The organism is Pseudoalteromonas sp. CNAT2-18.1 (assembly GCF_022347865.1).
Lineage (GTDB): Bacteria > Pseudomonadota > Gammaproteobacteria > Enterobacterales > Alteromonadaceae > Pseudoalteromonas > Pseudoalteromonas ruthenica.
Genome location: NZ_JAKRFR010000003.1, coordinates 461,372 through 519,042, shown reverse-complemented (window position 1 = coordinate 519,042; position 57,671 = coordinate 461,372). Strand labels below are relative to the sequence as shown.

52 protein-coding genes and 1 tRNA gene (2 of these 53 running past the window's edge) are annotated in these 57,671 nt (G+C 45.4%); 41 read left to right on the top strand and 12 right to left on the bottom strand.

Translation table 11 applies throughout. The features are described from left to right. On the bottom strand, positions 1-511 hold the 5' portion of the coding sequence (gene epmB, locus MHM94_RS09195; protein ID WP_235419218.1) for an EF-P beta-lysylation protein EpmB. Its footprint begins 506 nt before the window's first position; 511 of the gene's 1,017 nt are visible here — the first part of the coding sequence; it begins with the start codon at positions 509-511; the stop codon falls past the left edge of the window. 41 nt (positions 512-552) lie between these two features. Here epmB and efp point away from each other — a divergent pair, with 41 nt between their 5' ends. Both efp and epmA read left to right on the top strand, forming a co-directional pair. Next, positions 553-1,119 (top strand): elongation factor P, encoded by a 567-nt coding sequence (gene efp / locus MHM94_RS09190; RefSeq protein WP_022945989.1) that lies wholly within the window; start codon positions 553-555, stop codon positions 1,117-1,119. A 66-nt stretch (positions 1,120-1,185) separates the two neighbouring features. Beyond that, positions 1,186-2,148 carry an elongation factor P--(R)-beta-lysine ligase gene (gene epmA / locus MHM94_RS09185; RefSeq protein WP_235419430.1) on the top strand — a complete coding sequence of 321 codons (963 nt, stop codon included), beginning with the start codon at positions 1,186-1,188 and terminating at the stop codon, positions 2,146-2,148. A gap of 257 nt (positions 2,149-2,405) precedes the next feature. Here the strand turns inward: epmA and MHM94_RS09180 are convergent, their stop codons facing one another. Further along, a complete protein-coding gene (locus MHM94_RS09180) occupies positions 2,406-2,852 on the bottom strand; it encodes a transposase (RefSeq protein WP_138548591.1) in 447 nt (148 codons plus the stop codon). A gap of 456 nt (positions 2,853-3,308) precedes the next feature. Further along, positions 3,309-3,384: transfer RNA gene (locus MHM94_RS09175), tRNA-His, on the bottom strand. A gap of 316 nt (positions 3,385-3,700) precedes the next feature. Here MHM94_RS09175 and MHM94_RS09170 point away from each other — a divergent pair. From MHM94_RS09170 to galE, 28 genes are all read left to right on the top strand, one after another. Continuing rightward, a complete protein-coding gene (locus MHM94_RS09170; protein WP_022945993.1) occupies positions 3,701-4,522 on the top strand; it encodes a mechanosensitive ion channel domain-containing protein in 822 nt (273 codons plus the stop codon). A gap of 20 nt (positions 4,523-4,542) precedes the next feature. Further along, positions 4,543-5,319 (top strand): DUF481 domain-containing protein, encoded by a 777-nt coding sequence (locus MHM94_RS09165; RefSeq protein WP_235419219.1) that lies wholly within the window; start codon positions 4,543-4,545, stop codon positions 5,317-5,319. A 117-nt stretch (positions 5,320-5,436) separates the two neighbouring features. Beyond that, on the top strand, positions 5,437-8,115 hold the full coding sequence (locus MHM94_RS09160) for an SLBB domain-containing protein (protein WP_235419220.1): 2,679 nt from the start codon (positions 5,437-5,439) through the stop codon (positions 8,113-8,115). Between the two features lie 403 nt (positions 8,116-8,518). Beyond that, positions 8,519-10,216 carry a hypothetical protein gene (locus MHM94_RS09155; RefSeq protein WP_235419221.1) on the top strand — a complete coding sequence of 566 codons (1,698 nt, stop codon included), beginning with the start codon at positions 8,519-8,521 and terminating at the stop codon, positions 10,214-10,216. Positions 10,217-10,293: 77 nt separating this feature from the next. Continuing rightward, on the top strand, positions 10,294-11,004 hold the full coding sequence (locus tag MHM94_RS09150) for a thioredoxin domain-containing protein (RefSeq protein ID WP_235419222.1): 711 nt from the start codon (positions 10,294-10,296) through the stop codon (positions 11,002-11,004). Between the two features lie 94 nt (positions 11,005-11,098). Further along, positions 11,099-11,503, top strand: coding sequence for a type II secretion system major pseudopilin GspG (gspG, locus tag MHM94_RS09145; protein ID WP_235419223.1), 405 nt, complete (start codon positions 11,099-11,101; stop codon positions 11,501-11,503). Further along, entirely contained in the window at positions 11,484-13,151 is a 1,668-nt protein-coding gene (locus MHM94_RS09140; protein WP_235419224.1) for a type II/IV secretion system protein, read from the top strand. Before gspG ends, MHM94_RS09140 begins: the two co-directional genes overlap by 20 nt. Further along, entirely contained in the window at positions 13,148-14,338 is a 1,191-nt protein-coding gene (locus MHM94_RS09135; RefSeq protein ID WP_235419225.1) for a type II secretion system F family protein, read from the top strand. Before MHM94_RS09140 ends, MHM94_RS09135 begins: the two co-directional genes overlap by 4 nt. Beyond that, complete coding sequence (locus tag MHM94_RS09130) at positions 14,322-14,735, top strand: prepilin-type N-terminal cleavage/methylation domain-containing protein (protein ID WP_138548584.1); 414 nt, start codon at positions 14,322-14,324, stop codon at positions 14,733-14,735. The genes MHM94_RS09135 and MHM94_RS09130 overlap by 17 nt, the downstream gene beginning before the upstream one ends. Beyond that, positions 14,716-15,135: a prepilin-type N-terminal cleavage/methylation domain-containing protein gene (locus MHM94_RS09125; protein ID WP_138588571.1), complete on the top strand. Its 420-nt coding sequence runs from the start codon at positions 14,716-14,718 to the stop codon at positions 15,133-15,135. Before MHM94_RS09130 ends, MHM94_RS09125 begins: the two co-directional genes overlap by 20 nt. Further along, positions 15,116-15,817 carry a prepilin-type N-terminal cleavage/methylation domain-containing protein gene (locus MHM94_RS09120; RefSeq protein WP_138548582.1) on the top strand — a complete coding sequence of 234 codons (702 nt, stop codon included), beginning with the start codon at positions 15,116-15,118 and terminating at the stop codon, positions 15,815-15,817. Before MHM94_RS09125 ends, MHM94_RS09120 begins: the two co-directional genes overlap by 20 nt. Beyond that, the gene (locus MHM94_RS09115; protein WP_235419226.1) at positions 15,801-16,643 is read left to right on the top strand and encodes a type II secretion system protein GspK; all 843 of its coding nucleotides are present in this window, start codon (positions 15,801-15,803) and stop codon (positions 16,641-16,643) included. Before MHM94_RS09120 ends, MHM94_RS09115 begins: the two co-directional genes overlap by 17 nt. Positions 16,644-16,646: 3 nt before the next feature. Next, the gene (locus tag MHM94_RS09110) at positions 16,647-17,606 is read left to right on the top strand and encodes a hypothetical protein (RefSeq protein ID WP_138548580.1); all 960 of its coding nucleotides are present in this window, start codon (positions 16,647-16,649) and stop codon (positions 17,604-17,606) included. Beyond that, positions 17,603-18,145, top strand: a complete 543-nt coding sequence (locus MHM94_RS09105; RefSeq protein WP_235419227.1) for a hypothetical protein — start codon at positions 17,603-17,605, stop codon at positions 18,143-18,145. Before MHM94_RS09110 ends, MHM94_RS09105 begins: the two co-directional genes overlap by 4 nt. Beyond that, complete coding sequence (locus MHM94_RS09100) at positions 18,142-18,630, top strand: hypothetical protein (RefSeq protein WP_138548578.1); 489 nt, start codon at positions 18,142-18,144, stop codon at positions 18,628-18,630. The genes MHM94_RS09105 and MHM94_RS09100 overlap by 4 nt, the downstream gene beginning before the upstream one ends. After that, positions 18,620-20,656, top strand: coding sequence for a secretin N-terminal domain-containing protein (locus MHM94_RS09095; RefSeq protein ID WP_235419228.1), 2,037 nt, complete (start codon positions 18,620-18,622; stop codon positions 20,654-20,656). Before MHM94_RS09100 ends, MHM94_RS09095 begins: the two co-directional genes overlap by 11 nt. A 439-nt stretch (positions 20,657-21,095) precedes the next feature. Further along, complete coding sequence (locus MHM94_RS09090) at positions 21,096-22,028, top strand: Wzz/FepE/Etk N-terminal domain-containing protein (protein WP_138548576.1); 933 nt, start codon at positions 21,096-21,098, stop codon at positions 22,026-22,028. A gap of 4 nt (positions 22,029-22,032) precedes the next feature. Beyond that, entirely contained in the window at positions 22,033-23,085 is a 1,053-nt protein-coding gene (gene wecA / locus MHM94_RS09085; protein ID WP_138548575.1) for a UDP-N-acetylglucosamine--undecaprenyl-phosphate N-acetylglucosaminephosphotransferase, read from the top strand. 133 nt (positions 23,086-23,218) lie between these two features. After that, complete coding sequence (locus tag MHM94_RS09080; RefSeq protein WP_235419229.1) at positions 23,219-24,655, top strand: lipopolysaccharide biosynthesis protein; 1,437 nt, start codon at positions 23,219-23,221, stop codon at positions 24,653-24,655. Between the two features lie 13 nt (positions 24,656-24,668). Further along, complete coding sequence (locus tag MHM94_RS09075; RefSeq protein ID WP_235419230.1) at positions 24,669-25,733, top strand: polysaccharide pyruvyl transferase family protein; 1,065 nt, start codon at positions 24,669-24,671, stop codon at positions 25,731-25,733. Then, complete coding sequence (locus MHM94_RS18515; RefSeq protein ID WP_235419231.1) at positions 25,726-26,778, top strand: glycosyltransferase family 4 protein; 1,053 nt, start codon at positions 25,726-25,728, stop codon at positions 26,776-26,778. Before MHM94_RS09075 ends, MHM94_RS18515 begins: the two co-directional genes overlap by 8 nt. Then, a complete protein-coding gene (locus MHM94_RS09065; RefSeq protein ID WP_171041841.1) occupies positions 26,778-27,890 on the top strand; it encodes a glycosyltransferase in 1,113 nt (370 codons plus the stop codon). Before MHM94_RS18515 ends, MHM94_RS09065 begins: the two co-directional genes overlap by 1 nt. Continuing rightward, the gene (locus MHM94_RS09060; protein WP_138548570.1) at positions 27,887-28,591 is read left to right on the top strand and encodes a WecB/TagA/CpsF family glycosyltransferase; all 705 of its coding nucleotides are present in this window, start codon (positions 27,887-27,889) and stop codon (positions 28,589-28,591) included. Before MHM94_RS09065 ends, MHM94_RS09060 begins: the two co-directional genes overlap by 4 nt. After that, positions 28,584-29,864, top strand: coding sequence for a hypothetical protein (locus MHM94_RS09055; RefSeq protein ID WP_138548569.1), 1,281 nt, complete (start codon positions 28,584-28,586; stop codon positions 29,862-29,864). The genes MHM94_RS09060 and MHM94_RS09055 overlap by 8 nt, the downstream gene beginning before the upstream one ends. Before the next feature lie 3 nt (positions 29,865-29,867). Continuing rightward, a complete protein-coding gene (locus MHM94_RS09050; protein WP_235419232.1) occupies positions 29,868-31,034 on the top strand; it encodes a nucleotide sugar dehydrogenase in 1,167 nt (388 codons plus the stop codon). A 12-nt stretch (positions 31,035-31,046) separates the two neighbouring features. After that, on the top strand, positions 31,047-32,051 hold the full coding sequence (locus MHM94_RS09045; protein ID WP_235419233.1) for an NAD-dependent epimerase: 1,005 nt from the start codon (positions 31,047-31,049) through the stop codon (positions 32,049-32,051). A 12-nt stretch (positions 32,052-32,063) separates the two neighbouring features. Further along, the gene (gene galU / locus MHM94_RS09040) at positions 32,064-32,939 is read left to right on the top strand and encodes a UTP--glucose-1-phosphate uridylyltransferase GalU (protein ID WP_235419234.1); all 876 of its coding nucleotides are present in this window, start codon (positions 32,064-32,066) and stop codon (positions 32,937-32,939) included. A 15-nt stretch (positions 32,940-32,954) separates the two neighbouring features. Next, positions 32,955-33,971 (top strand): UDP-glucose 4-epimerase GalE, encoded by a 1,017-nt coding sequence (gene galE, locus MHM94_RS09035; RefSeq protein ID WP_235419235.1) that lies wholly within the window; start codon positions 32,955-32,957, stop codon positions 33,969-33,971. 492 nt (positions 33,972-34,463) lie between these two features. Here the strand turns inward: galE and MHM94_RS09030 are convergent, their stop codons facing one another. The 3 genes from MHM94_RS09030 to rsuA all read right to left on the bottom strand — a co-directional run bounded on the left by MHM94_RS09030 (position 34,464) and on the right by rsuA (position 38,379). Continuing rightward, positions 34,464-35,822: an MBL fold metallo-hydrolase gene (locus tag MHM94_RS09030; protein WP_235419432.1), complete on the bottom strand. Its 1,359-nt coding sequence runs from the start codon at positions 35,820-35,822 to the stop codon at positions 34,464-34,466. A 96-nt stretch (positions 35,823-35,918) separates the two neighbouring features. Next, the gene (locus tag MHM94_RS09025; RefSeq protein WP_235419236.1) at positions 35,919-37,550 is read right to left on the bottom strand and encodes a methyl-accepting chemotaxis protein; all 1,632 of its coding nucleotides are present in this window, start codon (positions 37,548-37,550) and stop codon (positions 35,919-35,921) included. Positions 37,551-37,677: 127 nt separating this feature from the next. Then, complete coding sequence (gene rsuA, locus MHM94_RS09020) at positions 37,678-38,379, bottom strand: 16S rRNA pseudouridine(516) synthase RsuA (protein ID WP_138508553.1); 702 nt, start codon at positions 38,377-38,379, stop codon at positions 37,678-37,680. Between the two features lie 69 nt (positions 38,380-38,448). Between rsuA and zapE the strand changes: the two genes are divergently transcribed. Beyond that, positions 38,449-39,567: a cell division protein ZapE gene (gene zapE, locus MHM94_RS09015; RefSeq protein ID WP_235419237.1), complete on the top strand. Its 1,119-nt coding sequence runs from the start codon at positions 38,449-38,451 to the stop codon at positions 39,565-39,567. Between the two features lie 1,325 nt (positions 39,568-40,892). Here the strand turns inward: zapE and slmA are convergent. Both slmA and coaBC read right to left on the bottom strand, forming a co-directional pair. Beyond that, entirely contained in the window at positions 40,893-41,480 is a 588-nt protein-coding gene (slmA, locus tag MHM94_RS09010; protein ID WP_022946032.1) for a nucleoid occlusion factor SlmA, read from the bottom strand. A 94-nt stretch (positions 41,481-41,574) separates the two neighbouring features. Beyond that, complete coding sequence (gene coaBC, locus MHM94_RS09005) at positions 41,575-42,762, bottom strand: bifunctional phosphopantothenoylcysteine decarboxylase/phosphopantothenate--cysteine ligase CoaBC (protein ID WP_235419238.1); 1,188 nt, start codon at positions 42,760-42,762, stop codon at positions 41,575-41,577. A gap of 105 nt (positions 42,763-42,867) precedes the next feature. Here coaBC and radC point away from each other — a divergent pair, with 105 nt between their 5' ends. The 3 genes from radC (at position 42,868) to rpmG (ending at position 44,170) form a co-directional block, all read left to right on the top strand. After that, positions 42,868-43,542, top strand: coding sequence for a DNA repair protein RadC (gene radC / locus MHM94_RS09000; protein ID WP_235419239.1), 675 nt, complete (start codon positions 42,868-42,870; stop codon positions 43,540-43,542). Between the two features lie 223 nt (positions 43,543-43,765). Continuing rightward, on the top strand, positions 43,766-44,002 hold the full coding sequence (gene rpmB / locus MHM94_RS08995) for a 50S ribosomal protein L28 (protein ID WP_022946035.1): 237 nt from the start codon (positions 43,766-43,768) through the stop codon (positions 44,000-44,002). Positions 44,003-44,014: 12 nt separating this feature from the next. Beyond that, complete coding sequence (gene rpmG, locus MHM94_RS08990) at positions 44,015-44,170, top strand: 50S ribosomal protein L33 (RefSeq protein ID WP_022946036.1); 156 nt, start codon at positions 44,015-44,017, stop codon at positions 44,168-44,170. A 41-nt stretch (positions 44,171-44,211) separates the two neighbouring features. Here the strand turns inward: rpmG and MHM94_RS08985 are convergent, their stop codons facing one another. Continuing rightward, entirely contained in the window at positions 44,212-46,065 is a 1,854-nt protein-coding gene (locus tag MHM94_RS08985; RefSeq protein ID WP_235419240.1) for a sodium:proton antiporter, read from the bottom strand. A 571-nt stretch (positions 46,066-46,636) separates the two neighbouring features. Here MHM94_RS08985 and putP point away from each other — a divergent pair. Genes putP through MHM94_RS08970 form a run of 3 tightly spaced genes read left to right on the top strand, consistent with a single transcriptional unit; the run spans position 46,637 to position 50,507 of the window. Further along, positions 46,637-48,133, top strand: a complete 1,497-nt coding sequence (gene putP, locus MHM94_RS08980) for a sodium/proline symporter PutP (protein WP_045980355.1) — start codon at positions 46,637-46,639, stop codon at positions 48,131-48,133. 23 nt (positions 48,134-48,156) lie between these two features. Next, positions 48,157-49,263 (top strand): glutamate 5-kinase, encoded by a 1,107-nt coding sequence (gene proB / locus MHM94_RS08975; RefSeq protein ID WP_022946039.1) that lies wholly within the window; start codon positions 48,157-48,159, stop codon positions 49,261-49,263. Next, on the top strand, positions 49,260-50,507 hold the full coding sequence (locus MHM94_RS08970) for a glutamate-5-semialdehyde dehydrogenase (protein ID WP_235419241.1): 1,248 nt from the start codon (positions 49,260-49,262) through the stop codon (positions 50,505-50,507). Before proB ends, MHM94_RS08970 begins: the two co-directional genes overlap by 4 nt. 57 nt (positions 50,508-50,564) lie before the next feature. Here the strand turns inward: MHM94_RS08970 and MHM94_RS08965 are convergent, their stop codons facing one another. The 3 genes from MHM94_RS08965 to MHM94_RS08955 form a co-directional block, all read right to left on the bottom strand. Beyond that, complete coding sequence (locus tag MHM94_RS08965) at positions 50,565-51,773, bottom strand: methyl-accepting chemotaxis protein (RefSeq protein ID WP_040643285.1); 1,209 nt, start codon at positions 51,771-51,773, stop codon at positions 50,565-50,567. A gap of 114 nt (positions 51,774-51,887) precedes the next feature. Next, complete coding sequence (locus MHM94_RS08960; RefSeq protein WP_235419242.1) at positions 51,888-52,586, bottom strand: glycerophosphodiester phosphodiesterase family protein; 699 nt, start codon at positions 52,584-52,586, stop codon at positions 51,888-51,890. Positions 52,587-52,653: 67 nt separating this feature from the next. Further along, positions 52,654-53,517, bottom strand: a complete 864-nt coding sequence (locus tag MHM94_RS08955; protein WP_022946043.1) for a DMT family transporter — start codon at positions 53,515-53,517, stop codon at positions 52,654-52,656. Positions 53,518-53,670: 153 nt separating this feature from the next. Between MHM94_RS08955 and MHM94_RS08950 the strand changes: the two genes are divergently transcribed. The 4 genes from MHM94_RS08950 to MHM94_RS08935 form a co-directional block, all read left to right on the top strand. Continuing rightward, positions 53,671-54,369, top strand: a complete 699-nt coding sequence (locus tag MHM94_RS08950) for a tetratricopeptide repeat protein (RefSeq protein WP_045980353.1) — start codon at positions 53,671-53,673, stop codon at positions 54,367-54,369. Between the two features lie 117 nt (positions 54,370-54,486). Continuing rightward, on the top strand, positions 54,487-55,566 hold the full coding sequence (locus tag MHM94_RS08945; RefSeq protein ID WP_235419243.1) for a sensor histidine kinase: 1,080 nt from the start codon (positions 54,487-54,489) through the stop codon (positions 55,564-55,566). Between the two features lie 10 nt (positions 55,567-55,576). Next, on the top strand, positions 55,577-56,173 hold the full coding sequence (locus MHM94_RS08940; RefSeq protein ID WP_022946046.1) for a response regulator transcription factor: 597 nt from the start codon (positions 55,577-55,579) through the stop codon (positions 56,171-56,173). A 224-nt stretch (positions 56,174-56,397) separates the two neighbouring features. Further along, positions 56,398-57,671, top strand: the 5' portion of a protein-coding gene (locus MHM94_RS08935; protein WP_235419244.1) for an acyltransferase family protein. It continues 637 nt past the right edge of the window; only the first 1,274 of its 1,911 coding nucleotides appear in the window; it begins with the start codon at positions 56,398-56,400; the stop codon falls past the right edge of the window.

Sequence of the window (57,671 nt, the reverse complement as noted above, 5' to 3'; positions counted from 1 at the left end):
CTTCGTCTTTTGCCATGAGCGGGTCGCCACCGCTGAGGATCACTTCATTGATCTCTGAATGATTACCAATGTAGGTTAGTTTATCGGCCAAAGCGGCTTTATTGAGTTGGTTATCTTGGTACGGGAAATGACGACGAAAACAATATCGGCAGTTGATTGCGCACGCGGTTTTAAACATCAACAAGACACGGGAGCGGTATTTGTGCAATAAACCCGGCTCGTTGTTATCTTGTTCTTGCAACGGATCGACACTGTACTGCGAGTGTTGCTGAAACTCTTGTCGTCGTGGCAGCACTTGTAATAACAAGGGGTCGCGGGTGTCACCCTTGGCCATTTTGGCGATAAAGGGGCGCGGTACTCGTAGATTAAATAAGCTTTTGGCCTCACTATCCGGTTGATACGCATCGGGGGGTAAATCCAACATACTCAGCAGCTCTTCGGGGCGAGTGACTACATCGGCTAATTCTTTTTGCCAGTTTTTATGCAAATTTACTTCGATTCTTTGTATCATTGACGGATTAATTACTCGAAAAACGGTTATTAGAGGACAAGATGGCGAATTATAGCACCAACGAATTCAAGGGTGGCCTAAAATTTATGTTGGATGGCGAGCCTTGCAGCATCCTAGAAAACGAAGTGGTTAAGCCGGGTAAAGGCCAGGCATTTAACCGCGTTCGTATCCGCAAACTGATCTCAGGTAAGGTATTAGAGAAAACCTTTAAGTCAGGCGAAAGTGTGGAAGCGGCTGATGTAATGGATACCGACCTAGCTTATCTATACACAGATGGCGAATTCTGGCACTTCATGAACAACGAAACCTTTGAGCAAATCGCTGCTGATGAAAAAGCTGTAGGCGACAACGTAAAATGGCTTGTAGAAAACGATGTGTGCACCATTACTTTATGGGACGGCAACCCGATTGCAGTAACGCCACCCAACTTCGTTGAACTTGAAGTAACTGAAACCGATCCAGGCCTAAAAGGCGACACGGCTGGTACAGGCGGCAAACCTGCTACATTGAGCACCGGTGCCGTGGTACGTGTTCCTTTATTCATTCAAATTGGTGAAGTGATCAAAGTTGATACCCGCTCAGCTGAGTACGTGGGTCGCGTAAAATAAGCACCTTACACGTGTATATCCCAGCCCGGGCAGCCGCGCTGGGATTTTTTATGGGAGATTTTTGTGATGTGGCAGCCCAGTGCCGATATTCATACTTTGCAGCAGCGCGCTAAGCTCATTCAGCAGATTAGGCAGTTCTTTTATCAACGTGATGTGATGGAGGTGGATACCCCGTCGCTAAGCAAGGCGTCGGTGACTGATGAACACTTACATAGCTTTGCCACGCGGTTTGTGGGCCAAGGCTATGCCGAGGGCTTGCCACTGTATTTACAAACCTCTCCCGAATATGCGATGAAGCGCCTTCTTGCAGCAGGCAGTGGGGCTATTTTCCAAATCTGTAAAGCCTTTCGTAACGAGGAAAATGGCCGTCATCACAATCCCGAGTTCACTATGCTTGAGTGGTATCGTCCAGGCTTTGATGAGTTTGACCTTATGGCTGAGATTGACGAATTGATGCAACAGCTACTGGATTGTGAAAAAGCCCAATATATAAGCTATCAGCAGGTGTTTATACAGGTGCTGGGTGTAGATCCGTTAACGGCAAGTTTGCGTGAATTAAAGCAGCTTGCAAGCACTCATGGCTTTGCCGATATCGCCGCGAATGAAGAAGATGCTGACACCTTATTACAGCTGCTATTTTGCATGGTGATAGAGCCGACGATTGGCCAGCAACAGCCGTGTTTTGTGTATCACTTTCCGGCCTCGCAAGCGGCACTAGCGCGTCTTCATGAGCAAGACCCACGCGTTGCCGGGCGTTTTGAGCTGTATTACCAAGGGCAAGAGCTCGCTAATGGCTTTAATGAGCTGACCGACGCCAATGAACAGCGCCAGCGTTTTGCCAATGACAACAACAAACGTATTGCCAAAGGTCTTGAGCCCGTAGCCTTGGATGAAAACTTATTAGCAGCACTGGATGCTGGCCTACCACAATGTGCCGGAGTCGCCCTCGGAGTGGATCGTCTCGTGATGATTGCCTGTGGCAAAAAGCATATTCGCGAAGTGCTTAGTTTCGACATCGAACGTGCCTAACCTCAAATTGTTGTAGGCAAGGCTTCAGCCTTGCAAAGCACGCGATTGGGCTAAAGCCCAACCTACAGGTGCAGGTTGGTTTGTTGTAGGTAAGGCTTCAGCCTTGCACAGCACGCGATTGGGCTAAAGCCCAACCTACAGGTTCAGGGTCGATGTGTTGTAGGCAAGGCTTCAGCCTCGCACAGCACGGGATTGGGCTAAAGCCCAACCCACAAAGTTCCACTGGTTTGTTGTAGGCAAGGCTTCAGCCTTGCAACCTATAAATAAACTGAATTCCAGTACGGGTATAATCGCACACTAGAGACAATCCCTTTTCGCAATGGGTTGGCAACGATGTACCTGGCTATGTGAATGCGCTGCTCATCCTCACGCAAAGCGTGATCATAAAACCCGCTTTGCCAAACTTTACCGCGACGCTGTAATTGACGATTAACCATGGCTGCGGTGCAACCTTTTAGGTGCCGTACACAAGCGCTAAGATCGCTATGGTGCAGCAACACAAGCCCATGGAAGTGGTCTGGCATTAAGACCCAGGTTAACCATTGGCAGCCGCAAGCCTGCTCATTCGTTGTAATCGTGGTGCAAAATAGCTGTGCTAGTTTCGCAGAGGCAAAAAATGGTGTGCGTTTGTAACAACAAAAAGTAATAAAATACTCGCGGTGAATTTGCGAATAACGTCCTTTTAATAAATCACTATAAGGCATATTCAGCTCCTTTGAATATGGTGAACATTTAATTATAGCTCGAGAGTTACAAGGTTGCCTGTGTTGAGATGAAGGTGTTATTGGGCTAAAGCCCAACCTACAAGTTCAGGATAGGTTTGTTGTAGGCAAGGCTTTAGCCTTGCAAAGCAAGGGATTGGGCTAAAGTCCAACCTACAGGTGCAGGTAGGTTTGTTGTAGGCAAGGCTTCAGCCTTGCAAAGCTCGGGATTGGGCTAAAGCCCAACCTACAGGTTCCGCCAGATGTGTTGTAGGCAAGGCTCCAGCCTTGCAAAGCACGGGATTGGGCTAAAGCCCAACCTACAAGTTCAGGATAGGTTTGTTGTAGGCAGGGCTTTAGCCTTGCAAGCTATTGGGCACAATATTGGCGTAATAGGGAATAAAAACGAGCTGATAGCTGTTTGATTTAAATAAGGAATACAAATAAGAAAGAAAAGAATGGGGCGACTGATGGGACTTGAACCCACGACAACCGGAATCACAATCCAGGGCTCTACCAACTGAGCTACAGCCGCCACAAAGGGGATACACCACCTCGTGATGTGTGGCGCGCATAATACATAGTTTCCGCCACCTTGTGAAGTGTAAATTTAAGATAATTATTCGTTCGCTGCAAATTTGTTCAGTGAACACAATGAAAGCCGCTTAACCACGGAGTATTACAGCACGAAAAGCATATGCTAGGCTTATTGTTGCTTGAGTTGCACTAATGTTCAGTTGGCGTTTAGGTTCGGCTTGAGAAAATAATAGATTAGGTACTTTACGGCGCATAGGTACAAAGCATAAAGTTGTAAGGTGTCATGGGCTATCAGCATATAATTAGGAGCGCTAATGGAAGCAATAACAAACTGGCTGTCGGAAAATTCCGGACTGCTCACTCACTACGCCATTCAATTTGTTTTGGCACTGATTGTCTTTTTGGTCGGTATGCGCCTTGCTAAGTGGTGTAGCAAGCTGACTGAAAAAGGTTTTGCCAAGCGTAAGGTAGACAAAGCGGTTGGCTCATTCTGTGGCAACATCATTTATGCCTTGGTGTTCATCGCTACTATTTTAATGGCGCTATCACAAGTAGGTGTTGAGACCACTTCCTTTATTGCTATTCTAGGTGCGGCGGGCTTGGCCGTAGGTCTGGCATTGCAAGGGTCGCTTTCTAATTTTGCCTCGGGTGTGCTGATCATTATTTTGCGTCCATTTAAATCAGGTGACTACATCGAAGCAGGCGGTAAAGCAGGAAGCGTTCGTAAAATTGAAATCTTCTCTACCGAGCTCAATACACCAGACAATAAAATTATCGTGATGCCTAATTCATCGATTATGTCTGGCGCCATAGTAAACTACTCACGTGAGAAAACGCGTCGTATCGACTTGGTTATTGGCGTGAGCTACGATGCCGACCTTAAAAAGACCAAAGAAGTTTTAAAGTCAGTGCTTGATGCTGAATCAAGGCTGTTAAAAGAGCCAGCATACACGGTGGCCGTGAACGAACTGGCTGATTCAAGTGTGAACTTTGTGGTTCGCCCTTGGGTAAACACCGTTGACTATTGGCCAACGTATTTTGATTTGATGGAAAACATCAAAATTGCATTAGATGACAACGACATCGGTATTCCATATCCACAAATGGATGTGCATTTACATAAAACCAGCGAATAAACTAGGGGAACCGCGCTGACATGAAATTGAAGTATTTATCTGTTCTCATTGCTGCAGGCGTAGCAACGAGCGCTGTGGCTAGCGAAAAAAAGACTTGGGAAGCCAACGCTGAGCTAGGTGCCATTATCACCAGTGGTAATACCGAAACAACTACATTCAAGGGCGCTTTAAACGTAAAGCACAACCTTGAAAACTGGAATAACGAGTACAAGCTCGACGGCATCTATAAAGAAGACGAAGTCGAGAAAGACAACGGTACTAAAGTAACTGAGCGCACTAACGAAAAGTACTTTGCATCGGCGCAAGGTAACTACAAGCTCAACGAGGAAAACGCGCACTTATTCGTGTACGGCTCCTACTTAAGTGACTACTTTGGCGCTTACCGCCAAGAAGCGGTGGTCTCTGGCGGTTACGGTTTGCGTTTGCTCGATACCGACACCATGGTGCTCAATGCGGAAATTGGTCCGGGTTATAAGTATTTCCAATACCCAGACGATAGCACCGAAGTAGGCGATGACGGTGAGTTACTGGCTGACGAGTGGGAAGGTGAAGTGATCGCCCTAGCAAAGGCTGATTACACTTGGCAAATCTCCGAGGGTGCCAAATTTACTCAGCTAGTTGCGATGGAATACGGTAGTACCAACACTAAAACTCGCTCTGAAACAGCGCTATTAACTAAAATTAATGGCTCTTTGCAAATGAAAGTGGGCTTTAACGTCACTCATAACTCCGATGTTGCGGATGACAAAGAAAACACTGACACCGAAACCGCGTTAACCTTGGTGTATAACTTTTAACAAATCAAGTAACGCGAGATAACAACGGAAGACCACCATCTTCCGTTTTTTTTCGCTCAAAATTCCGGTAATATGCCGCGGTTGTCTTCTATTTTTCTATTCTCGGGAAGGGATGTTGTGAAGTTCTTAAAACTTTTACTAGTAACGCTACTGTTGGTAACAGTTCAGTCAGTGTCGGCAAATTCGCAAATGCCAACACCAACACCAGAGCAAATCGAACAATTTAAAAAGCTACCTCGTGCCCAACAAGAAGCTATAGCACAACAATATGGTATTAGTATTGATGAGCTCACTAGCCAAGGCACACAACAAAAACAGAGCAAAAACGAACAAAACCCCTTCGAGAGCTTGCCCATGAAGCCCAAAGAAGAGGAAGACGAAGAAGATAAATATAAGCCAGAGATTGAAGAGCTCAAGCCCTTTGGTTACGAGCTGTTTGCCCCGCCAGAAGACCAATTTGATACCCGCCAGCCATTGCTTATGGCAAACCAAAATGTGCCGGTGCCAGACGATTACTCGCTTAACATCGGGGATTCACTGGTTGTCACTTTTTACGGGAAAGAAAACTTTTCTCAAGAAGTGGTAATTGACCGCGATGGTCGTCTTGCTTTACCAGGGTTATCGCCTGTTCAAGTTGTTGGTCTTACTTTCAACGAGGCAAAGAAGCTACTCAAAAATAAAATAGAGCGAGAAGTGATCGGTGGTGAGGCATTTGTCTCTATTGGCGAACTTGAAGATATTCGTGTCATGGTGCTAGGGGAAGTGAAAAAGCCGGGGGCGTTTTCTTTACCTGCTATGTCTACCATTTTTAATGGCCTTATCGCTGCAGAAGGGATCACTGAAATAGGCTCGTTGCGTCACATCTCCCTCAAGCGTAAGGGTAAAACAGTCACAGAACTAGACTTATATGACTTACTGCTCAGTGGTGACAGCTCTGATGACTATACCCTTAAATCCGGTGACGTTATTTTCGTTCCTGCATCGAATAAGCGTGTGACCTTACGCGGTGAAGTTCATCGCCCGGCAATTTATGAGCTCTCTGAAGGAGAGTCTTTTCAAGATCTTATGCGTATGAGTGGCGGTTTGAAGGCGGATGCAGCGAAAAACAAACTCACCATTAAACGTTATGGCAACAATGGTGAGCGTCGTGTTATTTCTGTTGTTAACGCTCAGCAACGGGCGCAAACCGAATTGCAAAATGGTGACGAAGTGCGTGTGCCACAAGCGTCACAGTCGCTGTCCAACTCCATCACCTTAATTGGTGCGGTGACACACCCCGGCCATTACCAATGGCAAAAAGGCGCGTATGTCGGCGACTTTATTCAGTCACTTAATAATGACTTATTGCCAATTGCCGACCGTGAATATGCCCTTATTGTTCGTGAAAGCCAGCTTTCAGGGCGTATCAGTATCTTGCAGTTTTCGCCGCTGGCCTTGCTTGCTGGCGAGCAGCAAGATGTGGCTCTGCAACCAAGAGACAAAGTATTATTCTTCAGCCGCTATGAATCCCGAGAAGATGAAATCGACGCGCTGGAGCAGTTGGCCTACACCAAAGAACAAATCATTGAAAATGAGCGCTTAGCGCTGTGGGATAAGTATCAGTCGCGGCAGTTCTTTGAGTTTATCGATGAAAAAAGTGACTACTTGTCATTTGAAAAAGAAGAAAAGGAAACATTATCGGTACGCGACCTTCTTAAAGGCAAAGCGCATGAGCTTGAAGATGGTGAATATTCAGTCTTTAGTCGTAAGCGTATGTTGGGGCCATTACTGTCACAGCTAAACCGTCAAGGCTCACCTCGTAATGGTGCACCTTTGATCAATGTCAATGGTGAGGTTCGTTACCCCGGTGTGTATCCTATGCCGGAACAAGCCAGTGTAGAGAAGGCGATAGCCGCTGCTGGCGGGCTAAAAGAGTCGGCATTTGTCGGTAAAGTTGAGGTAACACGTGCCGATAATGATAATTCAGGCAATATTAAACACTTGTCATTAAGCCTTGCCGATGATAAGAATAGTATAGCGTTACAGAGCAAGGATACCGTTACGGTATTCTCGAAACCGAACTGGCAAGAGAACGTAACCGTTCGTTTGTTGGGAGAGGTTAAGTTTCCAGGGGCTTATGCTATTCGCCCCGGCGAAACGCTTGCAGAAGTACTTGAGCGAGCGGGCGGCTTAACACAGTACGCCTTTGCTCAAGGTGCAATATTTACCCGCGAGTACCTCCGTGAGCAAGAACAGGATATGCTACAGAAGTTAGCCGAAGACCTACGTAGGGATTTGGCTTCAAGTAGCTTCCAAAATTCGATAAGTAGCGCCAAACTCACCTATGACGATATGGATAATCTGCTTAAAGATCTATCCATGACTGATGCCCTTGGGCGAATGGTCATTGATATGGACCAGGTGGTTGCAGGTGGTGAAAATATCGAGTTGCGCAATGCAGATACGCTGTTTATTCCAAAGCGTATGGAAACTGTAACAGTGATCGGGGAAGTGCATGTATCAACATCTACCATGTTTAACGCAGGCTTTTCTATCGATGACTATATTCGTAATAGCGGTGGTCTAAAACAAAAGGCAGACGAAGACGGTATTTACATTATTCGCGCCAACGGTTCGGTGCAAAAACCCGATACTGGCTCATGGTTTGCGTCTAATCGCGATACTGGCATTAAGCCTGGCGACACAATCGTGGTACCACTGGATTACGAACATATGGACAATTTAACATTGTGGAGCAAAGCAACCCAAATTGTGTATCAAATGGGTGTTGCTGTTGCTGCATTGAGTTCGCTATAAGTTCATGATTGTCTATAATATGTTCAGTTTTGCATAGGCAACAACTAAAGTTATGGGTGTGTTAATAAATCCGTAACTTTATTTTGTGATTGGGACTTGAATTACGCTTGAGTTCTTATCATAATGTTCGAGCCTGGATTTGATACTGCAGTAACTGGAGTGTCGGTCGGGCTCTTTAAATTATCTAACTTTTGCTACGCTCTGCGCACAGAGCATGTGAATAAAATCTGAAATCATAAAGTGTCCACCGGATACATGGAGAAATATAATGAAGCGTTTTAATAAAGTCGCTTTACTTCCAGCTGCAGTTGCAGCTGTACTAGCTGGCAACGCGTATGCTGGTACAGAAGCGTGTTTTGAAGTTTATAAAGCTGGTAACGATGCAGCCCTAGCAGTTGCAGATATGAACACTATCTACGGCAACGCAGCTTGTGTTGATACTCGTGGTGGTGCAGCAGCTGATGACTTGGCACCTATCAATGAAGGTAAAATCGCTTACGAACTTACTGGTGACCTAACAGTAGATCTAGACAACATCACTGCTGATGTTGACGCTACTACTGGTGATGACCTTCAAGTTGTTTACATCCCTACTACTGATATCCCAGGTGGTACTAAAATCACTATGGAAATCACTGGTGCATTGTTCGCAGGCAACGGTAACCAAATCCACCTAGTAAAAGACGCAGACCTAGCTGATCCACTAGACAATGGCTTCGAAGCTGTTGGCTCTTCAGATGGTACAGTTGATGGTACTAACACTATCACTTTCATCACTAAAGCTGGTGTAACTATCGGTGCTGGTACTCGTCTAGCTCTATCTCGCGTATCTTCTGGTGCTGCGATTACTGACGTTGTTCCTGTTGGTCTTAAAATCGAAAACGATACTTGTACTAACGCTAACTCAAGCAAGCTAGTACAAATCCGTTCTACTGAAGCGGTAACTGACGGTGGTACTGGTTACAGCATCATCGGTGGTGTTTCAGAAGCAACTACTGTTATCGATATCTCTCCACAGTTCTATACTTTCTTCGGCAGCACTACTGCAGAAGCAGAAGTTAACGCTGAAAGCTCAGACTCAGCTGGTGACGCTATCATCGCGCGTACTGAGTTTGTTTACAACGCAGGCGACGTAACTGACCAACTAGTTGCTAAGCAACACGAAGTTGTTTACAAAACTGCATTCTACAACCGTGGCGGCGCTGGCGGTGACCTAGACCAAGCTATCACGCTTGACGCTGATGACCACCTAGAGACTGCTTTCCTTGCATCTGCTGAGCCAGGCGCAACTGTGAAAATGGCTCTATGGAACGGCCGTACTGCAGCAACTGGTGTTCTTGACACTCAAGAAGAAGTTGAAACTGGTACTCTTCTAGGTGACTTCGGTCTTACTGAAGCTACAGCTACAGTTTACAACACTGAAGCACTAGACATCTTCACTCCAGCTACAGCTGGTGATGCAGAAGCTAACCCAGCAGCTGCTACTTCAAACCTATTCGGTGCTGATTACAACGAAATGTTCTACGTTGTAACTAACACTATCCCAGCTGGTGCAACTGACTACGGTGTAATGAACTTCAACTACAACGTTAAGCCTAACTACACGCTAGACTTCGGTACAGCGACTGAGCTTGACCACTGTAAAGATGAAGTAACTTCACACGAAATCGGTGTAAACGGCGCAGTACTTAAAGTACCTTACGCTGTAAGCGCAGAAGGTAACTTCGTACGTGTAACTAACGAGCACGACGAAGCAGCAGAAGTAACTGTTGACCTATTCAGCGAATCAGACAACGGTAACCTAAACAACCGTAAAGTAACTGCTGTTCAGCTAGGTACTGTACCTGCTAAATCTTCAGTAGTTTACTTCGTACCTGAGCTAGTATCAGAAGCAGAAGCGCAGCAAGGCTACACTTCAGCTGACGGCGGCTTCGGCGCGGGTGACCTAGGTTCTAACGCTGGTGCAAGCACCAACCGTCACACTCTAACGTTCACTGTAACTGCACCACGCGACAGCGTACACGGTGTATCTGTACAGCGCATCGTTGGCGGTGTTGACCGTGTAATGCCAGTACTTGACCAAAACGAGTGGAGCCAGTAATTTAATTACTCGCTTTAACGTTTAAAAAAAACCCTCGCTTAGGCGGGGGTTTTTTATTTTTTAAGAAGGAAGAAGCTATGAAACGACTTGTGTCATTATTACTTGGGGCGGCGGTGCTCAGTGGTTGTCAGTCGAACCAAAATGACGAAATACAAGCCTTGAAACAAGAAATCAACGAGCTTAAAAGCGTGCAACGCGAAGTGGCCGTGCGCGTTGGCTTGGCTGAGCTTGTGCGCCCTGATGTATTGCCGTTGTCCAAAGAAGGCCAGTGGCTGGGCAATAAAGAAGCAGAGATTGTTATTTTAGAGTACACCGATTTACATTGCCCATTTTGTAAGAAGTTCCAACAAGATGTGTTTCCTGAGTTAAAAGCAGAGTTTATTGACAGCGGTGAGGTGGCGTTTTTAGCCCGTGAGTTACCGCTATCTAAATTGCACCCTAAAGCCCCTTATGCAGCGGTGTTACTGCGCTGTGCAGCACAACAAGACCAGTATGAGCCGGTGCGCGAAAAACTATTTGAATTAGGCGCAAACATTGTGCCTGATGATATCGATACCATTATTAGCGAATTTGAGCTAGACAAAGAAGCTTACGATAGTTGTCGTGCTGATAAGAGTGTTCATCAAAAAGTGAGTGACTCTATTTTAGAAGCGAAAACACTGGGCCTAGAATCAACACCTTCATTTATTGTGGGTCGCCGTGACGGCAACACCCTCACTGACTATAAAATTATTGTTGGTGCTGGCAGTGTTGAGCAATTTAGCGCAGCCATTAAGGCCCTGCGTTAATGTCATAGTTTGATAATGCCCCCTATTGTGGTAGATTCAGCAGGGTGCTTCGGCACCCTGTCTTATTTTTGTAAGTAAACCGTTGAGAATTCCTATGAAAACAGTTCATCGTTCACGAGGCTTTACGCTCGTAGAGCTTCTTATTGTAATGGTTATTTTAGGTCTGCTAGCGTCAATTATTGCCCCGCGTATGTTCAGCAAAGTGGATTCCGCTCGTGAAGGTACCGCAAAGGCGCAGATGCAAGTAATGGCCACCGCGTTAGACTCGTACCGTTTAGATATTGGTTATTACCCGAAAACGCTGGATGAGCTAGTTAATAGCTCACATAAAATGTGGGATGGCCCTTACTTTCCCAAAGCGATCCCAGCAGACCCTTGGGGTAATGAGTACAGCTACGAAGTAACAAGTGAAAATGGCCGTGAGTCTTTTACTTTAAAAAGCCTTGGACGAGATGGAAAACCTGGCGGTGAAGGCGAAGATGCAGACGTGGAACTCTAAAGTAGAAGAGTACATCAGGCACAGTGAACTGCTTGATATTGCCCGCCTAGAGCAGGCGCTAGATTATCAACAAGACTCAAGCCAGCACTTGGAGACTATCTTATTAAACTCTGGCTGGATTGACGATGAGCAACTCAGTACGCTTTATTGCAGTGTGCTGCAATGCCCACTGTTTCAAGGTTCGGTCAGTGTGGCTGAGTCGGAGCTGAGTGCTTATCGCAAGTTAAATGTGGAGTTTTTGCTAGAGCAGGGCTTTGCTCCGGTTGCTTTAGAAGGCCAACAGCTCGTTGTGGCCTTATCTAACCCACATAGCCAGGAAGCCCGAGATTACCTGCGCCTAAGTGATTATCAGGTTCGCTTTGAAGTTGTCAGCTATAAAGAATTTGAACTACTCGCTGAGCAATGCCGTGCGCTTTTACATGATCAAAGTGAAATTAGTGTCGCAGGTGACAATGTCGCTGCGTTAAAAGAGTTGGCCTTGGGCGCGCCCACCGTCAACTTGGTAAATAGCTTGATTAATAAAGGCGTAAAACTAGGTGCATCGGACTTACATATCGAACCCATTAACGGGCGTTACCGTGCCCGATATCGTATTGACGGGCTGTTAAAAGAAGCAGACCCTATCCCCGCTAATTTACAGCTAGCCGTTATCTCACGCATTAAAATCCTCTCGGCGATGGATATAGCAGAGAAACGCCGCCCTCAAGATGGCAAAATTGAGATGAAGGCGGGCACCACAGATTTAGACATTCGTTGCTCAACCTTGCCCTTAGGCAGTGGTGAAAGTGTGGTTATGCGTTTTCTAATCAAAAACGCCGTTAAGTTTGACTTAGAGCGTTTGGGTTATGCTGATGATTTAGTGGCGATGATCGACGAGGACCTTAAACGTACCTCGGGTGTGGTATTAATGACTGGCCCAACCGGTTCCGGTAAGACCACGTCTTTGTATTCTTTCTTGAATCAAATTAATAATCCCAAGATAAAAATAATCACCCTTGAAGACCCGATTGAATATCAGCTCCCAGGGATTAACCAAGTTCAGGTGAATGCCGATATCGGCTTTGATTTTTCGGCGGGATTAAGAAGTATTGTTCGTCAAGACCCGGATGTGATCATGGTCGGTGAAATTCGTGATAACGAAACCGCTAAAATCGCATTGCAGTCGGCGCTCACTGGGCACTTAGTATTTAGTACTGTGCACACCAATGATGCGCCCTCGGCGTATACCCGTTTAATGGATTTAGGTATTCAAGAGTATCTTCTTAATGCTGGCTTAGTATCAATTATGGCGCAGCGCTTGGCGAGAACCTTATGCACGCACTGTAAACGACCTATGAGTGAGCAGGAAGCTGATATTCTGTATGAAAAGTACAACCTAACAACGATGACCGACGGACAGCGTGTGCCGCTTTATGAGGCGGTGGGGTGCGAACAGTGTGAGCATACCGGCTATGCAGGGCGAGTAGCGTTTCTTGAGTATTTACCCTGTGACGCCGAAGTTAAACGCTTAGCTAAAGATGAGAACTTACTTGATAACTTGTATGCCATGATGAAAGAGCGCAAGTTACGTTCGTTGAAAGAAGATGGCTTACTTAAAGCAATTAAAGGGATTACCACGGTAGATGAAGTGATGAGGGTTGCCGGGTGAGTGTATTGTTTAAATACAAGGCATACAGCGCAGATGGGCAAGTAGAGCAAGGTGAAATCAGCGCTGTAAACGAGCAAGCGGCTGTGCAGGAGCTTAAAAAGCAACAAAAGCTGGTGCTAAAAATCTCCGAAGCAAAACAAGCCAGCTCGTCCAAGCGCGTCACCTTAAACGAGTTGGAGCAATCTACTAGCCAACTTTCAACTTTGCTGGCCAATGGCCTAAAAGTGGACAAAGCGCTCAGTGTGCTTGCTCGCTCTAACCGTAGTTCAGCTATCGGGGCGGTGTGGGCTTCGGTATTAAATGATATTAAGCAAGGCTTTGTATTAAGCGATGCTATCGCGCAGCGCCCCCATGTGTTCTCAACACTGTATGCGGAAATGGTCAAAATAGGTGAAAGTACCGGTAATCTACCACGGGTATTTTCACGGTTGAGCCAGAACCTACAGTTCCAAAGTGAACTGCGTAAGAAAGTGATTCAGGCTTCAACATATCCGCTGTTTATCCTCATTGTGTGTGTGGTGGCCATTTGGGCTATTTTTAACTTTGTTGTCCCAAGTATGTCATCGATGTTTGAGGGAACCGGTGATATACCAAGCTACACGCAAACACTGCTAGCGGTTTCTGCTTGGGTGCAACAATACCAATGGCATATGCTCATAGGGCTACTATTAGTTGGTGGTGGTATTAGCTTAGGTATGCAAAAGCCGGCCATTCGTTTACGGTTATTTAAAACCTTAACCTCTTTGCCTTTGCTAAAGCATATAGTTAAACACTCTGACCGGATAAAGTTCTCTACTGCATTACAGTTGACGCTGGAAAGTGGTGTGAGTTTATCCGATAGCTTATCGCTGGCGGCGCATACGGTTAGCCATCCGGTATTAAAAGAGCGACTGCTGGCAGTTGTTAGTAAAGTGAGTGCCGGTGGGGTCTTAAGCGACGAGCTAGAGCGCTTGGAGATGTATGATGATGTTGCCATTTCCCTGATCTCTGTCGGTGAAGAAAGTGGTACTTTGGCTGGCTCTTTTGCAGAAATAGCACGGCGTTCGCGTAGTAACTTTGAGCAGTGGCTAACCAAGTTCACGGCATTACTAGAGCCATTATTGATTCTGATTATGGGTGGTATCGTAGGCTCAGTAGTGATTATTATGCTGCTTAGTATAGTGTCGATGAATGATGTATCGTTCTAGCCCCCGTGGTTTTACTTTAATTGAATTATTGATTGTACTTGCGCTTATCGCCGCAGCGAGTTCGGTGGTGCTGCCTGATATGTGGCGCCAACTGGAACAAGTGCGCTACCACAGTGAGCGCAATCAAGTAACTTCGTTGTTAGCCTTTGCCAAAGAATATGTGGTGTACAGTGGCCAGCCGCTCGATGTTGAAGTTAACGAGAACAGTATTGTTGTTTATGTAAGTGAAAGTGATAAGGCGGCTGAACAATCTCCCGATGCGCTCAAACGTGTTGAATTCAATATATTAGAGCTAAAGCCTACCGCCTTTACATTGAGTACCAACAACTATTTTATTACGCAACAGGTTGAAGTACTGACTCGCTCAGGTTTGGAATATGAAGTACTCGAGCTATAACAAAGCGCAAGGCATGACGTTGATAGAGGTATTGATTGCCTCGCTGATCCTTTTTATTGCTATCAGTGCGATGACCTTTGTAATGCGCTCTAGCTTGTTACATGAGGGCCGGCTAAACCGGGCGGTGGAGTTAGGGTTAGTCGCTGAGCTGCTCAAAGATCAAATCACCTATGAGTACACTCAGCAGCAGCAAACCCAAGGTCAATGGCGTTTCAAAGCGCGTAACTACCAGTGGCAGGTTAGCGAGTTAGAGCACAAGCCTGCGCAAAGGTTTATCTCCTCAGAAGGGCAAAGTGATACGCCAGAAAGTGGCCATATCGTGCTGTATCAGGTGAGAGTGTATATCGAAACACAAGAAACCCCATTGTTGGAGTACCGAGATGTCTATTGGCGCTTTTAAAAAAAGCCGGCTCGGCTTTACCTTAGTTGAAGTGCTGGTTGCGATGGTGATTTTTACCATGGTGATTGCTTTATCGGTAACCAGTTATCGCTTTGTACTTGGTCAAATAGACGATAACCAAAATCGCAGCGATGTCAGTCAGCTCAGCAAGATTAAAATGCTCAATCAGCAGGTGCGCGCACTCGAGCCCTTATTCTTTATTAATAACAAAGGCGAAGGGGTGCCCTTTTTTGTCGGTCAAAAGGATGGCTTCGCGTTTATATCTCCCACGCCTAAGTTACTCGATGAGCATATGGTGATTGCGCAAATTTTGGCAAGCGAACAAGGGTTTATATATTGTGAATTACCTTATGGCTCGCAATCATTACAAAACTATGTGCTGCGTGAGCGCCTTTGTCAGCAGCAGGTAATATTATACCAAGGCGATAATGCGGAGCTTGAGTACTTTGGCTGGCGCGACGCGCTGCAACTTGATAATTATTACTCCGAATACCTTAATGTTTCTGTGCGTCCAGAGCCTGCCTGGAGTTCGCGTTACCTCAGTAGCTCGCGAGGAGTGCTGCCCTTATTTATACGTTTAACATTGACGCCAGATGCAGCGCAAGAGCCAATTAGTTGGATGTTGCAACTACCAGAAGTGAATCCATTTCAACGAGGGGTGAGTAATGCGTCTCAAGGATAAACAGTCTCAACGTGGTGCTGCATTGTTATTGGTGCTAATGCTATCGGCAAGCATGGCGGCAGTGATGTTATTTATGTCAGGGAAAGGGCGGAATGATGCGCGCATGGCTAGTTTAGTGCGCAAAAACACCCTGGTCAGTATGGAAATTCAATCGGCGCAAGCCGATGTTGTTTTTCGCCTAATGACGAGCCCTTTGGGGGTTCTTGGTCCAGGTAATCGTTATGGTGAAATTGTCGGCGGTACTGACCTAGTTAAGTCCTTTGATGGCAAACCCTATGCTTATAATGAGCTTGAAGTATCAATACAGGATATGAGCGGCCTTGTTTCTTTAGTGCCTTTTAACGAAAAAGGCTTTAAACAGCTTCTTTATAACCAAGGGCTTGAAAGAGAGGCCATCGATGAGGTTATGGACAGGCTTGATGACTGGCAAGATAGGGATGGTTTAAGGCGTTTAGCCGGGGCCGAAAATGGTGACTATGACTACCCTTACTTACCCAAGAATGGCCTAATTCAAAGCATGCAAGAATTGGCTTATGTACTCGATGATGAGCAACTATTTACGCGCCTACAAGGGAAGTTAAGGCTGTATTCAACGGCCACGATTGTTCGACAATTTACCCCAGACTCTTTATACTCCTCCCTTGGTTTTGACCCCGAACAGCGCAATTCAGAAACGGCTGAAGGTGCGAGTATTTATCCCAGTGGTCGATACATTATTGATATTTCCGCGTCTGGCGATACAGCTTTAAAACAGCGCCTCGTGCTTTATCGCGGGCAAGGAACGTTTAAACCCTATTTCACTACTAATGAAGGAATGGTGCGCTAAGGTATGAAGTCGTCTTTGAAGCAGCTATGGTCTGCCCGTACTTTTATCGATAATCGGTATATCTTAGATGCAGACCGTAATCTTGTTGAAAGTAATACTAACAAGCCACTGCTGTGCATCGGTCAGGCGTGCGCACTCAGTAGAGATTTATTTTGGGCGACATCAAAAAACTACCCGCGTTCTGCTGTTAATGAACTGGTCAATATTCTAAAAGCAGAAAAAGCGACCTTGCCACCCATGGAAGGTGCTTTTTTATGGCGATTCAGTCAGTGGACAAGTAAAGAGTTCACTATTGATTACTTTGTGGTGCCGACACAAACGCTCGAATTGATCCCACAAGACGTTAAGTTTTTGATTCCACACTACCCGAGTGAGCAGGGCGCGACTGCCTTGCTGGATTTGACCCACAGTGATACACAAGAACAAATTGCAGCGGCTTTTAGCGAATATAAACTGCATGACGTGATTGGTTTGACATATGATGCTGCGGGAGAGAAAGGCAAAGCAACTCAACGCTTATCAACAAAGTCTTTGATTATCGGTTGCGCTGCGGCTATCGCATTAACGCTGGCGTCGGTAACGGGGTATCTACAATGGTCGTTACAATCGCTTGAGCAGCAGCAAGCAGCCAATCAGGTGAAAATCGATGAAGTACTTAGCAAGCGAAATGACTTTGAGCGTAAGGTGACCTCTTATTCTGAGCTTGGCGAGTTTCTTAAGAAGAGCCCTAACGTACTGGCTAAACTTAGCCACCTCAATCTTGAAGGTGAGGATGTAATCTTGGAACGCGTTGTAGTTAGCACCAATGGAGTTCAAGTGTCAGGTAGCACGAAAAGCTCAGCGACAAATTTGTTGCAGCAAGTCATCGCCTCGGAACAAGTGAAAGAGGCTAAGTTTTCACGCCCAGTGGTAAAGCAGAACTCTGGCGTAGAGTCGTTCACGATTGAGGTGTATTGGTTATGAGCGATTCAAACAGCGCGATTAAAAAGTGGGGTATTGCAGCTATAGCGGTGCTACTGGCTTTGGAGTTTGCCGTGTTTCCTTGGCTAGATTGGCTTGATGATGTTCACCGCCAGCGCCAATCAGCGAGCGAATTTGTTGCTAAGCAAGAACAAACGCTTGCCAGTGCATCTCAGGTTGCAGAAAAAGAACAGCAACTAGAACAGCTTGAAAAACTGATCGGGAACCTACCACAAGTGGGTGAGAAGGATGACCCGGCGTTATTATGGCTAAAAGTAGTGGATGCAGCGGTAGAGAAAACAGGTGTCAAAGTGAATAATAAGTCACCCTCGCGCAGTGTACCTATCAATGACGACTTTGCTGCCTACACAGGGCGCATTAATGTCAATGGCGATTACTCACATGTATTAAGTTTGCTGGATGAACTGGAAAATATCGAGGCGGGTAATCGGGTTCGCCAAGTGTCATTTTTTCAGCGTAAAGCCACACTTGGTAAAGTGACCGCCAATATCGAATTTATTAGAGTGTACAAAACGCCATGAGAAATTTATTAATTTTTGCCGCTGTTATTATCGGCTTAGTTTGGTGGGCGTCACAATATCTGATAAATTTTGGCGCTCAAGCTAACGACAAAGAGCTATCGATGCTGGAGCTCAATCCAGAGTTACTGCAAAGTGAAGAGCTCGATGTGGAACGATTAGCGAATACGCTCGGGGTTGAATACGAGCCTATTGTTGCAGAACAAACTAGTGAACCAGAGTTTAAGGACTTACGTGTTAGCTTAGTGGCCATCTATAAAAGTGGTGAGCAGCAACAAGCTCGCGTGAGGGTCTCCGATGGTGATACGCAAACTATGTTTAACCTCAGCGCAGGTGAGCAGCTCGAGCATTTTACCGTTGTCGAGATCAAACCGACACAGGTGTTATTTGAACATGACCAAGAGTCATTTGTTGTGAAAATGTATAAGTCAGCCTCTATTCGTGTGCAGAATTCAAAAGAAGGTGGAGAAGTAAATAATGGCGTTTAAGCCCATCAGAAATGCTAGTTTTCTTATGTTGATAGCACTGCTATATGGTTGTGCAAGTCATCAAGGACCAGACCTTCGCTCAAAAAAGTTACGTGTTGAAAAGTCGATAATTAACGGTGAGCGCGATAGCAAAGAAAAGACTCGCAGTGAACAGCAACAAACCCAGGAAGAGGCACTGTTTCGCTCTGAAAGTGTCGATGATTGGGGTGGTATAACCAAGCTCGAGGAAACGGCTCAAGAGGCGCCAGAGCTTAGTGGCGAACCTATTTCATTCAGCACGGATGAAATGATAGCGAAAGAGTTTATTGCTAAGACTTTCGGCGAGCTATTGGGAATTAATTATGTTCTAGCGCCTGAACTGGCGGCTTCCCAAGATACCATTACTCTGAATATCTCAGATAAACTTGAACGCCCAGAATTTTACAATGTGGTGATAAAAACACTGCAGGAGAGCGGCATTTCTAGTTATCGCAAAGACAACATCTTGTACTTCTCTCCCGCCAAAGGCAGCGATAAGAAAAACGCCATTGCACTTGGTATTGGTAACAGTGAAGAAGATATCCCACAAGTAGCCGGTGCCATTACCCATATTGTTCCTTACGTATTTAGTAGCAGCCGTAATGTAAGTAATATTCTTAGCAAGTTGTCGACTGCAAAAGTGACAGTCAATTCACTGCAAAAGCTGATTATTTTAGAGGGTGAACGCACGGAAGTGGTACGCGCTCTGAAAATTATCAACATGCTTGATGTGCCAAGAGCCTATGGTCGTGAAATACGGCTCTTCGAATTTGCCCATATTGCCCCTGAAGAAGGCGTTGAGCAGATTAAAGAACTTCTTGAACAAGATGGTTTACGGGTTGGCAGCAGTGATGGTGATGTGTCTTTTGTATCGTTAGCGCGTATTAACTCCTTTGTCGCTTATGCATCAAATGAGCAAACCATTGAACGTATCGCTTATTGGGCTAAGAAAATCGATGCTCCATTGGCAGGTGACGAACGCCAGTACTTTGTTTATAAGCCAAAGTATGCCAAAGCAGAGGATATGCTCGAGTCAATGCAGCACCTACTACAAAATAACACCACAGGTGCCCCTCGTTCACGAGCAAATGAGCAGCAAAGTGACAGCGCCTCAGGGCGCTCGACCAATGGCACCTCGGCGGAGCAATCGCTACGCTTTAGCTTAGATAAACAGCAAAACGCGCTGATATTCTACACCACTAAAGATGAGTACCGTTTGGTTGAGAATTTACTAGAGAAAATGGACGTATTGCCAGGGCAGGTGATTTTAGATGTAACTATTTTAGAAGTCACTTTGACCGATGAAATGTCCTCTGGTATTGATTGGCTTTATAAAAATACAGGGATGGGCGATGAAGTCGCATCACTGAACTTAACGTCAAGCACCGGCTCGCTAGTGGGGAGTGTGATCTCTGGGAACTGGCAAGCTAATTTGCAATGGAAAGACTCTCAAGACGATGCCAGGGTGATCTCTCGCCCTTACTTCATCGTTCGTGACGGTGAATCGGCAACGATTAGTTCTGGTGACCAAATACCTATTATTACGCAAACAGTTGAGAATATTGGAGACAATAGCTCTGTGTCGAACTCAGTTCAGTATCGTTCGACGGGTGTGAATGTTTCCATAACGCCTATTATCAACTCTCAAGGAGTCGTTACATTATCTGTTTCGATGTCTGTAAGTGATGGTAAACCGAACGAATTAGGCGGTACGTCTTCACCGACGATTACCAACCGTTCGATCAGTACTGAAGTGCTTTCAGCAGATGGGCAAACTATTGCCTTAGGTGGACTTATTCAAGAACGTAAAAGCGATAAGGAAAACGGCGTACCCGTTCTAGGTGATATACCTGTTTTCGGTAACTTATTTCGCAGTAAGGTGGATAGCCTATCACGCACAGAATTAGTGATGCTGATCACAACGAAAGTAGTCAAGAGCTCCTCTGAAGTTGACGAATTTAGCGAAGCTATTTCTGAACTCTACAGCACACCTATTATTATTAAGTAATCACCGCAATAACGCCTGAAGCCGTGCTTCAGGCGTTATTGCGATTGCATCTATTGTTCGGTACAACCTTTCCTCTTTAGCAAACGCCTTCTATGCTTGTTCATGTCTGATAAGTGCAGTTGTCGGCATTCTGATACTCTATATACAGTAATACACTGATTTACATTGTGTTTTAAACAATAGTTTCTTTTGATAACAACAAGATAACAAAAATTAGCAAAAAGCTATGTCATAATTAGCATCCATGGTGCTGTGAATAAAAATGAGACAGCCAAAGTTAATCTTAGTTTTGATACAAAAGTAGTGCGAAATGACGGTAAATTGTTGCATCCGTCAACAACAACGCTGTTTATAGCTGGAGTAATACTACTGTAATGCTGTACAATATCGCGGTTTTGAATATCGACACTTGGTCTTGGGTAAGGAGTATCTTTTTAACATGACCGTTCAGGAAGCAGGGGAGTACCATCAATCTGCAGATAGCGCAGGTTTAGATGGTTTGTTCAAGGCTATCTGGCGAGGTAAATGGATCATTATTGTTACCACTTTTATCGCCGCAGTTCTCGCCGTAGTTTACGCTATCAGTTTGCCCAATATTTATAAGAGTGATGTGCTCTTGGCTCCGGCAGAAGAAAATACCGGTGGCGGAATGAGTGCATTAGCTGGCCAGTTCGGTGGGTTAGCAACTCTCGCTGGCATGAATTTAGACAGTGGCGGTACCGATAAAACGACCATTGCTCTTGAAGTGTTACAGAGCAAAAGTTTTATTGGTGATTTTGTCGAAAAAAATAATTTAAAAGCCATTTTAATGGCGACAAAAGGTTGGGACCGAGGTACCGACACACTTATTTATAATGAGAAAATGTACGATCCTGACTCAAAAACATGGTTAAGAGAGGTCTCTGCACCGCTTACACCTGAGCCAAGCTTACTCGAAGTACATGACCATTTTATTAAAAATAATTTGGTGGTAGAGCAAGATAAAATATCCGGGTTGGTGAGAGTGTTGGTTAAACATTACTCTCCCTCGGTTGCGAAAGATTTAGTTGAAAAACTTGTGAATTCTTTAAATAAGACGATGCGAACCAAGGATATCACTGAAGCCCAAAACAGTATCGATTATCTCAATGGAGCGTTAGAGGACACTAAGATCGCGGATATGCGCACAGTGTTCTATCAATTGATTGAAAAGCAGCAGCAAACAAAAATGTTGGCGAGCGTTCGCGCTGAGTATGTATTTAAAGTGATAGATCCCGCCGTTGTCGAAGAGAAAAAATATGAACCGAAGCGGCCACTCATTGTGGTCTTGCTTGCGATTTTAGGCGGCTTAATTGGTGTTGTCATTTCGCTCGTACGGTACTTCAAGGATTAATAGTATGGTTGGGATTAGTACTTTGCTGCTAAGCAGCACGCTTGTGTCATTTTTATCATTGATGACATTTAAGCGTTTGGCTGCGACTTTAGGTCTGCTTGATAGACCTTGCACGAGAAAACGCCATGATGGTCATGTTCCTCTCGTTGGCGGAATGAGTATCTTTTTGGCTATTTGTGTGTCGGTGACAATGTTTGTCAGCAACAGCCAAAGTATCAATTTATTTTTGATAGCCTCATCGCTGATGGTGTTTATTGGCGTGCTTGATGATAAGTATGACTTGTCAGTGCGCTCGCGACTGATTGGGCAATTCTTAATCTCTTCGATTCTTATTTTCGGTGTTGATCGGTATATATCAAGCCTTGGGGATCTGTTCGGTTTAGGAGAGGTTTACCTAGGGTTGGCTGGTATCCCTATTACTTTCGTAGCGATTATCGCTGCGATTAATGCCTTTAACATGGTAGACGGTATAGACGGCCTGCTGGGGAGCTGCGCTATCGTAGCCTTTGCTGGGCTAAGTTACAGCTTTTATCAGTCGGGTGATGTGACTTACTTTTATATCTGTGTTGGCGTCATAGCGGCGATAGCGCCTTTCTTGCTGGCTAACTTTGGTATTTATCCATTCCAGAAAAAGAAAATATTCATGGGCGATGCTGGCTCCATGTTTATCGGTCTCGCTGTCGTTTGGTTCTTGGTTTTAGGGACTCAGCCACATAATGAAGGGGTTACCGCCTCGTTTAAGCCGGTACTCGCTTTGTATATAGTTGGCTTTCCGCTAATGGACATGGTGGCTGTTATTATTCGTCGTTTAAAAAATAAAAAGTCACCGATGAAGCCAGGGCGAGATCATGCCCATCACATTCTAATGCACTGCGGGTTCTCGAATAAGCAAGTGCTAGCCTTGTTGGTTACCTTTTATTCATTACTTTTGGTCAGCGGCTTTTTATTGTCTAACTTTGTTAGTGATTTAGCGTTATTTGGTGTGTTTTTAACAGTATTCATTGGTTACCTGTTCGCTTTCCAAGTATTTGACAAAGCGGGCGAGCAACAAGCATGAGTCAATAACCGAGAAAAAGTAGCGTCCCCCTTGGTGCTGTTTTAGTTGAAGCTGAGTCAATCTCAGCTTTTACTGTTTTAAGGGCTAGCTGATATGGGACTTTTTGCCTTGAATAAGCGGTGATACGGATTAGATGTTAGAAAAGAAAACGCTATTTAGCGTGGTATATAGTTTTATTGAGCAGCTCGCCCGGCGTGGTATCTCAGTACTGGTTACACTGGTACTGGCTTACTTTCTTACGCCAGATGAATATGGGCTAGTGGCTATGATGGCGCTATTTCTGACGCTCGGACAGACGCTTATGGAGTCTGGGTTTCGCTCGGCTCTCATTCGAAAAGAACACCTTACCCAAGCAGACACAAACACGGCCTTCTTTGCCAACTTGTGCTTTGCGTTGGTGGTGGTCGTGGTGCTGTACCTGTGCGCGCCATGGGTTGCGGATTTTTATGAACGGCCTGAACTGGTGTTGATGATTAGAGTCAGTTCGCTACTTTTAATCTTCAATTCGTTGCATGTTGTCCAGATGGCTATGTTGTCTCGGAATATGCAGTTTAACCGTATTTTGAAAGCCAATTTTCCAGCGCTAGTGATCTCTGGAGCAAGTGCGGTCGCTCTTGCTTATCTAGGGTTTGGCGTATGGGCGTTGATTGCACAAATGTTACTGAGTGCAATTTTGATTGCTGCATTTTTATGGTGGCAAAGTGAGTGGCGTCCAAGCGCTGATTTTTCTTGGCAATCCCTACAGGAAATTTATAACTACGGTTATAAAATTCTACTCTCAAGTTTACTAGACACTTTTTATAAGAACTTCACTATTATGGTCGTTGCGAAAGTGCTTAGTGCCGCCGTGGCAGGGTTATACTTCTTTGCCGATAGGGTTAGAGAGTTGCTGATATCACAGCTTATTACGTCGATTCAGACCGTTACCTTCCCAGCACTTTCCTCGATCCAAGGTGATAATGAGCGGTTGAAAAGAGGCTATCAACGGATCATGTCGATCATGACTTTTATTGTGTTCCCTGTGTTAGTGACTCTATGTGCTTTAGCAAGTCTAGTATTCGAGGTGTTACTCCCCGCTAAATGGCTGCCTGCGGTACCCTATCTACAAATAATGTGTATTACTAGCATGATGATTCCGTTGATTTCAATCAACGTTAACATTATGAAGGTGAAAGGTCGTAGTGACTGGTTTTTATATTTGGAACTGAGCAAGGTTGTACTTGGCTTGGTGGCTTTATATGTGACTTATGAGCATGGTGTAATTGCTATTCTGTTTGGTCAACTTGCTAGCCAGTATGTGGTTTATTTTCCCAGTGTCCTGTTTGCTAATCGTTTGGTGAATTATCCGCTGTTGGAGCAATTGTCTGATTTCCTACCCAACTTAATCACTGCCACGATCACCGGGGTGAGTGTGTGGGCAGCGCAATATTATTTGTCTTTGAATGCGTTGTTAGAGCTCATTGTATTGGGTTGTGCGGCTGTCGCTATTTATGTAGTGCTAGCTATGGTGTTTAGGTTAAAAGCTGGCGTACAGACGTTAGAAATGCTCAATAAAGCAAAGCGCACGTAATAGAGGTTATAAGTTGAAAAAGTTTTTACTCGTTAACGAAAATGGGTCCGATAATATTGGTGACCACGCGATAAATGAAGGGTTAAAAGAGTTATTAACTGAGTCTGATTGTCAGTTTAATAGCGAGCCTTTTTCTACGACGCATGTGCATGAGGCGCCAGTAAATACCACGACGACATCTCTGTCATTATCGCAGAAGCTGCGTAAGTTGCTGTTTAGCTTTAAGCCTTTCTACCTGCTTATGTGGTTATTAAAGCATAAAGGCAGGATAAAACAGGCCTGTAGCAAGGATTATGACGGAATTATTATTGGCGGTGGTCAATTGATTCTCTCAGGTGCCTCATTCCCACCTGCTTTGTATGCTTGGGCAAGGTATGCGCGCAAGAGAAAAATCCCTTTATATTTATTAGGGGTAGGTTGCGGCGAACACTTCTACGCAAGTGAGGCATGGCTTATAAAGCAAGCGTTACAGTGCGCAGAAAAGATTTACGTGCGCGAGTACCAGTCGGTTACTAAGTTAAAGCAACACTTTGATGTCGAAGCGAGCTTTTGCCCCGATTTAGCTTTTGGGTTGCAGCCATTGGCCAGTGATAATGAGCGAAAAAATATCCTAGTTGGGATGACTGACTTCGCTGTTTACACGCGCTATTGCCATGAGGTTGATACGCCAAAGATAGCAAATTACAAAGACTATTTGGATACGTGGTACAACCAAGTCTTATCGATGTACCAACCAGGTATGACTATCGTTTTAGCATCAACTACGTTGAGTGATGCGCAATGCAACCGTGATTTATGTCAACTACTGAACAATAGTACGCTAAAAGATAATATACGTTTAATTGATGGGGTATTGCCTTTGGCTGACTATCGCATCGAATTGTCTCGTGCGAAAACGGTCTATTCCGCACGAATGCACTCGCTTATTTTGGGGAAAATAGAAGGGGCGGCTATTGAACCTTGGATTATTTCTAAAAAAATAGAAAACTTTCTTGGCCTGTACACACAGCAAAATGCAGCTGACTTAAAGCTGCAATTACGTGAAGTAACTAAGTTGCTTGGGGCTGAGAGTGAGTAAGTCAGCCCAGGTGTTTATGTTGAGTCATGAGCAACCTCCTATGCTGGGAGGAGCCGGTGTTGTTGCGCACACAGTGTACACAGGTCTTCAGGCTCAGGAAGTGAACATAAAAAAAAGCGCAGCAGCCGTAAGCTTTAGCCCTTTCATTGCCCGCGTTATTGGTTTTTTCTATGCAATTTATGCGCTTTGCTCTGATGTGATCATTTTAAATGATTTGTATTACAAGAAAGTCTGGCTCACTCTGTTTAAGGGCCGATGCTGTAAGCGCTGCATTATCTATCTCCATGGCTCTGAACCTGAGTTTTTACTCAATGATAGTCGTTACCATCGCGCATTTATACGAATGTGTGTGAGCGCCAAAAAGGTTGTTGCTGTGTCTGATTATATGCAACACAAGCTCTTGGACTGCATTACAGACGAGAATGACAAAGCGGCGCTCGCCAATAACATTCAGGTTGTCCGCAATGGCATTGATACAAACTGCTTTGCTCTGCAATCAGCTAAAGACAACACTCGCCCTTTTACTTTTATTACCGCCAGCCGAGTAGTTAAAGAAAAAGGTTTTAGCGAAGTTGCTCATGAGCTTGCAAAACTAAAACAGCAAGGTGAGCAGTTTCAATGGCATATTGCTGGTGATGGCCCGTATCTCCAAGAACTTAAAGAGCAGGTGCGAGCTTTGGGGTTAAAGTCACAGGTACAATTCCTTGGCCGGCTTAGTCAAACTCAGTTAGCTGATGCATTTAATCAGGCGGACGTATTTGTTTTACTCTCAAACCTACAAGAATCACTTGGCTTGGTGTTTATGGAAGCTAGTAGCTGTGGTTGTTGGTCGATTGGTTATAACCGATATGGTGCGAAAGAAGCTGTCTTGCCTGGCGAAACAGGGCAGTTGATAAACGCGCCAAGTGAGCTTGCAGACGCAGTATTTAATTTTCGCCGTGACCACAATGTTACGAGAGCGACAATCAGTGCGAAAGCGCAGACATGCTTCAGCTCCAATGCCGCAGTAGCTCAATTGCGCGATATGATTTTAGGAACGAAATAATGAACGTAGTATTCTATCTTGATGACTTGTTTGGCGGTGGCGTTCAACGACGTACAATGCGACTCTTACAGGGTATCAAAGATAACGACCATAATGATGAACTAAATGTGCACCTGATTGTGAACCAACCTGGCGGTGAAAATAAAGCCATGGTCCCTACACAGGTCTCTTATCATACGCTAAATGGTGTTACGGGAAGTCAACATACTAAAGCTTTGGGTGAAATGTTAACCGCATTGCGCCCAGATATAGTGGTATGCTGTATGGGGCAACAGTTTATTCAAGCCCTCAAGCATAAAGCATCCCTACCTAAAGCCTGTCGTTGGTATGTTATTCAAGCTGTTCCTGTGAAGCTTATCGCCTATAGCTGGCTAAGAAATAAAATTCGCGAGATAGGGATTAGAAAGTTTTACCCTAAAGCCGATAAGGTTTTATGTGTGTCTGATGATGTGCGGGCGACGGTGGCTCAGTTAAGTTCAAGTTTAGACGAACTAGCTCATACTATTTATAATCCCGTTGTTTCAGAGAATTTACTAACACTGTCTCAAGAACCCGTAGAGCACCCTTTTTTCGACTCTGGTAACATAGTGTTAGTTGCCGCTGGACGCTTAAATGTGCAAAAGGACTACGGTACTATGCTTGATGCCTTTGCGTTGCTGACAGCCAAGCATCCAGAGCGGTCGTTCAAATTGCTGATCTTAGGTGATGGTGAGTTGAGAGAACAGGTGAGTTCGCAAATTCAGCGTCTAGGTATCGATGACAACGTGGATTTGGTCGGCTTTACTGATAATCCTTATAAATACATTAGCAGGGCTGACTTATTTGTTATGTCCTCATTGTGGGAGGGGCTTCCCAACGCCATGATCGAGTCTTTAGCTATTGGCAAACCGGTTGTCTCAACGGAGTGTGTTGCTGGACCACGGGAAATTCTCCTTGATGGCTCATTAGGGACATTGGTTCCTATGCAAGACCCGCAAGCTTTCGCTGATGGCATCATCTCTGAGTTGCAACAAAGTAGGGACAAGCAGGCTTTGCAAGCGAGAGGATGGGAGTTTAGCGTTAATAATGCAGCCAATAAGTACATTAAACTATTTAAAGATGCCAAGCTGTGAGTATTATTGATTTTCTTAAGAAAAATTATGTAGATATACCTGAGCTTATCGCCAATGATAAGCTTGAATCTGGGGCGTATATTTATTTAAACCCTTTTAACTATTTCTATCTGCGTGAGCAACTAGAAACCATAAAAGACTGTAAATATAGCTCAGATGGGTTCTATCTAGTGTCCATTCTCAATGCTTTTCTGCCAACAGATTTTAAGTTCCGCCGACAGTCTTTCGATATGACCTCTCTGGCGCCGCTGGTTTTTGAGCATGCGCAAAAAAAAGGGTTGAGTGTTTTTGTCGCTGGGGGCAAGCCCGGTGAACCGGAAGTTTTTAGAAGGAAGATGACGGCTCATTACCCTCATGTTCAGTGGGCCGGACAAGTAGATGGTTTCAAGGACGACGAAGAAATTATACATGCTGTAACCAACTCGCAGGCTGATATTGTTTTGCTTGGACTTGGAAACATAAAACAGGAGCGCGTGGCTGTTTCACTTCATCAACAACACCAAGCCGTTTACTTTACTTGTGGCGCGTTTGTATCGCAGACCGCTTCAGCAAAAGACCTGAAGTACTATCCAGACTGGATTAATAAGTACAATTTACGTTGGCTTTATCGTTTTTTTAAAGAGTCACACGTAATTAAGCGGGTAGTGAAATACTATCTAGCTTTTTTGGTTTTATTCTTTAAGGACTTGAAACGTGGTTGAGAAAATGAAAAAGCAGAATGTATTCTTTATTGCTTTTATTTTCTCGCTGATCGCTTTTTTTCCGACCTTTTTAGGTGGGATGTCTTTGGGTGCAGGGCAAAAAATACTGTATGTTCTTTACCCATTTTTACTAGGTTTCTTTATTCTCGGGTATCGGAAAATAGAGTTTCCCTACTTCTGTGCTTTTTTATTTAGCTTATTTTTTATTTTCTACCTCACTGTCGTTAGTAAGCTAGGTTTTATCAATGTGCAAATAGCAGCATCACACTTTCGCTACATGGCTTATTTTATGGTGTTCCTATTTACCTTCAATATAGCTAAGCGTTATGCACTTCGCTTAGCAGAGCTGCGAAAAGCGTTACTCTATGTGTTGTTATTGGTATTTGTTTTTATTGTCGCGCAGTTTGTAGTACCTGATCTTATTCTTAGTATAGGTATCACCAACAGAACGACTCAAGGGAACGTGGGGCTAACTATTGGCGGCCCATTTATTTGGTCCTACTCGCTAGGGTTTTGTATATTACCAATCTTTTTCATTATCCTGGCATCTATATTTAATGGAGTAGGTGGCTTTAAAGCGTACCTTTTGCTTTGCTTAACCTCTCTCGTGGTATTAGCTGGCCAATCGAAAGCGTCGTATCTCGCATACGCGATTAATTTTCTGGTAGCAGTCCCATTTGCTTACAAGTACGGCATCAGAAACAAAGTAAATGGTGTAGTGTTCTTTTTGACTATACTTTTCGCGGTCTTGGTGACTTACGTAATTTATAACCTCGAAGAGTTTGGTAATATTTATCGCTTCATCAATGGAATCACAGGTCAAGGAAGTGATGCATCTACTCAGGCGAGGCTAAACCAATTGGCTTTCATATCACACACGCTTGAGCAAAATTTGCTTTTAGGATATCCCATCCAGCCAATAGTCATTGAAAATGGTTACGGTTACTACTTATACAATTATGGGGTGGTGGGGTTATTACTTTATTTAACGTTGCTCACCTCTTTAGTGTTTTGTGCTGTCAGATTTGTCGTTCGTGCACACCAGCATTTGAGCCAGTTCTCCAGCAGTGATAGAACAGTTCTATTTGGTTATCTAGCGATGGCTATTGGCGGTTCAATTTATTCTTTAGCCAGCTCGCCATTAGATGGACACAAAGATGCCTATTTCTTTTGGACGTTAACAGGGCTGGTATTTGGTTGTTTCCAAAATCATATTAAGTCCACTGGTCGAACCCAAAAACAGAATCTTCCATATCAAAAAGTAGAGATATAGAAAATGAAAATTACAGTAGTAGGGGCAGGGTACGTAGGTATCTCAAATGCCGTTTTACTCGCTCAGCACAACGACGTTATTGCTTTTGATGTGGATGAGCATAAAGTCGCGATGCTTAATGAAAGAAAATCACCTATTGAGGATGAGCATGTCAGCGAGTTTCTGCAGCAGCGTGAACTTAAGCTGACCGCAACGAGCGATAAAAACCAAGCTTTTGCTGATGCGCAGTATGTCATTATCGCAACGCCTACAGACTATGATCCGCAGACAAATTACTTTAATACAGAAACAGTTGAGACTGTTATCCGCGAAGTTCAATTGATAAATCCAAGTGCTGTGATGGTGATTAAGTCAACTGTACCTGTTGGTTATACTGGTAGAATTATTGAGCAGTTTAACTGTCCTAATTTAATGTTTTCGCCAGAGTTTCTTCGTGAGGGTAAGGCCCTTTACGATAATTTGCACCCTTCGAGAATTATTGTTGGTGAACGCAGCCAAAGAGCCAAAGAGTTTGCTGACTTACTGGCGCAAGGTGCCGAAAAGAAAGATATTCCAACTTTATTTACTGATGCAACAGAAGCCGAAGCGGTTAAGTTATTCTCAAATACTTATTTAGCTATGCGAGTCGCTTATTTCAATGAGCTAGATTCATACGCAGAAGCGCACGGCTTGGATAGCCGACAAATAATAGAAGGAGTGGGCTTGGACCCAAGAATTGGGGATCACTATAATAACCCTTCTTTTGGCTATGGTGGTTACTGTTTACCTAAAGATACTAAGCAATTATTGGCCAACTATAAAGATGTGCCAAACAACCTCATTCGTGCGATTGTTGACGCTAACACGACCAGAAAAGACTTTATAGCTGATGCAATACTAAGCCGTAAGCCTAGTGTTATAGGCATTTATCGATTAATAATGAAGTCGGGGTCTGACAACTTTAGGGCGTCATCTATCCAAGGAATCATGAAGCGTTTAAAAGCTAAAGGAGTCGAGGTGATTGTTTATGAACCGGTATTAACTGAGCAAGAGTTTTTCGGTTCAAAGGTCTATGAAAGTCTAGCAGCATTTAAGGCTCAAAGTGACGTTATTGTTGCCAATAGAGTAGTTGACGAAATCAGGGACGTAGAGGAAAAAATTTACACTCGGGACCTGTTTGGTTCTGATTAAGAGGAAAGAGTAATGAAGTATTTAGTGACTGGCGCTGCTGGTTTTATAGGTAGTGCAGTGGTAGAGAGCCTTACAGCTCAAGGACACAATGTCGTCGGTATCGACAACCTTAACGATTATTATGATGTTTCCTTGAAAAAAGCCCGCTTAGAACGTATTAACCATGCTGCTTTTGAGTTTATAGAGCTGGATATAAGTGAGCGGGATACAACACTCGCGCTGTTTCAACAGCACCGTTTTGATCGAGTGATTCACTTAGCCGCCCAAGCGGGTGTGCGCTACTCTATTGAAAATCCCCATGCTTATGCTGACTCTAACTTAGTGGGCCATTTAAATATTTTAGAAGGGTGTAGAGAGACTAAAGTAGGACACCTTATCTATGCTTCCTCGAGCTCGGTATATGGCTTGAATCAAAAAGTACCGTTTAGTACTTCGGACTCTGTTGATCACCCTGTATCCTTATACGCAGCGACCAAGAAATCGAATGAATTAATGGCGCATAGCTATTCTCATTTATATCAAATACCAACGACAGGTCTGCGTTTCTTTACAGTGTATGGCTCTTGGGGGCGCCCAGATATGGCTCCTCACATTTTCACTAAGAAAATACTTGCCGGAGATACCATAGATATTAATAACCATGGCGATATGTGGCGTGATTTTACTCACATAGATGATATCGTAGAGGGAGTCGTACGTATTGCCGATGTTATCCCTCACAGTAATGATAGTTGGACCGTTGAAAGTGGCTCTCCGGCTTCTAGTTCAGCTCCTTACGCGGTATATAACATTGGCCATGGGCAACCGATAAACTTAATGGACTTTGTTAAAGCGATTGAGTCAGAGCTTGGCTTGGAAGCAAAGAAAAACTTCCGAGGTATGCAACCTGGTGATGTATATCGAACTTATGCAGATACAGCCGATTTGTTTACTGCCACAGGTTATAAACCAAAAGTTTCTGTAGCTGAGGGCGTCGCAGAGTTGGTGGCGTGGTTTAAAGATTACTACAAAGTATAAAGAAGGATTCATATGAAAGCCGTCATCCCCGTAGCAGGTTTGGGCACCCGTATGTTACCGGCAACGAAAGCCATTCCAAAAGAAATGTTGCCGTTGGTAGACAAGCCGCTTATTCAATATATCGTCAATGAATGTGTGCGTGCAGGAATTAAAGAAATAGTCTTGGTTACGCATTCGTCAAAAAACGCCATTGAAAACCATTTTGACACCAGCTTTGAGTTAGAAGCGACACTCGAAAAGCGTGTTAAGCGCCAACTCTTGGATGAAGTGCGCTCAATTTGCCCCGAAGATGTAACTGTTATGCACGTACGCCAGGGCGAGGCCAAAGGCTTAGGGCATGCCATTATGTGTGCTGAGCCAGTGGTGGGTGATGCGCCTTTTGCGGTTATTCTTCCGGATGTCATCTTAGACGAGTACAGTGCCGACCAAACCAGTGAAAACTTAGCGGCAATGATTGCCCGTTTTAAGGATACGCAAACCAGTCAAATTATGCTTGAGGCTGTAGCGCAACAAGACGTTAGTAAGTACGGTATTGCTGATATTAATGGCGAGCAAATTGAACCTGGTCAGAGTGCAGTCATCAAGTCTATGGTAGAAAAGCCTAAAGTCGAAGACGCACCGTCTAATCTCGCGGTTGTAGGTCGCTATGTACTGTCTCACAATATTTGGCCACTGCTAAGAAAGACACCTATTGGTGCCGGTGGTGAAATACAATTGACCGATGCCATTGATATGCTGATAGCTCAAGAGGCGGTCGAGGCATTTCGCATGAGTGGCATTTCTCATGACTGCGGCGACAAGTTGGGATATTTGAAGGCGTTTGTACGCTATGCCCAGCAACACCCTGAGTTAGGTGCGGACTTCTCGGAACACCTCAAGAGTATTTAAAGCGAAGGAGTTAAAATGGCAATTTTAGTGACAGGTGGTGCCGGCTACATTGGTTCTCACACCGTGTTGGAACTGCTAAATCAAGGAAGTGAGGTGGTGGTTTTTGATAACCTGAGTAACGCCTCCAGAGAGTCGCTACGTCGCGTCGAAGCGCTCGCCGACAAGCCTGTCACCTTTGTGAAAGGTGATGTGTGTGATAAAGGCGCACTTGATAGCGTATTTAAGAACCATGATATTGATAGCGTTGTGCACTTCGCGGGCTTGAAAGCCGTGGGTGAATCTGTTGCTAAGCCTACGCTGTATTACCAAAATAACGTACAAGGTTCATTGACGTTAATTGCGGCCATGCGCGATGCCGGTGTGTTTTCTTTAGTGTTCAGCTCATCGGCGACCGTTTATGGTGACCCTGAGACTTTGCCCATTAAGGAATCGGCACCCGTGGGGGGGACGACCAACCCATACGGCACGTCAAAGTTAATGGTTGAACAAATCATGCAGGATGTGGCGCAATCGGATGAGCGTTGGCGGTTCGCTATTTTACGTTATTTTAATCCGGTGGGTGCGCACCATAGTGGGCAAATAGGCGAAGACCCCAATGGTATCCCAAACAATTTATTGCCTTATATTTCTCAAGTGGCGGTAGGTAAGCTCAAGCAATTGGCAGTTTTTGGTGATGACTACAACACCAAAGATGGCACCGGAGTGCGTGATTATATCCATGTTGTTGATCTTGCTATTGGTCACCTAAAAGCGTTGGATTGGCTGCGCCTGCATAGCGGTGTGCACATCTATAACTTGGGCACAGGTAATGGCTACTCGGTTTTGGAAATGGTGAAAGCCTTTGAGCAAGCCGCCGATAAAGCCGTGCCATACGAAATTGCACCACGGCGCGATGGTGATATTGCTGCCTGTTACGCCAGCGCTCAAAAAGCCGCTGATGAGCTTGGCTGGCATGCACAGCGAGGTATTGAGCAGATGATGCAAGATACGTGGCGTTGGCAAAGCAAAAACCCGGATGGGTATCAAGATTAATAAAGAAGGAGCGTTTAGCTCCTTTTTTTATCGACCTTGATTGTCAGGTTTATTTAGATAGTCAGGCTCAAGCCTGACCCACAACCGGTGTGTGATTTGGTTGTTGTAGGCAAGGCTTCAGCCTTGCGCAGGCATTAGGTGTAGCTAGACAGTCAGGCTAAAGCCCGACCTACAACGAATGTATAGTTTAGTTGTTATAGGCAAGGCTTCAGCCTTGCACAGGTATTAGGTGTAGCTAGATAGTCAGGCTAAAGCCTAACCTACAACAGATGTGTGGTTTTTGTAGGCAAGGCTTCAGCCTTGCGCAGGCATTAGGTGTAGCTAGACAGTCAGGCTAAAGCTTGACCTACAACCGGTGTATAGTTTGATTTTTGTAGGCAAGGCTTTTAGCCTTGCACAGGCATTAGGTGTAGCTAGACAGTCAGGCTAAAGCCTGACCTACAACCAGTGTGATTAGGTTGTTGTAGGCAAGGCTTCAGCCTTGCGCAGGTATTAGGTGGCTATTTCTACCTTGGTTTGCTGCGCAAGCTTACTTCTGAGCTGTTCTGCCAACGCTTGTTTGGCCTCATTATCGCCATGAACAATTTTAATATGTTGAGGTTTTTTACGCATGCCGGTAACAAAGCGTATCAGCCCAGCCTGATCGGCGTGAGCACTGTAACCACTGATGGTGTGGATATGCGCATTGATATCAATGCGTTGGTCATTTAGTTCAACATAGCCTCCTCGCGGGCCATATTTTTGAATAGCTCGCCCTGGCGTGCCTGCACCTTGGTAGCCAACAAAAATGACATCGGTCGTGGGCTCTGGTAAAAACTCAACGAGGTAGTTAACTATACGCCCGCCACTGCACATGCCGCTAGCAGCAATGACAATTGCGGGCTTTTGTCTTTGCTTAAGATATTGTAGTAGCTGCACATGCTGTTGGTGAGTATCTATTGTCACTATGTTATCGAAATCGAGAGGGTGGCGACCTTTAGCAACTTTTGCTTTGGCTTCTTTATCCCATAATGACTTAAAGCGCCGATACTCTCGGGTGAAATTTGCTGCCATGGGAGAGTCAATAATCACTTCGATATCTTGCCAGAAAGAGTGCTTTTTAGCGCTGTGTATAATCTGTTCAAGCTCGTATAGTAATTCCTGTGTGCGGCCAATGCTAAAGGCTGGAATAAGCACCATGCCGTTATCTGACACCGCGCGTTCAATCACGGCTTTAAGTTGCTGTGTACGTTGTTTACGGCCATGATGGAGGCTATCGCCATAGGTGGACTCAATAACCAAAGTGTCGGCCTTGTAGGGCGCTTTCGGCGCTGGTAGTAACGGAGTGTAAGGGGCTCCAAGATCGCCCGAGAACACCACGCGATGGCGGGTCTCGTTATGCGGCAAATCAATTTCCACATAGGCTGAACCAAGAATATGGCCCGCGCGTTGCAGTCGAAAGCGACAATCGGTGTTGGGTAAATCATACCAGTGCTTAAAATCAACGCTTACCAATTGGCGTTTAAGCAAACGAATACAGGTGGCCACTAATTCTTGCTCTTGAGTGACGCCAAGTTTGAGCGCATCTTCAATGACCATAGGCAGTAATGCCGATGTCGCCTGTGAAGCATAAATAGGGCCAGTGAATCCCGCTGCAAGTAAATAAGGGAGGCGGCCGACATGATCAATATGACAGTGCGTGATGATAACCGCAGTCACGGCACTTATGTCAAAGTCGATGGCCAAACTTGGCTTGGCATCGGCACCCTGAAACAACCCACAATCTACAAGCACCGACTGTGCCTTACTCACCTGAAGTTCATGGCAAGAGCCAGTAACACCGTTTACCGCGCCATGATGGCGTATTTGCACCTCATCCATTGCTGATCATATCGCTTTTATTCGCTGCTTATGCCTTCACTGTAGCACTTAAGTGCCGAGAACATCAGCCCTTCAAGGTGCAAGGTTTTAGGTTTCAAATTTTTGCGTTTGTTGCTCTAGTTGCTCAGTGAGTGCACGCATGCTTTCGCTGGCCACATGCGCCTGTTTTGATACCTGCGCTGTGTTCGTGGCGGTATCAGAGATCACCACCACGCGATTTGCAGTATCTTCACCTGCCCCGAGCTGTTCTCTCGCGGCACTGGCTATTTCTTGGCTCATACCGGCTAGGGTACTCAACGACTGGGCGATATGCACTAACTCGGTGCGCACTCGTTGCGATTTACTCACGGTTTGTTCACTGGTCTCAATGCTCATTTGTACCGACTGTTTAGCCTCGCTGGTGGCACTTTGTAGATTAGTAATCATACTGTGGATTTCTTCGGTGCTACTTTGGGTGCGCTGCGCGAGTTGCCTAACTTCATCCGCGACCACTGCAAAACCTCGGCCTTGCTCGCCCGCGCGAGCAGCTTCAATGGCCGCATTTAGCGCCAGTAGGTTTGTTTGTTCGGCAATACCTTGAATAACCCCGAGCACGTTGGCGATATTATTGACTTCGTCATCGAGTAGCTGAATATTATTACCTGCGCTGTCAATTTGTTGCTCTAAAAGGGAAATGGTGTCAACAGCCTCCTCTGTCAACGCGTTAGCGGCTTGGCCTTGCTGCTCTGCTTCGCCAACGGCATAAGCTGATTGCTCGGCAAGGTCGACCACACTTTGCGCTGAGGCTGTAAGCTGGGTAATCGCTGAGGCCACAATGGCAGTGTCTTGCTGTAACGATTGCGTTAAGCGCTCCAGCTCAACCGAGCGTTTGTCTGAGTCCACGCTTTGCTGCTGTAAGGTGTCTGCGACTTCTTTTATGCCTGTTACCACTCCCTGCAATCCTTGTTGCATGTAGGCCATGCTACCAATAATGCTATCTTTGTTGTGCTCTTGGTGGGCGATAGTATTGTTCAAACGCCCACGTGATACTTGCGTTACGATATCTTTTACTGAGCTTAATTCAGCGCCTAAGGCATTGGTCAGTGCTAAACCAAACTTAGCCAAGGCGAGGGTGAGTAATACCGCGATGATAAGCGATAAACCGAGTAACCAGCTGGCGGTGCTCCAGTAACGCTGATCGACTTCTTTGTAGCTGATGCCGGTACCAATATACCAACCCCAACGAGGCGTTTTTTGTACAACTGAAGTTAAATCAACGACTTCACCATCGCGCTCAGAAGTCCAGTGGTAGGTGATGATCTTACCCGTTTTGCTACCAACTAAGCGCTCCACCATGGCACCAATGCTGTTGCCTTGGGCATCTTTGAAGTCATTAAAGCTGGTACCGTGCAATTGCGGATCATGCGGTGCGGCAACAAAGTTGAGATCGCTGCTGACTACATACACATACTCAGAATCATGGTAAGTATTATTTTGTAATATGGTGCTGGCGTAAGCTTGTGCTTGCGCGTCACTAAGCTCACCCTGAGCCGCTAAGGTTTCGAGCTCCTCAACCACATTGACGGTGCTTTTCATCAGTTGATTAATACGGGCAATATTGTCGTTTTCACTGGCATGACGCAAGGCTTGCAAACCTAGCAAAGCGACGGCAATAAGGGCAATAAATAGGGTGACAGCAAAAGCAATAATTTTGCTACGTAAAGAGAACGTTGCGAACACAGCAAGCTCCAAGTCGATAAGCGGTTTGTTACACTTATCACTTTTTCAGCGGCTTTTTAAGGCAAAAGCCGCAAAAACAGACTTTTTTCTGTTGAATTTTTTTTGAGTGTATGTTTGGTAGGTACGCTCAACAAAGGTTTACTTCATCTTCGCTTAATGCTCGGTACTCCCCTGGGGCAAGCGCGTCATCAAGAGTAACACCGGCTATGGCCTCTCGGTGCAGTGCGACCACTTCGTTGCCAACGGCGGCTAGCATGCGCTTCACCTGATGGTATTTACCCTCAACAATATGCAACCGAATTTGATAGGGGGCTAATACCTCAACTTTGGCTGGGCGAGTGAGTTCACGTTCGCCATGTAGCTGCACCCCTTGTTCAAGTTCATGCGCCGCGTGTTCGCTAATAGGTTGCCCTAACTCCACCACATAAGTTTTGTATTTTTGCTTTTTTGGGCTAGTTATTTGATGTGTCCACTGACCATCATTACTCAGCAGCACAAGGCCAGTGGTATCGATATCCAAACGCCCAGCAACATGCAATTCCTGCAAGTTGGGCTCATCCATTAAATCGAGCACCGTAGCATGTAAATCGTCACTATTAGCACATACATAGCCTTCGGGCTTATTAAGCATAAAGTAGCGCTTGCCCAAATAATGTAACTGTTCACCGTCTAGAGTAACCACGGTGTTTTCATCAATAGCGGTGTTTTGCTGTGTGGTCATCTCACCACCTACACATACCCGCTTGGCTTTGATCACGGCCTTGGTTTTGGTACGTGGTAACTGGGTAACGTGGCTAATGAACTTATCTAAACGGCAAGGAAACTTCATTGGGTCGGGGCTTTAATTTCGCTACAATGGCGCGAGTATAGCTTATGCGTCTCAGCGAAAACAGCCACCGTGAATAAAATCCTCTCACAGTACCAACAGCAAATTGATGCGCAAATACTTGCCGTTGATGATGCGCAACAACGGGCGGTCGAGGAGCTTGCGCGTTTAGCGCAGGAACTTGAGCAGCGTTCATTGTCTCAGTGCTTTTGGCGTCGCCCTAAAGTCACGACCGGGGTATATTTATATGGCCCGGTAGGGCGGGGCAAATCAATGCTGATGGACTTATTCTTCCAGCATCTTAATAGTGATAAAAAGCAACGTTTACACTTTCATCACTTTATGGCTTTTGTACATCAACGTTTGGGGCAGTTGCAGGGGGTGAAGAATCCTATGCGTCAGTTGGCAAAGGAGTATGCCAGAAGTACCGATGTGCTGTGTTTTGATGAGTTTTTCGTAAGCGATATCGGTGACGCCATGATTATGGCTAGGCTATTCGAGGCTTTGTTTGCCCAAGGTATGGTCTTGGTAGCAACCAGTAATTGCCATCCGCAACAGTTGTATCGCAATGGGTTACAGCGAGCGCGCTTTGAACCTACCATCGCCTTACTTGAAGCGCATTGCCATGTCTGTGATGTCAGCGGTGAGCAAGATTATCGGCTGCAAGGGTTTGCTGGCTTTCGTTACTATCTCGCCTATGGTCCAGACGTGTTGAATGGGCTGTTTAAGCAGAAACAACGCTGTTCTATTGAGCCTTGCATACGAGAGATAAACCGACGAAGCATGCATTTTATGGCTTATACCAGCGATGCGGCCATGATTGATTTCTTTGCCTTGTGCGGTGATGGCCGCGCCAGTGCAGATTATATGGAGCTGGCCCAACAACTGCAGGTGCTTTATGTGGACAAAGTCCCAGCTATGGGAGTCGCGATGCACAGCGCACATGTAGCCCAAGGCACAGAAGATGGTTACATCCGCGATCAGGTCCCACAGCGCCAGGCTCAGTATGACGACGAAGCGCGGCGCTTTATTGCTTTGGTTGATGAATTTTATGATAACCATAAGTTGCTAGTTATCACTGCAGAGGTGGAGCTGGAGTCGCTTTATCAAGGAGAACGTTTAGCTTTTGAGTTTGCGCGTACCCAGTCGCGCTTAATTGAAATGCAACGTTGGTCTTTACCAAGCCATTAATGATGTAGACAAGGCTTTTAGCCTTGCACAGCTGTTAGGTTGATTTCGATTGTCAGGCTAAAGCCCGACCCACAACGGGTGTGTAGTTTGTTGTAGGCAAGGCTTTAGCCTTGCGCGGGTGTGAGGTTGATTTTGATTATCAGGCTAAAGCCTGACCCACAACCAGTGTGTGGTTTAGTTTTTGTAGGCAAGGTTTTAGCCTTGCTCAGGTATTAGGTCGATTTCTATTGTCAGGCTAAAGCCTGACCCACAACGGGTGTGTAGTTTGTTGTAGGCAAGGCTTTAGCCTTGTGCAGGTGTGAGGTTGATTTCGATTATCAGGCTAAAGCCCGACCTACAACCAGTGTGTAGTTTAGTTTTTGTAGGCAAGGCTTGTAGCCTTGCGCAGGAGTTAGATTGATTTTGATTGTCAGGCTAAAGCCCGACCTACAACGGGTGTGCAGTTTGATGTTGTAGGCAAGGCCTTTAGCCTTGCGCAGCTGTTAGATTGATGTCGATTGTCAGGCCAAAGCCTGATCTACAACGGATGTGTAGTTTGTTGTAGGCAAGGCTTTTAGCCTTGCACAGGTGTTAGATTGATGTCGGTTTTCAGGCTAAAGCCTGACCCACAACGGGTGTGTAGTTTGATTTTGTAGGCTAGGCTCTTAGCCTTGCGCGGGTGTGAGCCCGGTTTACATTGTCAGGCTAAAGCCTGACCCACAACGGGTGTGCAGTTTGATTTTGTAGGCAAGGCTTTTAGCCTTGCTCAGGTATTAGGTCGATTTCTATTGTCAGGCTAAAGCCCGACCTACAACGGATGTGTAGTTGGTTGTTGTAGGCAAGGCTTTTAGCCTTGCACAGGTGTTAGACTGATGTCGGTTGTCAGGCTAAAGCCCGACCTACAACGGGTGTGCAGTTTGATTTTGTAGGCAAGGCTTTTAGCCTTGCTCAGGTGTTAGGTTGATTTTGATTGTCAGGCTAAAGCCTGACCCACAACGGGTGTGTAGTTTGTTGTAGGCAAGGCTTTAGCCTTGCGCAGCTGTTAGATTGATGTCCATTATCAGGCTAAAGCCTGACCTACAACGGATGTGTAGTTTGATTTTGTAGGCAAAGCTTTCACCTTGCGCAGGTGTGAGGCCGGTTTCCATTGTCAGGCTCAAGCCTGACCCACAACGGGTGTGTAGTTGGTTGTTGTAGGCAAGGCTTGTAGCCTTGCGCGGATGTGAGGTCAATTTCGATTGTCAGGCTAAAGCCTGACCTACAACGGGTGTGTAGCTTGTTGTAGGCAAGGCTTTTAGCCTTGCGCAGGTGTGAGGCCGGTTTACATTGTCAGGCTAAAGCCTGATCTACAACCAAATTTTCTGTAGCTCTTGCCACTGCTTATCAAATTGGCCACTGGGTTTAATCGTGAAATTAGAGCGTACAAACTGGTTCATTTTCCCTTCAACAAATGCTAGGAAAAGGTTTGCTAAGGTTCCCTCGTCACTTGCAAAGGCCTTACCCTCACGCAATTTACGTTCACGTAGAACCTGTTTGAACTGGGTTTCTAGCTTTTCAAATAGACTCTGAATGCGTTCACGTAATCGTTCGTTTTCGCCTTGCAGTGCATCACCGGTGAGAATTCGAGTAATCCCAGGATTCTTTTCTGCAAACGCTAGCAGTAGCATCAAAATGTTGTAGACACGGCTTTGCGTTTCTTTCTCGTTCTCTAAGATTAAGTTAATGCGAGACAGCAAGGTGTCTTCAATAAACTCAATTAATCCCTCGAACATACGCGCTTTGCTAGGAAAGTGGCGATAGAGAGCTGCTTCTGAAACGCCTACTTCGGCGGCCAATTTGGCGGTAGTGATACGCTGGCCGGGACTAGTTTCCAGCATTTGCGCGAGTGATTGTAAAATCTGCTCTTTACGGTTAGTGCGACGTGAGGCAGCCATGGCGTTCCTTTTTAACAACTTTGGTGGTCACTGACCTTTATTATGAACGCCATATTAATGCTTTGTGAGGTCCCTTTCCAGTCTTTTGCGACCTTTACACTAACTTTGTAGCAATTGCTTCGATGACAGTAAGTGCTAACTTATCTTTTTTCATAAGCGCAATGCTTTGTGTGCTGTCATGACTAAATAAGGTCAGGGCATTATTATCGCTGTTAAACCCTTGCCCTTGTACCGAAACATCATTAGCGCAAATCATATCTAGCTTTTTATTCTTTAATTTACCCTGTGCATAGGCGGCGACATCTTGTGTTTCCGCAGCAAAACCAACAGTAAACGGCCTATTCTCAGGCAGCGCAGCAACATCAGCAATAATATCCGGGTTTTTCACTAGTGTGAGGGTGAGTTCATCGCCTTGCTTTTTCATTTTCTGCTCGGCGATATCAGCAGCACGATAATCGGCCACGGCAGCGCAGCCAATAAAAATATCGGAGCTTGGTGCCAAAGCGAGTGCTTGTTGGTGCATTTGTTGTGCGCTTTGTACATCAATGCGCGTGACTCCGACAGGCGTTGGTAAATTAACCGGGCCGGAAATCAGATTCACTGTTGCTCCCATTGCCACCCCTGCAGCGGCTAAGGCATAGCCCATTTTGCCTGAGCTGTGGTTAGAAATGTAACGCACAGGGTCGAGTGCTTCACGGGTGGGGCCGGCGGTGATGGTGAGGGTTTTCCCCGCTAATAATGGCTGTACTGTAGGAGTGCACACTAACTCAACAAGCTCGTTGGGCTCTAGCATACGCCCGGCTCCTACGTCACCACAGGCTTGCTCGCCCGCACCTGGGCCCCAAATGGCAATGTCTCGCTGTGCTAAGGTGGCTAAGTTCGCTTGCGTTGCCGCATGAGCATACATTTGCTGGTTCATGGCGGGAGCGATAGCAACTTTAGCTGGGGTGGCTAGCAATAAAGTAGTGAGTAGGTCATCGGCAATACCAGTCGCCATTTTGGCAATGATATTGGCAGTAGCTGGGGCAACGAGAATCAAGTCGGCCCATTTGGCAAACTCAATATGGCCCATCGCTGCTTCGGCCTGAGGATCGAGCAGTGAATCAGAAACAATTTCTCCTGATACTGCTTGCATCGTGAGTGGGGTGATAAAATGCTTAGCGCTGTCAGTCATAACCACTTTGACCTCACAACCACGCTCTTTCAGCCGTCGGGTTAGCTCTGCACATTTGTATGCGGCGATGCCGCCACTGATCCCAAGGACCACCTTTTTATTTTGCATAACAATAGACAATATCGCTTGTGTGACAGCTTAGAAGATACCAGATGTGCCGCTATTGCACTATAGTTGAGAAAGGTTCATAAGCGCAAAAGCCAAGGAATGCCCATGCGACTCACTGACTTACCAGCCCAGCAACGGCCTAGGGAGAAATTACTTACTCAGGGTGCCGGGGTACTGAGTGATGCCGAATTACTCGCTATCTTTTTTAGAACGGGCATTGCCGGTTGCAATGCTATTGACCTAGCCCAACAAATACTCAGCCAAAGCCAAGGGCTGCATACTTTGTTGGCTGCTGAACATGACCATTTCTGCCGTTTTAAAGGTATGGGCACCGCTAAGTATACGCAATTGCAGGCGGCAATTGAGTTGGCGCGGCGATATTTACAAACAAGTTTGGAACGAGCGCTCAGCTTTGACTCACCACAAGCGGTGCAAGATTATCTCAAGTTAGAATTAAAAGGGCTGCAACGGGAAGTCTTTTTAGTGTTGTTTGTTGATGCCCAACACCGTTTAATAAGCACAGAAACGTTGTTTCAAGGCACCATAGATGCAGCGTCGGTGTACCCCAGAGAAGTGGTCAAAGCAGCACTTAAGCATAATGCCGCTGCCGTTATTTTTGCGCATAATCATCCCAGCGGTATCGCCGAGCCGAGCCAGGCCGATGAAGTCATTACCCGCAAGCTAATACAAGCTCTTGGTTTGGTGGATATTCGTGTGCTCGATCATTTAGTGATAGGCGGTTGTCACGCGGTCTCTTTTGCCGAGCGGGGCCTACTGTAGCTATTTGTGCAATTTAAATGCAGTTTTTGCTTTCCCTTTGCTGCGTTGATCTTTATAATTAGCCGCTATCAAATTTACATATGAGCTGATTCTGAGATCAGGTTTCTTGATCTTTGCCTGTCTATGCTGTATAAAGAGCGCCCTTCGATTTATCCCGGGGCAGTATACAAAAAGGCCGTAAGGGAAAATTAAGCTCGAGCGAAGTTATTGGAGATAAATAGACATGTCTAAAGTCTGTCAAGTTACAGGTAAGCGCCCAGTGGTAGGTAACCACCGCTCACACGCGCGCAACGCGACTAAGCGTCGTTTCCTACCTAACCTACAAACTCACCGTTTTTGGGTTGAAAGCGAAAAACGCTTTGTATCACTACGCACTACTACTAAAGGTATGCGTATCATCGACAAAAAAGGCATCGACGCGGTACTGACTGATATCCGTGCTCGCGGCGAAAAAGTTTAAGGAGCCTGAGTCATGCGCGATAAGATTCGTCTAGTTTCAACTGCCGGTACTGGTTTTTTCTACACTACCGACAAAAACAAGCGTAACATGCCTGAAAAAATGGAAATCAAAAAATACGATCCTAAAGCTCGTAAGCACGTGATTTTCAAAGAAGCAAAAATCAAGTAATCTGATTTTAAGCGTACGCTTCCAAATTTGAAAACCCGACTTTATGTCGGGTTTTTTGTTGGCTGTAATTGCGGATTCTTGGTCGGTGGGTTTTGCTGTGCATCTTTCACCATCGACATTTTTGGTGGTTGCAGAGCAACAACCTTCTCACCACTGGCTGGTGGATTCTCCATTTGCGCGGTAATAATACGCACTACTTTTTCGTTACCGATAATAAACAGCGGAATCGCTTCGCTATTTACTTCTTGATATTGTTGCCAGTCAAATTCATCACTTAATCGAGTCGCACTGACCTTACCGCCTTTGGCTATCAGGCTACTGAGCTTGGCATAAGAACCATTCTCGCCAAATAGAATTTGTCGAGAGAGGAAAGTAGCACTGTCTTTATTGGCTTTCGCGTGGTTTTGTGATGACTTGAGTGAGAACACTCGGTTTTCGCTAAATTGGTGGCTAAAGTATTGCACCCCTAATGCGTTGTGATGGCGGTTAGGTGACAGTGCCAACACCTTACTGATGCTTGTTAGTGGCAGATACCGCTCGGCATGTTCCGATTGCGGATTACCATAATAGCAGGGCAAACCATCCATACGGGCCATTTTACAGTTTTCCCATGCCGGATCGGAGAGGTGCACATCAATATCTTGCTCTTTTAGGCCACAGGCTATAGCTCTGGCAACGTGGTTCGCACCAATGATGAGTAAGGTCGAGGGAGCAGGTTGGCGGACCCCGAGCATTTTGGCTAATGGGATGGCGGTGAGGCTATTTAAAACCACAGTGACAATTATCACCGTGAAGATTAAGGGCACCATTTTATTGGCATCCACAATACCGGCATCGGCCATACTGAGCGCAAACACCGAGCCGACAGCGGCGGCAACAATACCGCGAGGCGCAATCCATGCCAGTATCAGCCGTGATTTGACGGGCAAGTCACTGCCATAAGTAGAAATTAAAATATTCAGTGGTCGAGCGACAAACAGCACAATGGCCAAAAAGATAAAGACTTGTGCATCCAGAGCCAGTAAATCTTCAAGCTTGAGGCGTGCTGCCAGCAAAATAAACAAGCTGGAGATAAGAATCATCGACAGGTCTTCTTTAAATTCAAGCACCGAGTCAATTTCCAAATCGTCTTGGTTCGCAAGCCAAATACCAAATACCGTCACCGCTAGCAGCCCAGACTCATGACTGAGGTGGTTCGAGACGGTAAAGCTGATAAGCACTAGCGCAAGAATACCAAACTTATGCAGCTCATAAGGGAGCCATTCGCGACGAATCAATTGCGTTGTTAACCATCCTGCGGCAGCACCGAGCGAAAAGCCCACACTCAGCGTGGTGACCAATGCCCCTAAGGTGTGACTAAACACATCGCTTTGCCCCACTAACATCACCGCCTCGAACACTAACACAGCGAAGAGCGCACCGATGGGGTCAATCACAATGCCTTCCCAGCGCAGCACTCGGTCAATGTCTTGAGTGGGGCGCATGGCGTTAAGTAGGGGCGCGATAACCGTGGGCCCGGTAACGACCAATACTGCGCCTAGCACTGCTGCAACACGCCAATCGAGCTCAAGCAACCAATAAGCACTTAAGCTGACTACCAGACAGGTTATGAGCATGCCTATGGAACACAGGTTGCGCACCACCTTACCAATGCCCTTTAGCTCTCTAAAGTGGAGCGTGAGCGCGCCCTCAAAAAGAATAATCGCCACCGATAAGGACACCACTGGAAACAGTAAGTCGCCAAGGAGTTCGTCGGGCTCAAGTAACGAGGTGGTTGGCCCAAGTAATAAGCCAGTGAGTAAAAGAAATAAAATAGCGGGAACACGGAAGGCCCAGGCGAGCCATTGCGCAATAACACTACATAAAGCAATTCCTGCAATATAAATTGCTGACATAAAGACCCTTATTATCTGTCCATGAAAACTCAGTATGAGATAAGCAGAGCGTGATGACAACGTTTTGCTGCATCAGTCAAACACGCATAACTACCCATCTTTTAACGTGTGATACAGCGAAGCTGATTACTCTTTAAGTGAAAAAGAGCCTTAGATCACTAAAAATTCATAATAGGTCAAAATTTTATGTATTCATCGCTAGAGTGCATTTTTACGCGCTTAGGGGCTATTTCAATGCGCTATAAATAGCATGAATACTGGCTATGGCTAAGTTTTGACCTTGATTTTTATATCTAAATCCGCATAATAACGTTCGTAGACAAATTATTAGAGTGCTAATTAATTGTGGTTTTCAGCCTGCCTCGTCGTATGCAACCGCTGTTATCACAGCGTAAACCACAACTGTTAGTGCTTTCCTTTTAATTGGTTTTGGAACAGCTTGATGCCTGTGCTTGTTAGCGTTGGGTAGGTAAAGCCGTAAGCAAAATTTAGCGTCGCCCCAGTTGTTATATCGCGACGCTTTTTATTGCCCAAAACAAAGTCCACCTAGGGTGGCCAAACAGGATAAGGAATGCATTTTTATACATATCTCTCTCTCGCATTGTATTTTTTAGCCATGCTTGGCATTGGCTTGTTCGCTTATCGCAATTCCACAAGTGATATTTCTGGCTACATTCTAGGTGGCCGTCAAGTGAGCCCTCATGTGACTGCCTTGTCTGCAGGAGCATCGGATATGAGTGGTTGGATGCTAATGGGCTTGCCAGGAGCCATGTTCTTAACTGGTTTCGACACCGTATGGATTGCACTGGGCTTGGTTTTAGGTGCACTGGCCAATTATTTATTAGTTGCACCGCGCCTGCGGGTGTACACAGAAATGGCCGATGATGCACTGACGCTACCGGACTTCTTCGATAAGCGTTTTAACATGAGCAAAGGACCGATTCGCGTGATCTCAGCGGCGGTGATCATCTTGTTCTTTACGCTCTATACCTCGGCAGGGTTAGTTGCAGGCGGGAAGCTGTTTGAATCGGCGTTCGGTTTAAGCTACCACCTTGGCTTAATCATTACCGTTTCGGTGGTTGTGGCCTACACTTTATTAGGTGGCTTTTTAGCTGTGAGCATGACCGACTTTGTCCAAGGCTGCATTATGTTTGTGGCATTAATACTCGTGCCGATTGTGGCTTACATGCAGTTTAATGGCAGTGCCGATATGCTTAATTTTGCGCAGCAATCCATTCCAAGTTTTAGCGAATCTTGGCAGAGCATCACCTTGCTGGGCATAGTATCAAGCTTGGCTTGGGGATTAGGTTATTTTGGCCAGCCTCATATCATTGTGCGCTTTATGGCGATTCGCTCGGTAAAAGATATTAAAACGGCGCGTAATATTGGTATGAGCTGGATGACAGTCACCATTTTAGGTTCGCTAGGAACAGGCTTAGTTGGGGTTGCTTATGCCAACAAATTTGGTTTGCAAGTGGCTGACCCAGAGACAATTTTCGTTATTTTTTCGGAAATTTTGTTCCACCCTCTGATTAGCGGCTTTTTACTTGCCGCGATTTTGGCGGCGATCATGAGCACCATCTCATCACAGTTGTTGGTGTCATCAAGCTCGCTGACCGAGGACGTATACCGTGCTTTTTCAAAAACTGAGGTAGAGCAAAAAACCTTAGTAAAAATCGGCCGGATAGGGGTTTTCGCCGTGGCACTCGTTGCTACCTTACTGGCACTGGACAAATCTAATAGCATTTTGTCATTGGTCAGTAATGCCTGGGCTGGTTTCGGTGCCGCATTTGGCCCATTAGTATTATTTAGCCTGTGTTGGTCGAAAATAACCCATCAAGGCGCGCTCGCCGGAATCGTTGTCGGCGCAGCAACTGTTTTATTCTGGATATTTGCACCAGTGCTTAGTGACGGGGGCACGCTAAGCAGTGTTATTTACGAAATTGTTCCCGGATTTATCGCAAGTTCACTTGCAATCGTTGTGGTGAGTAAGCTTTCTCAGGCACCTTCAGCCGAGGTGAAAGAAACTTTTCATGCAACTGAGCAAAAACTTGAGCAACTTAGCTAAAGCTAGTAAGGAAAGTAATCGCAATGCAAAATTTTAAATGGCAACGCATCGTACTCAAAGTAGGCAGTGCCTTAATTGCACCCGAGCAAAATGGCTGTAGTTCACGCTATTTACTCACCATAGCTCAGTTTATTGTTCGTTGCCGCGCCCAAGGTATTGAAGTTATTTTGGTGTCATCAGGCTCTGTGGCTGCGGGCTCACACTTATTCCCAGAGGATAAGCCGCGCTCTGTAGCACTTAAAAAAGCAATGGCAGCCGCTGGGCAAATGGAGATGATGGCAACATGGGATCGCTTTTTTGATTTCCCATCAGCACAGATTCTGCTAACGCACGGTGATTTACGTGACCGTGAGCGTTACACCAGTGTACGCGACACCATTTTTACCTTGCTTGATCACGGTGTTCTTCCTGTCATCAACGAAAATGACACGGTGACCACTGATGATTTGAAAGTAGGTGATAACGACAACTTATCAGCTATGGTAGCAGCGGCCGCTGATGCTGACGCATTAATGATTTTCTCAGATGTGGATGGCCTTTATGACAAGAATCCTAACTTGCATACCGACGCTGTACTGTTACCTGAGATCAGTGAAATTGATGAATCTATTTACGCCATGGCCGGGTGTGCTACCAGTGCTGTAGGCACCGGCGGCATGAAAACCAAAATCGAGGCGGCAGAAAAAGCCACTTCCCATGGTATTACCACATTTATTCTAAATGGCTTTAAAGAGCAGACCTTTAACTTGTTGTTAGAAGGTAAAAACCCGGGCACTATCTTCTTGCCGTATGAAAAACCAATGCAAGAGGCAGTCCATTGGCGTACACATACCGCCAGTGAGCAGGGTGAGGTGATTGTTGAAGGTGACTTCAGCGAGCCATTAGATGAAAACGCCGAGCAGATTAACCCGCAAGGCATTATCGAGGTTCGGGGCGAGTTCTCCGTTGGCGACACTATTTTGGTGCGCAGCGACGACGGCACTAAGCTGGCTAAGGCACGAGCAAACTACAGTAGCTGTTTGCTGAACTTTATTGCCGAGAATGAAACCAGTGAGTTTAGCGATGAAGCACAAGATTCCATCGGCCCGATTATTTCAGACGAAGACATTGCAGTATTGGAGAAATCATGAGTTTAGTTAAGGATATTTCAGCTCAAGCAGCAAAAGCCGCTAAGGTGCTTGCTCTGCTTGATACAGAGAGTAAAAACAACGTACTTAAAGAAATGGCTGAGGCACTGCGTGCCAATAAAGAGCATATTAAGGCGGAAAACGAATCAGATCTTGCCAATGCGCGAGACAACAACTTAGCTGCAGCCATGGTCGACCGTTTGACGCTGACCGATGAGCGTATTGAAGATATGGCCGTGGGCATTGAAACCATTGCCGATCTCGATGACCCAGTAGGTCAGTTGCGTTCATTGGGTGAGCGCCCCAATGGTATCAAAATCAATAAAATGCGAGTGCCTCTTGGGGTGATTTGCATGATTTATGAAGCCCGTCCAAACGTAACAGCGGATGCTGGCGCACTGTGCTTCAAATCAGGTAATGCGGTTATTTTGCGTGGCGGTAAAGAAGCTTTAGCGTCAAGTAAAGCCATTGCCAGTGTACTGCACAGTGTGCTTGAGAAACACAACTTGCCGACGGCGCTTATCTCAGTGATCCCTGATCCAGACCGTGGCCTGTTGATGGATCTTATGCAGCAGCGTGACACTATTGACCTGATTATTCCTCGCGGTGGCGAAGGGCTGATTAATTTTGTGACTGAAAACAGTACCGTACCGGTTATTCAGCACTTTAAAGGGGTGTGTCACCTGTATGTTGATAAAGATGCAGACCTTGATGTGGCGATGAACCTGTTGCTGAACGGTAAGACTCAACGTACCGGTGTATGTAACGCGCTAGAGGGCTTAGTTGTGCACCAAGAGGTGGCAGAGGCGTTTTTAGCTCGTGCTGCAAAAGAGCTTGAAGCAAAAGGTGTACGTGTTAATGCTGATGCTCAAGCAGCGAAGTTCTTCAGCAATGCGAATGTCATTGGCGATGATGAATTTGGTGAAGAGTACCTTGATCTTGAAATCGCGGTACGTATCGTTGCTGACTTTGATGCAGCAGTGGCGCATATTGATCGCTTTGGTAGCTTCCACACCGAAGTTATTTGTACCAAAAACGAGCAAACTGCCAACTTGTTCCAGCGCAGTGTTGATGCGTCAGTCGTGATGGTAAATGCCTCCTCACGTTTCTCTGATGGTTCGCAGCTAGGTCTAGGCGCTGAAATCGGCATCGCAACCACTAAATTGCACGCTTACGGGCCTATGGGTCTGGAGTCATTGACCACAGAAAAATACTTAGTGAATGGTGAAGGACAAATTCGTAGCTAATCACGACTAAGATTTAAAAAGCCCAGCTTAGTGCTGGGCTTTTTTGTGCTCTAAAGGTTATTTTACGAAGCGCTCTAGCTCGCTTTGAGTGGTGCGAGTTAGGTGCTCTGAGCGTGCGCATTGCTCTGCGGCTTGGTCTATTTGCGCTTTTGCGTCTTCACCTAAGGTTTTAATTTGCTCCACCGATTGCTGAGTATTGGCCTGGGTTTGCTCCAGTTCATGCACTGCTGCAACAATATCCTGCAATTGTTGTTGGTTTTTCTCAAAGTCTTGCACTAGTTCACTAAAGCCTGAAGCCGTGTTACCGATTGCTTGTTCAGCGCTTGAAGAGTGCTCAATAAGTTGCTCTGACTCTTGGTTAGTATCGCTTACCAAGGTGCCCATTTTATTAATAAAGTCGCTAATTTGCTGGGTCGCATCACTGACTTTAAGTGACAGTGAGCGTACCTCATCAGCAACGACAGCAAAGCCTCTGCCTGCTTCACCGGCGCGAGCAGCTTCAATGGCTGCATTAAGGGCGAGCAGGTTAGTTTGATCGGCAAACCCTTCGACCATTTGCAAAATACTGCGAATGTTCTCTGAGTTTTCTTTCAAGCCTGCAACGGTGTCGGCAAATCGCCCTAATAGCTGCGTGATCTTATGAATTTGCGATACTAATTGGCTAAGCTCTTCAGATGAAGTGCGTACAAAGGTGAGGTTCTCACTGTTGTCACTGAACACTGCATCCGTATTGGCGACGATTTGCTCTAGGCTATGCGTGACTTGCGTGGTGCTCGCTGCAATCTCACTACTAAATTGTAATTGTCGAGCTCCCAATTCAGCTGTGTTTTGCATGGATAAATTGACCTGCTGATTGCTATCAGCAGCTTGGGCTGCACCTTCATAGGTGGTATTTAAAAGGGCGCTTAGATGGTGTACAAACTTATTATATTGCTCTGATAAGTCACGAAATTCATCATAAGTGAATTGGGGTAATCGCGCATTTAAGTTGGCATCCTGTTGATTGATTTGCTCTAACGTATCGCGCATCGCTTGCACAGGGCGCACAATTAAATGGCGCATATAGAACACCGTAAAAATAAAACCACCGACGACTAATAGCGAGATCACCGCAAACAGCGCCAAACCTTGTTCTTGAGCGCTCAGTTCGCGGTACAGCCAAACTAAAGTAAGTAACTGTAAAGCAAACAAAAAGCTAAGGTTGCCAACAATTTTACGAGTTAGCGTATAAAAAAATGTTTCTTCAATATAATTGTACATGCGCATAAACCAACTCATTGATGAGGGCTCCGTTTGCCTGAGTAGACGTCAATGTATACATGCTCAGTATTGTATAAAGCAAAAGATTTTCAAGTGTTTAGCGATGAAGTAAGCGCCTAGCTAGGCATCATTCGCTAAAATCATCTTAGTATTGCATGGGTAATTGGTGAAAATACCATCAACTCCCAGTGCTCGCATATCAAGGATATCTTCTTTCTTATCTACAGTATAAGCATAGACCTCGAGCCCGCGCTGTTTCGCATCGGCGACAAACTCGTGGTTTACGAAGTTTTTGTCTAAGTGCAAGCTATACGCATGCAAGCGTTGAGCAAACTCAGCATAGTTGAGCGGGATAGAGGAAGTCAGCGCCCCAATTTTCACCCAAGGTAGATGTTGCTTCAACCATACGAGTTGATGGTGATCAAAAGAAGAGACAATAAGCTGCTCTCGCTGTAATAAACCCTGTTGTACATTGTGCTCAAGGGTAGCAACGAGCTTATCGAGTGAGAATGTGTGTTTAAGTTCTAGGTTCAGTAGGGTCTTATTCCCTATCCAGTCGATCATGTCTTGCAGCCCCGGCACGCGCTGTCCTTGGCCGGCATCATAACGTTGAATGTCTGCTAAAGGGGTTTTATTGACCTTACCTTGACCTGAGGTGGTTCTATCAAGCCAGGTATCATGAATGATGACATAGTCATCAAGGCAGCTTTGTAGGTCGACTTCTATACCATCGACGCCCACAGAAAGGGCACTTTCTATGGCGATTTGCGTATTTTCCGGGTAGTTACCGCTGGCACCGCGATGAGCAAATACTTTCATTTCTTATCAGTCCGTCTAGCAGGGTCATTGCTATCTTTGTTGATGGCAATCAATTTATCAAGGGCATTTATCGCGATTGTCGAGATACTGACCAAGTCTCAAAAAATGCAGCACTGACAACCAGCATACCGCCTATCAGCGTGGCGATGTCTGGACGCTCTTGCAATAAAATAAAGGCCAAAATGGTGGCATAGAGGGGCTGTAAGCAAGAGATAAGCCCAGCCGTTGTTGCACTGAGTTGGCGCAACGAGGCGGCAAACAATGCATGGGGAGTGGCTGTAAATACAATGGCGACCAAAAACAGCAGAGCAATATCACGCTGCGTAACGGCCATGGGGGGAACCTCAACAAAGGCACACAGCATTAGACTGGCGACCAAGGTTTGATAAAACATGGTTTGCGGGCCGCCATAGTGGTTGAAGTACTGGCGCTGCAAAATATTACGAAGGGCAAAGCATAATGCAGAAAACACCCCGGTCGCTATGCCCAAAGTGACATCATTTCCCAGTGTTGCTTCTGGTATGAGTAAGTAAATTCCGACACTGACGGCAATGGCACTGATCATATCCTTAAGCTTGGGCAAAGCGCGATGAAAAAGCGGTTCAATCATAACGGTTAGAACCGGATAACTAAAAAACGCGATAATGCCGATGGTGATCCCGGCTAGCTGCATTCCTGCAAAATAGGTTACCCAATGCACGCCAACGATGGCACCGAGTGCCAGTGCAATAAGGTAGTCTTTGGTGCTTCTTAGAGCGATGGGCTGGCGCATTGCACCGAGCATGATAACTAAGGCAAAGGCTGCGATTGCGGTGCGATATACAGTGATATCTAACGCAGGCAGGTGAATTAACTTGGCGAATAAGGCGGTGCCACCAAACAGTAGAACCGCTGTATGCAAAAAGAATAAGCTTTGTTTGTGAGAGCTCATAGCGCGTCAAAGGCTGTTTTTTTGCCAGCATACCATGAGCTATGTAACAAAGCAGGTGCTGACAAATGTCATCTGCTATTGATGACAAAGGTGACTGCGCAGCGGATGGTAAATAAGCAATGATAAAGATGTCCAAACAACAGGAGAGACATCATGAAAATAACCATTATCGCTTTGGCACTTATCAGCGCCGTGACCACTTCGACCTTTGCCAGCTCAACCGATGTGCAACACATTGAGCAAGCAGCAGCCACTCTAGATATACAAGAGCTACGCTTACATAGTCAATCAGCCCAGGGTTACGAGCAAGGCTTGGCCTATTACCGCTTGAGTATGAGTCAGTACTTGCAAGCACAACAGCAGGCGGCGCAGCAAAGCCTGGAGATGGCGCAGCAGAGCTTAGAGCAACTTCTAGCTGAGCCTTTGTCAGATACCGAACTAGGCGAGGCCAAAGCTTTGCTAGCCCAAGTGTATGGCTTCAAAATCACCTTTAACCCTCTCAAAGGGGCGTACTACGGGCCTAAAGCTGGTAAGTTATTGTCCCAAGCAGAGCGTCTTGCACCTAATAGTCCGCGTGTACACCTTATAAAAGGTGTTAGTGCTTATAACACCCCGTCCATGTTTGGCGGTTCAAAACAACAGGCCTTGCGTGATTTTAATAAAGCAGTGTTATTGTTCTCTCAGCAACAGGACACTCGCTATGGGTGGGGAGAGGCAGAAACCTACACATGGCGTGGGCTAACACAAAAGGAGCTTGGCCATGGCGAGCAAGCCTTAGCCGACTGGCAGCAGGCGCTGCAAGTGAACCCTGATTATGGCTGGGCGAAAATGCTCATCGCTAAAAATCAGTAGATTATGAGCACAAGCCCATCAGCGCGGTGGTATTGATAACCACCGCCGCTTGTTATTTACTAGCTCATACAGCGTCATGGTCGCTCTATGAGTTAAAGGCCACAGGAAAACCGTTATATGCTTTACTCCTACACTATCGCACAAAACCAGAAGCCTTTTTGGAACTGGATGCCACTGATTTTCTCAAGTTTTTACTTTTTACCTTTAATCATGGCGAGCGATTATTTTTCGTCGGCACAGATCGCGTTAGCCATCGTCGCTTACATTGTTTTTGTCGGGCTGTATGGCTTCGCTCTTCGGGTTAAAGGGAGCAAGCTGGTTGCCTGTGTGATTGCCATGCTGGTGCTGTGTATTGCAGCAACGGCTATCACCCCTGGAAGCCAGGCATTATTTGGTTTTATCGCGTTTTTATGTGGTTTTCACTTTATTGGTTGGCAAGGGAAAGCTGCGTTAGTGATTATTTTACTGGGCGCGACCCTAAGTGGCGTGGTCTTTGCCCCGGTGCAGCTCGGTTATTACTTGCTTCCGGCGGTGGTAGTTAGTATTGGTATTTTCTTTTTTGGTGTCTTTGAGCGCCGCGAGCGTCAGCATGCACGAGCTAAAGCACGTAGCGAGCAACAAATTGAGCATATTGGCGCGGTGGCTGAGCGTGAGCGCATCGCTCGCGATCTCCATGACTTACTAGGGCATTCGCTATCAAGTATTGCCTTAAAATCAGAGCTCGCGCAAAAAATGCTTGATGCCAAAGAAAGTGAGCGAGCCAGCGTCGAGATAAACGAGGTAAGTCAGTTGGCTCGGGACTTACTCAGCGAAGTGCGCCAGGCGGTGGCGGGGATGAAGCAAATGGGCCTAGGTGGAGTGTTAGAGACCATTACTAAAAATTTGCAAAGCCAGAACATTCAATGCCATGTTGGGCCGGTGCCACGTTTGCCGAGCACGATTGAGAGTGCACTGTGCTTTATCTGCAAAGAAGCGGCAACCAATGTTATACGCCATAGCAAGGCGACTCACTTTGGGGTTGAGTTCAAAGAGACTGATAGCTATTGGCAAGCGAGTATGTTCGATAATGGCAAAGAAACGAACGTCTCTTTTGGCAATGGACTTAAGGGCATTCAAACACGCTGTGAGCAGTTAGGTGGTGAACTCGATATCAACACTGAGCAGGGCGTACGTTTAACATGCACATTTTTAAAATAAGGGGGCGGCGATGATACGCGTTGTTGTTATAGAAGATCAGGCGCTAGTGCGTAATGCCATTGTTGCTTTACTCAATTTAGACCCTTTTATTGAAGTGGTTGGTGAAGCCAGTGACGGCCAATCAGCGCTCACATTATTGACTGAAGTACGGGCTGATTTACTACTCAGCGATATCGAAATGCCCAATATGAGTGGCTTGGAGCTGGCCGAGCAAGTCACCCATGAAGGTATCCAAATCGTGATTATGACAACATTTTCTAAATCTGGTTATATTCGCCGCGCATTGGATGCGGGTGTACGCGGATTTATTCTCAAAGAAGCGTCCAGTGATTATCTAATCGATGCATTAAAGAAAGTCCATCAAGGGCAAAAAGTTATCGACCCAGAGTTGGCATTGTTAGCGCTGGAGGATAATAACCCCCTAAGTCGTAAAGAGAGTGCCGCACTTAAGCTCACCGAAGAAGGGCTAAAAACCAGTGATATCGCCGCGCAGCTCTATTTAAGCGAAGGCACGGTACGCAATTATCTCAGTGAAGCGATTAGTAAGTTAAATGCCTCCAATCGCAGTGATGCAGCGCGTATCGCCAGACAAAAAGGATGGTTGTGATAAAAATTGTACACACCAATTGTTTTCCCCATTTTCTTCAAAGTGCTTTTTTATAGTCGATAATCATCATGTGGTCTTTCAGAGTGATGCTTCTTGATATTATTTTTATGTTTATAAATTGTTATTTATTTGCTTTTATAATTGTTTTTTTTTAAATGTTTGCGGTGTTTTAAATAGGTTGAAAATTAACTTCTAAAACGTTACCTTTCCCAGTTGGTATTTTCTTGAATAGAAGTGAAGTTTTGAAGTATAGACCTGAAATAGATGGCCTGAGGGCTATTTCCGTCATGTCGGTAATTATATATCATGCTGGGGTTTCTGCTATTAGTGGGGGCTTCATTGGTGTTGATGTTTTTTTTGTTATTAGTGGTTTCTTAATTACTTCAATAATAATGAGAGAGTTGGATAATGGTAGCTTCTCCTTATATAGCTTCTATGAAAGACGTGCGAAGAGAATTCTTCCTCCTCTTTTTATTACGATATTAATTACCCTTCCCCTAGCTTTTTTCTTTTTAATACCATCGCAGATAAAGGATGTGGGACAAAGCATTGTTGCAGTTAGCTTTTTCCTATCTAACTATTTCTTTTATTTAGAAACAGACTACTTCAACCAATTTAACAATAACGCCCCGCTATTGCATACTTGGAGCTTAGCAGTTGAAGAGCAGTTTTATCTAATTTTCCCCTTACTGATGATCATGCTATCCAAGTCAAGACGTATGATTATTACTTCCTTTTTTCTAATTGCTTCATTCAGTCTTTATTTCGCACACTCAGGCGCGGTCACATCACCTAACCTAACATTTTACTCAATACATACGAGAGCCTGGGAGTTAATCGCCGGTTCAATTTGCGCGTTTTTTATGTCTTGTAATGCGTTTTCTAAATACCTTGATAGTAAACGCAATAGCAAGAACTTAGAGATTATAGCGATTGCTTGTCTAGTAATAATAATAGCCAGTTTCTTTTTCTTTGATAAAAAAACTCTACATCCTAGCCTTTTTACGCTAGTTCCAGTGCTCGCGTCAGCAATTCTCATTACTATTAGTGGTCATACATATTTCTGTAAAAAAATTCTTAGTAATACTGTTCTTGTTAAAATAGGGTTAATAAGTTACGGGTTATACTTATTTCATAACCCTCTTTTCTCCTCAATTGATATATATTTCGACAATCTGGTTGATGAGAAAATTTACTATAAGCTGATGCTTATCCCTCCTGTTTTTTTGCTATCAATTGCTTCATATTTGTATGTGGAAAAGCCAATAAGAAAGTATCGCAATATTAAGCCTTTTAGGCTGATCGCCACTTCGTCGGTATGCTTATTATTGTTTAGCTCCGTGGGTCTGCTGATTCATAAAACAAATGGCTTCAGAAGTTTCTATGTAAATAAGCTAGAAAGCGCTGGTATGGAAATGCTCGTTGATGTCGAATTAGAGCGTACTCGTATCTTGAAGCTTAGAGAGCGTTATTTTCCTAGCGATCAGCCATTCGACTG

Bases quoted from the DNA above. Each gene is read 5' to 3' on its own strand.
- efp (WP_022945989.1), top strand. From the start codon at position 553: ATGGCGAATTATAGCACCAACGAATTCAAGGGTGGCCTAAAATTTATG.
- epmA (WP_235419430.1), top strand. From the start codon at position 1,186: ATGTGGCAGCCCAGTGCCGATATTCATACTTTGCAGCAGCGCGCTAAG.
- MHM94_RS09180 (WP_138548591.1), bottom strand. From the start codon at position 2,852: ATGCCTTATAGTGATTTATTAAAAGGACGTTATTCGCAAATTCACCGC.
- MHM94_RS09170 (WP_022945993.1), top strand. From the start codon at position 3,701: ATGGAAGCAATAACAAACTGGCTGTCGGAAAATTCCGGACTGCTCACT.
- MHM94_RS09165 (WP_235419219.1), top strand. From the start codon at position 4,543: ATGAAATTGAAGTATTTATCTGTTCTCATTGCTGCAGGCGTAGCAACG.
- MHM94_RS09155 (WP_235419221.1), top strand. From the start codon at position 8,519: ATGAACACTATCTACGGCAACGCAGCTTGTGTTGATACTCGTGGTGGT.
- MHM94_RS09150 (WP_235419222.1), top strand. From the start codon at position 10,294: ATGAAACGACTTGTGTCATTATTACTTGGGGCGGCGGTGCTCAGTGGT.
- gspG (WP_235419223.1), top strand. From the start codon at position 11,099: ATGAAAACAGTTCATCGTTCACGAGGCTTTACGCTCGTAGAGCTTCTT.
- MHM94_RS09140 (WP_235419224.1), top strand. From the start codon at position 11,484: ATGCAGACGTGGAACTCTAAAGTAGAAGAGTACATCAGGCACAGTGAA.
- MHM94_RS09130 (WP_138548584.1), top strand. From the start codon at position 14,322: ATGATGTATCGTTCTAGCCCCCGTGGTTTTACTTTAATTGAATTATTG.
- MHM94_RS09125 (WP_138588571.1), top strand. From the start codon at position 14,716: ATGAAGTACTCGAGCTATAACAAAGCGCAAGGCATGACGTTGATAGAG.
- MHM94_RS09120 (WP_138548582.1), top strand. From the start codon at position 15,116: ATGTCTATTGGCGCTTTTAAAAAAAGCCGGCTCGGCTTTACCTTAGTT.
- MHM94_RS09115 (WP_235419226.1), top strand. From the start codon at position 15,801: ATGCGTCTCAAGGATAAACAGTCTCAACGTGGTGCTGCATTGTTATTG.
- MHM94_RS09110 (WP_138548580.1), top strand. From the start codon at position 16,647: ATGAAGTCGTCTTTGAAGCAGCTATGGTCTGCCCGTACTTTTATCGAT.
- MHM94_RS09105 (WP_235419227.1), top strand. From the start codon at position 17,603: ATGAGCGATTCAAACAGCGCGATTAAAAAGTGGGGTATTGCAGCTATA.
- MHM94_RS09100 (WP_138548578.1), top strand. From the start codon at position 18,142: ATGAGAAATTTATTAATTTTTGCCGCTGTTATTATCGGCTTAGTTTGG.
- MHM94_RS09095 (WP_235419228.1), top strand. From the start codon at position 18,620: ATGGCGTTTAAGCCCATCAGAAATGCTAGTTTTCTTATGTTGATAGCA.
- MHM94_RS09090 (WP_138548576.1), top strand. From the start codon at position 21,096: ATGACCGTTCAGGAAGCAGGGGAGTACCATCAATCTGCAGATAGCGCA.
- wecA (WP_138548575.1), top strand. From the start codon at position 22,033: ATGGTTGGGATTAGTACTTTGCTGCTAAGCAGCACGCTTGTGTCATTT.
- MHM94_RS09080 (WP_235419229.1), top strand. From the start codon at position 23,219: ATGTTAGAAAAGAAAACGCTATTTAGCGTGGTATATAGTTTTATTGAG.
- MHM94_RS09065 (WP_171041841.1), top strand. From the start codon at position 26,778: ATGAACGTAGTATTCTATCTTGATGACTTGTTTGGCGGTGGCGTTCAA.
- MHM94_RS09050 (WP_235419232.1), top strand. From the start codon at position 29,868: ATGAAAATTACAGTAGTAGGGGCAGGGTACGTAGGTATCTCAAATGCC.
- MHM94_RS09045 (WP_235419233.1), top strand. From the start codon at position 31,047: ATGAAGTATTTAGTGACTGGCGCTGCTGGTTTTATAGGTAGTGCAGTG.
- galU (WP_235419234.1), top strand. From the start codon at position 32,064: ATGAAAGCCGTCATCCCCGTAGCAGGTTTGGGCACCCGTATGTTACCG.
- galE (WP_235419235.1), top strand. From the start codon at position 32,955: ATGGCAATTTTAGTGACAGGTGGTGCCGGCTACATTGGTTCTCACACC.
- rsuA (WP_138508553.1), bottom strand. From the start codon at position 38,379: ATGAAGTTTCCTTGCCGTTTAGATAAGTTCATTAGCCACGTTACCCAG.
- slmA (WP_022946032.1), bottom strand. From the start codon at position 41,480: ATGGCTGCCTCACGTCGCACTAACCGTAAAGAGCAGATTTTACAATCA.
- coaBC (WP_235419238.1), bottom strand. From the start codon at position 42,762: ATGCAAAATAAAAAGGTGGTCCTTGGGATCAGTGGCGGCATCGCCGCA.
- radC (WP_235419239.1), top strand. From the start codon at position 42,868: ATGCGACTCACTGACTTACCAGCCCAGCAACGGCCTAGGGAGAAATTA.
- rpmB (WP_022946035.1), top strand. From the start codon at position 43,766: ATGTCTAAAGTCTGTCAAGTTACAGGTAAGCGCCCAGTGGTAGGTAAC.
- rpmG (WP_022946036.1), top strand. From the start codon at position 44,015: ATGCGCGATAAGATTCGTCTAGTTTCAACTGCCGGTACTGGTTTTTTC.
- MHM94_RS08985 (WP_235419240.1), bottom strand. From the start codon at position 46,065: ATGTCAGCAATTTATATTGCAGGAATTGCTTTATGTAGTGTTATTGCG.
- putP (WP_045980355.1), top strand. From the start codon at position 46,637: ATGCATTTTTATACATATCTCTCTCTCGCATTGTATTTTTTAGCCATG.
- proB (WP_022946039.1), top strand. From the start codon at position 48,157: ATGCAAAATTTTAAATGGCAACGCATCGTACTCAAAGTAGGCAGTGCC.
- MHM94_RS08970 (WP_235419241.1), top strand. From the start codon at position 49,260: ATGAGTTTAGTTAAGGATATTTCAGCTCAAGCAGCAAAAGCCGCTAAG.
- MHM94_RS08965 (WP_040643285.1), bottom strand. From the start codon at position 51,773: ATGCGCATGTACAATTATATTGAAGAAACATTTTTTTATACGCTAACT.
- MHM94_RS08960 (WP_235419242.1), bottom strand. From the start codon at position 52,586: ATGAAAGTATTTGCTCATCGCGGTGCCAGCGGTAACTACCCGGAAAAT.
- MHM94_RS08955 (WP_022946043.1), bottom strand. From the start codon at position 53,517: ATGAGCTCTCACAAACAAAGCTTATTCTTTTTGCATACAGCGGTTCTA.
- MHM94_RS08950 (WP_045980353.1), top strand. From the start codon at position 53,671: ATGAAAATAACCATTATCGCTTTGGCACTTATCAGCGCCGTGACCACT.
- MHM94_RS08945 (WP_235419243.1), top strand. From the start codon at position 54,487: ATGCTTTACTCCTACACTATCGCACAAAACCAGAAGCCTTTTTGGAAC.
- MHM94_RS08940 (WP_022946046.1), top strand. From the start codon at position 55,577: ATGATACGCGTTGTTGTTATAGAAGATCAGGCGCTAGTGCGTAATGCC.